The sequence below is a fragment of the Antrihabitans auranticaus genome (assembly GCF_016481275.1).
In the GTDB taxonomy this organism is placed as follows: domain Bacteria; phylum Actinomycetota; class Actinomycetes; order Mycobacteriales; family Mycobacteriaceae; genus Antrihabitans.
On the sequence record NZ_JAEMNW010000005.1, the window covers coordinates 171765 to 229435 of the forward strand.

At 65.2% G+C, this 57671-nt stretch carries 54 protein-coding genes (2 of these 54 cut by a window edge); 17 read left to right on the forward strand and 37 right to left on the reverse strand.

All coding sequences use genetic code 11. From position 1 onward, the window contains the following. A protein-coding gene (locus JGU72_RS22305; protein WP_199686280.1) for an ATP-binding protein crosses the window boundary here: on the reverse strand, window positions 1-451 show its beginning. 878 nt of this gene lie to the left of the window's left edge; the window shows 451 of its 1329 coding nt (coding positions 1-451); it begins with the start codon at window positions 449-451; the stop codon falls past the left edge of the window. A gap of 96 nt (window positions 452-547) precedes the next feature. Between JGU72_RS22305 and JGU72_RS22310 the strand changes: the two genes are divergently transcribed. Next, window positions 548-1984: a PspC domain-containing protein gene (locus JGU72_RS22310; protein ID WP_199686281.1), complete on the forward strand. Its 1437-nt coding sequence runs from the start codon at window positions 548-550 to the stop codon at window positions 1982-1984. Next, entirely contained in the window at window positions 1977-2192 is a 216-nt protein-coding gene (locus JGU72_RS22315; protein WP_199686282.1) for a hypothetical protein, read from the forward strand. Before JGU72_RS22310 ends, JGU72_RS22315 begins: the two co-directional genes overlap by 8 nt. A gap of 13 nt (window positions 2193-2205) precedes the next feature. Here JGU72_RS22315 and guaA read toward each other — a convergent pair whose 3' ends face one another. Both guaA and JGU72_RS22325 read right to left on the reverse strand, forming a co-directional pair. After that, complete coding sequence (gene guaA / locus JGU72_RS22320; RefSeq protein WP_199686283.1) at window positions 2206-3771, reverse strand: glutamine-hydrolyzing GMP synthase; 1566 nt, start codon at window positions 3769-3771, stop codon at window positions 2206-2208. Between the two features lie 24 nt (window positions 3772-3795). Beyond that, on the reverse strand, window positions 3796-5532 hold the full coding sequence (locus JGU72_RS22325) for an FAD-dependent oxidoreductase (protein WP_199686284.1): 1737 nt from the start codon (window positions 5530-5532) through the stop codon (window positions 3796-3798). A gap of 268 nt (window positions 5533-5800) precedes the next feature. Between JGU72_RS22325 and JGU72_RS22330 the strand changes: the two genes are divergently transcribed. Beyond that, entirely contained in the window at window positions 5801-7483 is a 1683-nt protein-coding gene (locus JGU72_RS22330) for a CocE/NonD family hydrolase (RefSeq protein ID WP_233532837.1), read from the forward strand. On the opposite strand, the gene JGU72_RS22335 is transcribed toward JGU72_RS22330, so the two are convergent. Together JGU72_RS22335 and guaB are read right to left on the reverse strand one after the other, a co-directional pair. Then, window positions 7473-8615, reverse strand: coding sequence for a GuaB3 family IMP dehydrogenase-related protein (locus JGU72_RS22335; protein ID WP_199686286.1), 1143 nt, complete (start codon window positions 8613-8615; stop codon window positions 7473-7475). The genes JGU72_RS22330 and JGU72_RS22335 overlap by 11 nt on opposite strands. A 127-nt stretch (window positions 8616-8742) precedes the next feature. After that, window positions 8743-10290: an IMP dehydrogenase gene (gene guaB, locus JGU72_RS22340; protein WP_199686287.1), complete on the reverse strand. Its 1548-nt coding sequence runs from the start codon at window positions 10288-10290 to the stop codon at window positions 8743-8745. 193 nt (window positions 10291-10483) lie between these two features. Here guaB and JGU72_RS22345 point away from each other — a divergent pair, with 193 nt between their 5' ends. Further along, a complete protein-coding gene (locus JGU72_RS22345) occupies window positions 10484-10888 on the forward strand; it encodes a DUF5319 domain-containing protein (protein ID WP_199686288.1) in 405 nt (134 codons plus the stop codon). A gap of 88 nt (window positions 10889-10976) precedes the next feature. Here the strand turns inward: JGU72_RS22345 and JGU72_RS22350 are convergent, their stop codons facing one another. The 3 genes from JGU72_RS22350 to JGU72_RS22360 form a co-directional block, all read right to left on the reverse strand. After that, complete coding sequence (locus JGU72_RS22350) at window positions 10977-12002, reverse strand: anti-sigma-D factor RsdA (RefSeq protein ID WP_199686289.1); 1026 nt, start codon at window positions 12000-12002, stop codon at window positions 10977-10979. Beyond that, window positions 11995-12573, reverse strand: coding sequence for a sigma-70 family RNA polymerase sigma factor (locus tag JGU72_RS22355; RefSeq protein WP_199686290.1), 579 nt, complete (start codon window positions 12571-12573; stop codon window positions 11995-11997). The genes JGU72_RS22350 and JGU72_RS22355 overlap by 8 nt, the downstream gene beginning before the upstream one ends. Window positions 12574-12698: 125 nt before the next feature. Beyond that, on the reverse strand, window positions 12699-13490 hold the full coding sequence (locus tag JGU72_RS22360) for a hypothetical protein (protein ID WP_199686291.1): 792 nt from the start codon (window positions 13488-13490) through the stop codon (window positions 12699-12701). 666 nt (window positions 13491-14156) lie between these two features. Between JGU72_RS22360 and JGU72_RS22365 the strand changes: the two genes are divergently transcribed. From JGU72_RS22365 to JGU72_RS22390, 6 genes are all read left to right on the forward strand, one after another. Then, a complete protein-coding gene (locus JGU72_RS22365; RefSeq protein ID WP_199686292.1) occupies window positions 14157-14450 on the forward strand; it encodes a WhiB family transcriptional regulator in 294 nt (97 codons plus the stop codon). Window positions 14451-14620: 170 nt separating this feature from the next. Further along, window positions 14621-15196 (forward strand): sigma-70 family RNA polymerase sigma factor, encoded by a 576-nt coding sequence (locus tag JGU72_RS22370; protein ID WP_374101148.1) that lies wholly within the window; start codon window positions 14621-14623, stop codon window positions 15194-15196. Continuing rightward, window positions 15196-15960, forward strand: coding sequence for an anti-sigma factor (locus tag JGU72_RS22375; RefSeq protein WP_199686293.1), 765 nt, complete (start codon window positions 15196-15198; stop codon window positions 15958-15960). The genes JGU72_RS22370 and JGU72_RS22375 overlap by 1 nt, the downstream gene beginning before the upstream one ends. 236 nt (window positions 15961-16196) lie before the next feature. Continuing rightward, the gene (locus JGU72_RS22380) at window positions 16197-16844 is read left to right on the forward strand and encodes a fasciclin domain-containing protein (RefSeq protein WP_199686294.1); all 648 of its coding nucleotides are present in this window, start codon (window positions 16197-16199) and stop codon (window positions 16842-16844) included. A gap of 12 nt (window positions 16845-16856) precedes the next feature. Further along, window positions 16857-17483, forward strand: coding sequence for a sigma-70 family RNA polymerase sigma factor (locus JGU72_RS22385; RefSeq protein WP_374101144.1), 627 nt, complete (start codon window positions 16857-16859; stop codon window positions 17481-17483). Between the two features lies 1 nt (window position 17484). Continuing rightward, window positions 17485-18228, forward strand: coding sequence for an anti-sigma factor (locus tag JGU72_RS22390; protein WP_199686295.1), 744 nt, complete (start codon window positions 17485-17487; stop codon window positions 18226-18228). A gap of 154 nt (window positions 18229-18382) precedes the next feature. On the opposite strand, the gene groL is transcribed toward JGU72_RS22390, so the two are convergent. Together groL and groES are read right to left on the reverse strand one after the other, a co-directional pair. Next, complete coding sequence (gene groL / locus JGU72_RS22395; RefSeq protein ID WP_199686296.1) at window positions 18383-19999, reverse strand: chaperonin GroEL; 1617 nt, start codon at window positions 19997-19999, stop codon at window positions 18383-18385. Window positions 20000-20124: 125 nt separating this feature from the next. Beyond that, the gene (gene groES, locus JGU72_RS22400) at window positions 20125-20424 is read right to left on the reverse strand and encodes a co-chaperone GroES (RefSeq protein ID WP_169587852.1); all 300 of its coding nucleotides are present in this window, start codon (window positions 20422-20424) and stop codon (window positions 20125-20127) included. Window positions 20425-20802: 378 nt separating this feature from the next. Between groES and JGU72_RS22405 the strand changes: the two genes are divergently transcribed. Beyond that, window positions 20803-22317, forward strand: coding sequence for an Hsp70 family protein (locus JGU72_RS22405; protein WP_199686297.1), 1515 nt, complete (start codon window positions 20803-20805; stop codon window positions 22315-22317). A 2-nt stretch (window positions 22318-22319) separates the two neighbouring features. On the opposite strand, the gene tsaD is transcribed toward JGU72_RS22405, so the two are convergent. From tsaD to JGU72_RS22445, 8 genes are read right to left on the reverse strand one after another with little or no spacing between them, the layout of a single operon-like run. Beyond that, window positions 22320-23357 (reverse strand): tRNA (adenosine(37)-N6)-threonylcarbamoyltransferase complex transferase subunit TsaD, encoded by a 1038-nt coding sequence (gene tsaD, locus JGU72_RS22410; protein ID WP_199686298.1) that lies wholly within the window; start codon window positions 23355-23357, stop codon window positions 22320-22322. Beyond that, the gene (gene rimI / locus JGU72_RS22415) at window positions 23354-23839 is read right to left on the reverse strand and encodes a ribosomal protein S18-alanine N-acetyltransferase (RefSeq protein WP_199686299.1); all 486 of its coding nucleotides are present in this window, start codon (window positions 23837-23839) and stop codon (window positions 23354-23356) included. Before rimI ends, tsaD begins: the two co-directional genes overlap by 4 nt. Further along, the gene (gene tsaB / locus JGU72_RS22420) at window positions 23836-24489 is read right to left on the reverse strand and encodes a tRNA (adenosine(37)-N6)-threonylcarbamoyltransferase complex dimerization subunit type 1 TsaB (protein ID WP_199686300.1); all 654 of its coding nucleotides are present in this window, start codon (window positions 24487-24489) and stop codon (window positions 23836-23838) included. Before tsaB ends, rimI begins: the two co-directional genes overlap by 4 nt. Window positions 24490-24535: 46 nt before the next feature. Beyond that, window positions 24536-24721: a hypothetical protein gene (locus tag JGU72_RS22425; protein ID WP_199686301.1), complete on the reverse strand. Its 186-nt coding sequence runs from the start codon at window positions 24719-24721 to the stop codon at window positions 24536-24538. A 9-nt stretch (window positions 24722-24730) separates the two neighbouring features. Next, window positions 24731-25198 (reverse strand): tRNA (adenosine(37)-N6)-threonylcarbamoyltransferase complex ATPase subunit type 1 TsaE, encoded by a 468-nt coding sequence (gene tsaE, locus JGU72_RS22430; protein WP_199686302.1) that lies wholly within the window; start codon window positions 25196-25198, stop codon window positions 24731-24733. After that, complete coding sequence (locus JGU72_RS22435) at window positions 25191-26234, reverse strand: alpha/beta fold hydrolase (RefSeq protein WP_199686409.1); 1044 nt, start codon at window positions 26232-26234, stop codon at window positions 25191-25193. Before JGU72_RS22435 ends, tsaE begins: the two co-directional genes overlap by 8 nt. A 17-nt stretch (window positions 26235-26251) precedes the next feature. Next, a complete protein-coding gene (gene alr / locus JGU72_RS22440; protein WP_199686303.1) occupies window positions 26252-27421 on the reverse strand; it encodes an alanine racemase in 1170 nt (389 codons plus the stop codon). Between the two features lie 29 nt (window positions 27422-27450). Then, window positions 27451-28890, reverse strand: a complete 1440-nt coding sequence (locus tag JGU72_RS22445) for an NAD(P)H-hydrate dehydratase (RefSeq protein ID WP_199686410.1) — start codon at window positions 28888-28890, stop codon at window positions 27451-27453. Between the two features lie 82 nt (window positions 28891-28972). On the opposite strand from JGU72_RS22445, the gene JGU72_RS22450 reads away from it, so the two are divergent. After that, complete coding sequence (locus JGU72_RS22450) at window positions 28973-29350, forward strand: cupredoxin domain-containing protein (RefSeq protein ID WP_307828562.1); 378 nt, start codon at window positions 28973-28975, stop codon at window positions 29348-29350. Window positions 29351-29400: 50 nt separating this feature from the next. Continuing rightward, the gene (locus tag JGU72_RS22455; protein WP_199686304.1) at window positions 29401-29955 is read left to right on the forward strand and encodes a cupredoxin domain-containing protein; all 555 of its coding nucleotides are present in this window, start codon (window positions 29401-29403) and stop codon (window positions 29953-29955) included. A gap of 4 nt (window positions 29956-29959) precedes the next feature. On the opposite strand, the gene glmS is transcribed toward JGU72_RS22455, so the two are convergent. After that, window positions 29960-31825: a glutamine--fructose-6-phosphate transaminase (isomerizing) gene (gene glmS, locus JGU72_RS22460; protein ID WP_199686305.1), complete on the reverse strand. Its 1866-nt coding sequence runs from the start codon at window positions 31823-31825 to the stop codon at window positions 29960-29962. A gap of 119 nt (window positions 31826-31944) precedes the next feature. Between glmS and JGU72_RS22465 the strand changes: the two genes are divergently transcribed. Then, window positions 31945-32799 (forward strand): poly(ethylene terephthalate) hydrolase family protein, encoded by an 855-nt coding sequence (locus tag JGU72_RS22465; protein ID WP_199686306.1) that lies wholly within the window; start codon window positions 31945-31947, stop codon window positions 32797-32799. Here the strand turns inward: JGU72_RS22465 and glmM are convergent. The 9 genes from glmM to JGU72_RS22510 form a co-directional block, all read right to left on the reverse strand. Further along, the gene (gene glmM / locus JGU72_RS22470) at window positions 32796-34130 is read right to left on the reverse strand and encodes a phosphoglucosamine mutase (RefSeq protein WP_199686307.1); all 1335 of its coding nucleotides are present in this window, start codon (window positions 34128-34130) and stop codon (window positions 32796-32798) included. The genes JGU72_RS22465 and glmM overlap by 4 nt on opposite strands. 83 nt (window positions 34131-34213) lie before the next feature. Then, window positions 34214-34738, reverse strand: a complete 525-nt coding sequence (rpsI, locus tag JGU72_RS22475; RefSeq protein ID WP_199686308.1) for a 30S ribosomal protein S9 — start codon at window positions 34736-34738, stop codon at window positions 34214-34216. Next, window positions 34735-35178 carry a 50S ribosomal protein L13 gene (gene rplM, locus JGU72_RS22480; protein ID WP_199686309.1) on the reverse strand — a complete coding sequence of 148 codons (444 nt, stop codon included), beginning with the start codon at window positions 35176-35178 and terminating at the stop codon, window positions 34735-34737. The genes rpsI and rplM overlap by 4 nt, the downstream gene beginning before the upstream one ends. 173 nt (window positions 35179-35351) lie before the next feature. Next, complete coding sequence (locus JGU72_RS22485; RefSeq protein ID WP_199686310.1) at window positions 35352-35579, reverse strand: hypothetical protein; 228 nt, start codon at window positions 35577-35579, stop codon at window positions 35352-35354. Beyond that, window positions 35576-37270, reverse strand: coding sequence for a WXG100 family type VII secretion target (locus tag JGU72_RS22490; RefSeq protein ID WP_199686311.1), 1695 nt, complete (start codon window positions 37268-37270; stop codon window positions 35576-35578). Before JGU72_RS22490 ends, JGU72_RS22485 begins: the two co-directional genes overlap by 4 nt. Further along, window positions 37267-37602, reverse strand: coding sequence for a hypothetical protein (locus JGU72_RS22495; protein ID WP_199686312.1), 336 nt, complete (start codon window positions 37600-37602; stop codon window positions 37267-37269). Before JGU72_RS22495 ends, JGU72_RS22490 begins: the two co-directional genes overlap by 4 nt. Before the next feature lie 37 nt (window positions 37603-37639). After that, window positions 37640-38035 (reverse strand): hypothetical protein, encoded by a 396-nt coding sequence (locus JGU72_RS22500; RefSeq protein WP_199686313.1) that lies wholly within the window; start codon window positions 38033-38035, stop codon window positions 37640-37642. Next, entirely contained in the window at window positions 38032-39096 is a 1065-nt protein-coding gene (locus JGU72_RS22505; protein ID WP_199686314.1) for a WXG100 family type VII secretion target, read from the reverse strand. The genes JGU72_RS22500 and JGU72_RS22505 overlap by 4 nt, the downstream gene beginning before the upstream one ends. A gap of 98 nt (window positions 39097-39194) precedes the next feature. Then, window positions 39195-40901: a hypothetical protein gene (locus JGU72_RS22510; RefSeq protein ID WP_199686315.1), complete on the reverse strand. Its 1707-nt coding sequence runs from the start codon at window positions 40899-40901 to the stop codon at window positions 39195-39197. Window positions 40902-41016: 115 nt separating this feature from the next. On the opposite strand from JGU72_RS22510, the gene JGU72_RS22515 reads away from it, so the two are divergent. Next, window positions 41017-41682: a hypothetical protein gene (locus JGU72_RS22515; protein ID WP_199686316.1), complete on the forward strand. Its 666-nt coding sequence runs from the start codon at window positions 41017-41019 to the stop codon at window positions 41680-41682. A gap of 1 nt (window position 41683) precedes the next feature. Here JGU72_RS22515 and JGU72_RS22520 read toward each other — a convergent pair whose 3' ends face one another. Both JGU72_RS22520 and JGU72_RS22525 read right to left on the reverse strand, forming a co-directional pair. Beyond that, window positions 41684-44083, reverse strand: coding sequence for an FHA domain-containing protein (locus JGU72_RS22520; protein WP_199686317.1), 2400 nt, complete (start codon window positions 44081-44083; stop codon window positions 41684-41686). Between the two features lie 182 nt (window positions 44084-44265). After that, window positions 44266-45084 carry a serine/threonine-protein kinase gene (locus tag JGU72_RS22525; RefSeq protein ID WP_199686318.1) on the reverse strand — a complete coding sequence of 273 codons (819 nt, stop codon included), beginning with the start codon at window positions 45082-45084 and terminating at the stop codon, window positions 44266-44268. An 83-nt stretch (window positions 45085-45167) separates the two neighbouring features. Between JGU72_RS22525 and JGU72_RS22530 the strand changes: the two genes are divergently transcribed. Further along, a complete protein-coding gene (locus JGU72_RS22530) occupies window positions 45168-47264 on the forward strand; it encodes a cation:proton antiporter domain-containing protein (RefSeq protein WP_307828563.1) in 2097 nt (698 codons plus the stop codon). A gap of 3 nt (window positions 47265-47267) precedes the next feature. On the opposite strand, the gene JGU72_RS31325 is transcribed toward JGU72_RS22530, so the two are convergent. From JGU72_RS31325 to eccCa, 7 genes are all read right to left on the reverse strand, one after another. Then, complete coding sequence (locus JGU72_RS31325) at window positions 47268-48557, reverse strand: FHA domain-containing protein (protein WP_199686320.1); 1290 nt, start codon at window positions 48555-48557, stop codon at window positions 47268-47270. Next, entirely contained in the window at window positions 48554-48997 is a 444-nt protein-coding gene (locus tag JGU72_RS22540; protein WP_199686321.1) for a hypothetical protein, read from the reverse strand. The genes JGU72_RS31325 and JGU72_RS22540 overlap by 4 nt, the downstream gene beginning before the upstream one ends. Window positions 48998-49004: 7 nt before the next feature. Further along, a complete protein-coding gene (locus JGU72_RS22545; protein WP_199686322.1) occupies window positions 49005-50558 on the reverse strand; it encodes an FAD/NAD(P)-binding protein in 1554 nt (517 codons plus the stop codon). Between the two features lie 140 nt (window positions 50559-50698). Continuing rightward, the gene (locus JGU72_RS22550; RefSeq protein WP_199686323.1) at window positions 50699-51004 is read right to left on the reverse strand and encodes a WXG100 family type VII secretion target; all 306 of its coding nucleotides are present in this window, start codon (window positions 51002-51004) and stop codon (window positions 50699-50701) included. A 68-nt stretch (window positions 51005-51072) separates the two neighbouring features. Further along, window positions 51073-51387: a WXG100 family type VII secretion target gene (locus JGU72_RS22555; RefSeq protein WP_199686324.1), complete on the reverse strand. Its 315-nt coding sequence runs from the start codon at window positions 51385-51387 to the stop codon at window positions 51073-51075. Window positions 51388-51526: 139 nt separating this feature from the next. Then, entirely contained in the window at window positions 51527-52879 is a 1353-nt protein-coding gene (locus JGU72_RS22560; protein WP_199686325.1) for a type VII secretion-associated protein, read from the reverse strand. Continuing rightward, window positions 52861-56877, reverse strand: a complete 4017-nt coding sequence (gene eccCa, locus JGU72_RS22565) for a type VII secretion protein EccCa (RefSeq protein ID WP_199686326.1) — start codon at window positions 56875-56877, stop codon at window positions 52861-52863. Before eccCa ends, JGU72_RS22560 begins: the two co-directional genes overlap by 19 nt. 208 nt (window positions 56878-57085) lie before the next feature. Between eccCa and eccD the strand changes: the two genes are divergently transcribed. Then, window positions 57086-57671: the 5' portion of a type VII secretion integral membrane protein EccD gene (gene eccD / locus JGU72_RS30810; protein WP_233532838.1), read on the forward strand. 884 nt of this gene lie beyond the right edge of the window; the window shows 586 of its 1470 coding nt (coding positions 1-586); the start codon lies at window positions 57086-57088; the stop codon falls past the right edge of the window.

Consider the following 57671-nt stretch of genomic DNA (forward strand, 5'->3'; position numbering starts at 1 on the left):
CGAAAACCGACCGCGGACCGTCCGCATCGAACTCGCGCCACACCAAAGCCGCGCCGACCGCAACGATGATGATCGGCACGATGATCTGCGCCGCGGTTCCGCTGAACACCCACGAAACGGCAGCCGAAAGCCCCAGACCGATGATCGCGAACCCATAGGCCTGCTTGCGCTCTGTCGAAGTGGGTCGCCCGGTATCCGCCCCGCCGGGCGTGAAGATCCACAGCAGTCCGTACGCAACCATTCCTGCACCCGCCAGCGCGGCTAGGAACGCGAATGCCACCCGGACCTTGAGTACGTCGATTCCAAGGTGGTCGGCAAGTCCGCCTGCGACCCCGCCCACGATGCGACCACCCGATCGCCGTACGAGGCGACCGGGCGCGGGTTCCGGGATCGGAATCGGGAAGGCGGGCGGCACATCTTCGATACTGCCCGATCCGAAGCCTCCTGACATCGGGGATCGCCCTGATCTGGAGGGTGTTCTCGGCAGGCTCAAAGATCAGGGTTCCCCCCGATGCGCGCAGACGCCCTGTCCGGCCACGATTGCTCCATGAGCAACGCAACCCTGTCCGACCAGCTGCACGACATGTGGCGAACGAGGCCGGTCCGCCTACCCGACAAGGGCCCAGTCGCGGGAGTCGCCGCGGGAATCGGCTACCGCTACGGCGTCGATCCGGTCCTGATCCGCGTCGCGTTCGTCGTATCCACGATCTTCGGCGGCGCCGGCATCGTCTTCTACCTCGCAGGCTGGCTGTTCCTCAACCACGCCGGCGATCAGTCCTCGGCCGCCGAGTCCCTGTTCGGCAAGGGCCGCAGCTCCGAATCGCACACAAAGGCGATCGTCCTCGTCGTAGCGCTCGCGATCGCCGTCACGACGATGGGTCCGATCGGAGTCGGCATGGGCGGTTCCGGCCTCATCAGCGCAGCGCTGATGATGGGCGGTTGGTGGCTGTTGCACCAGCGGCAACCACTCCCGCCGCCGCTACCGATCGGCTCCTACACCGCCGCGTCCCCGGTCGTCGATTTTTCGTCGACTCCGTTCTCCGCCAATCGATTCGGAACCACTCCACCCCAGCCCGGTCCCACAGATCTCTATACTCCCCACACCCGACTGCCGGACCGATACGTTCCCGAGCCGCGCGTTCCGGACCCGCGCACCGACGACGCCGCAGAGCGGCCCATCACACTCGACAAGACTTCGGCCGACCGACCGGCAACGCAGTCGAACACCGCCTCGGGACCGTCCTTGGAAAAATCTGCGGACAACCCGACCGCGACCAAAAGCTTCCCTGTCGCAGGATCCCCAGGAATCGACATGCCACCGTCGTGGGATCCGCTCGGTGTCGCACCGTTCGCCTGGGACCTGCCCGAGCCGACGCCACCGGTACAGGGCATCACGACGTTGCCGCGCAAGCGTTCCCGGCTGACCACGACGGTCCTCGGGATTGCGATTCTCGCGGCAGCGGGCACCGGAACGGCCGCTGCGACCGGTGCCGATTGGCTCACTCCCGGCCGGGTCGGTGCGGTCGCGCTCGCGATCATCGGCCTGGGTTTGATCGTCGGCGCCTTCCTGCGACGCGGTTACGGCCTGCTGGTGGTGACCGGTCCGTTGATGGGATTCGTCGTTCTCGCATCCGTGATCGGACCGCTCGACCTCGACGAGGCCACCTTCGGCGAACACAGTTGGCGGCCGACCACTTTGGGCGACCTGCAGTCGAAGTATGCGATCACGCTCGGCTCGGGAGAGCTCGACCTGCGATCGCTGCAACTGACCGCGGACCATACGATTGCACTGGACGCACAACTCGGCGAGATCAAGGTCCTCGTTCCGGAGAACATGAACATCCGGAAGAACAGCACGATCTTCGCCGGTGAGACGACCGGCATGCCCGATGGTCTCGATGGCGGAGCCGACGGCACCAACGGGCCGACCCTGACCCTCGATATCAATTCCCGGATGGCAAGCGTGGAGGTGCGCCGTGGCTGACGACAACGCCCAGGAATCAACGACGAAGAAGGGTCCGTCCGGACTCCTGATGCTCGCCGGTCTACTCGCCCTGGCAGTCAGTGTGTGGGCGCTCGCCGGGCCGAGCGCGTGGAGCGGACTGCTCGACTTCCACTTCGGCTGGGTGTTCGTTGTTGCCGCGATCGTGGTCGGCCTGGTGCTGGTCGTGTCGCCCGGCAAAAGGTCCTAGACCCGCGCAGCGCCTACTCCCACTCGATAGTGCCCGGCGGCTTGCTCGTCACGTCCAGCACGACCCGGTTCACCTCTGCTACCTCATTGGTGATCCGGGTCGAAATGCGTTCCAGGACTTCGTAAGGCAACCGCGTCCAGTCGGCGGTCATCGCGTCTTCGCTCGACACGGGCCGCAGCACGATCGGATGGCCGTAGGTCCGGCCGTCGCCCTGCACGCCGACGCTGCGCACGTCGGCGAGCAATACCACCGGGCACTGCCAGATCTGGCCGTCGAGCCCGGCGGACGTCAACTCTTCACGTGCGATGGCGTCGGCTTGGCGCAGTAATGCGAGCCGGTCTCTGGTGACCTCTCCGACGATCCGGATCGCCAGGCCGGGGCCCGGGAACGGTTGCCGTCCAACGATTTCCTCGGGTAGACCCAGCTCGCGTCCGACCGCGCGGACCTCGTCCTTGAACAGCAGGCGCAACGGTTCGACGAGTGCGAACTCGAGGTCGTCGGGTAGCCCGCCGACATTGTGGTGGCTCTTGATGTTCGCGGTCCCCGAACCGCCGCCCGACTCGACCACATCCGGATACAACGTGCCCTGCACCAGGAACTCGACCGAGCGGTCGGTGTCTTCGCCGACGACCTCCGCGACCGCCCCTTCGAAGCTTCGGATGAACTCGCGGCCGATGATCTTGCGCTTCTCTTCCGGGTCCGAGACACCGTCGAGTTCGCCCAGGAACTTGTCGACCGCGTCGACCGTGACGAGCTTGGCACCGGTCGCCGAAACGAAGTCCTGCTGCACTTGCTCCCGTTCGCCGGCACGCAGAAGTCCGTGGTCGACGAAAACACAGGTCAAGCGGTCACCGATCGCGCGCTGCACGAGCGCCGCAGCCACGGCCGAGTCGACGCCGCCGGACAGGCCGCAGATGGCGTGTCCGTCTGCGATCTGTTCGCGAACCGTGGCGATCAGCGATTCGGCGATGTTCGCCGCGGTCCACTTCGCGTCGATACCCGCGATGTCGTGCAGGAACCGGCTCAGTACCTGCTGACCGTGTGGCGAGTGCAGCACCTCGGGGTGGTACTGCACACCGGCGAGCCGGCGCTCGATATTTTCGAACGCTGCAACTGGGGCGCCCGTGCTGGTTCCGGTCACCTCGAAGCCGGCGGGCGCATCCGTCACAGCGTCGCCGTGTGACATCCAGACCGGTTGCAACGTCGGCAGACCGCCGTGCAGAACTCCGCCGTCGACGCTCAGTTCCGTTCGGCCGTACTCGCGCGTCCCGGTCTGTGCAACGGTGCCGCCGAGCGCCGCAGCCATGGCCTGGAAGCCGTAGCAGATACCGAAGACCGGCACGTCGAGGTCGAAGAGCCGCGGGTCCAGGCGCGGCGCGCCGTCGGCGTACACGCTCGACGGACCGCCCGAAAGGATCACCGCCGCAGGATTCTTCGCGGCAATATCCTCGACGGTCGCCGTATGCGGCACGACCTCCGAGTAGACCTTTGCCTCTCGCACCCGCCGAGCGATCAACTGCGCGTACTGGGCGCCGAAGTCGACGACGAGAACCGGCCTGGTCTGCTGGGTATCTGCCACCCCGAAGAGTCTAGTGGGCGCAGCTCACGAGGCCGTGGACGCCTTGACCGGGAAGATCGGCAACCGCAGCGCACCGGGTGCGCCCTCCGGCACGACGGGATGGTTCGGCACGACCGCCGCGATCCGCTCGTACGCGGACCCCTGTGCCGGTCGCAGGTCGGCTTCGCCCTTGTTCGGCCACATCGACGCCGCCCGTTCGGCCTGCGCGCAGATCGTGAGGGACGGATTGACGCCGAGGTTCGCGGACACCGCAGCACCGTCGACGACGCTCAATGTCGGATAGCCGTACACCCGCTGGTAGGGGTCGATGACGCCGTGTTCGGCATCGTTTCCGATCGCGGCACCACCGAGGAAGTGGGCCGTCAGCGGGATGTTGAAGAGCTCGCCCCATGTGCCGCCCGCGACGCCGTCGATCTTCTCCGCAACTCGGCGCGTGGCCTCGTTACCTGCGGGAATCCACGTCGGGTTCGGTTCACCGTGCCCTTGTTTGCTCGTGTACTTGCGCCCGAACACACCACGCTTCGTATAGGTGGTGATCGAGTTGTCGAGATGCTGCATGACCAGCGCGATGACGGTCCGCTCGCTCCAATTCTTGACCGACATCATCCGCACGAACTGCCGCGGATGAGACAGCATCACGAACACGAACTTCAGCCAGCGCGGAATCTTGCCGCCGCCGTCGACCATGAGTGTCTGCAACAGCCCCATCGAGTTGGAACCCTTGCCGTACCGGACCGGCTCGATGTGCGTGTCCGGTGTGGGGTGGAAGGAGGACGTGATCGCGACGCCGCGCGTGAGGTCCAACTCCGGATCGACCGTGTACTTGCCGGCGCCGACGATCGACTCCGAGTTCGTACGCGTGAGAACGCCGAGCTTGTCCGACAGCTGCGGCAGCACGCCCTTGTCTCGCATGGCGAAGAGCAGATGCTGCGTTCCCCAGGTTCCGGCGGCGAGGACCACTTGACCTGCCGTGTACGTCTGTGGCCGCTTGCGGATCAGTGCGCCGGTACGAACGGTGGAGACCTCCCAACTGCCGTCCGGGCGCGGACGGACCGCGTCGACCGTCGTCAGCGGAACGATCGTCGCGCCTGCTTTCTCGGCCAGTCCGAGGTAGTTCTTCAGCAACGTGTTCTTTGCGCCGTGCCGGCAACCTGTCATGCACTCGCCACACTCGATGCACCCGGTGCGCTCGGGCCCGGCGCCACCGAAGAACGGGTCGGGCACCGTCTTTCCTGGCTCACCGAAAAACACCCCGACCGGTGTGTGGACGAATGTGTCACCGACGCCCATGTCGTCGGCGACCGACTTCATGATCTCGTCTGCCGGTGTCATATGCGGGTTGCGGACAACGCCCAGCATCCGCTGCGCCTGCTCGTAGTGCGGCGTCAGTTCGCTGCGCCAGTCCGTGATGTCGCGCCACTGCGCATCCTTGAAGAACGGTTCCGGCGGCTGGTAGAGCGTGTTCGCATAGTTCAGCGAACCACCGCCGACGCCGGCGCCACCGAGCACGATGACGTTGCGCAGCAAGTGGATACGCTGAATTCCGTAGCAGCCGAGCTTCGGCGCCCACAGAAACTTCCGCAGATGCCAGCTGTTCTTTGCGAAGTCGGCGTCAGCGAAGCGCTGACCCGCCTCGAGGATGCCTACGCGGTATCCCTTTTCGACGAGACGCAGCGCTGTGACGCTGCCGCCGAAACCGGATCCGACGATGAGAACGTCGAAATCTGTCGCATCATTGCTGGACGTGCGCGAGTTGGCCACGGGAGAACCTCCACTACGTCGACGGGCTGTGTCGATTACTCACGAGTATCCACCAATTGGAACTCGCCGAAGTGCGGTCCCGGCAATCATGCCGTCGTACGGTACTTGTGGTTATCGAGTCTCGACCTGCGACCGCAATGACGAAAGCGACCCGCGCCCGATGTTGTGCCGAGCAAGATCCTTTGCGACGATCGCCGCCTTCGCCTGCCTGACGGCATCCGCCTATCCGCACACGGCCGTCGCGCAGGCCGAATTCTACAAACAGACAATGCATTTCGCTGTCCTGATCGGACCGGGCGACGACGTCGCCTGCGACATCGTCGCCGACCTCTACACGCCGGTCGCCGCAGACGCCGGGAACAAGGTGCCGGCGATCGTCACGACCAGCGGCTTCGCGCAGTCGAAGGAAGAACTCGTCCGGCCTGCCACGCTTCTCGCACGGGATGGCTATGCGGTGCTCGCGTATTCCGGACTCGGCTTCGGCGGATCCAGCTGCAAGGCCACGATGGACAGTCCCGACTACGACGGCAAGGCCGCCAGCCAGCTGATCAGCTTCCTCGGCGGACGCGAAGGAATCGCTTTCACGGGCGCGGACCACCTGATTCCGGTACCAGCACCGGACTACATCGTCACTGACGCGACGGACCGCGATGGTATTGCACGCGAGCATGATCCACGCGTGGGCATGATCGGCAACTCCTACGGCGGCCAGGTCCAGTTCGCCGTCGCGTCGATCGATTCGCGCGTCGACACGATCGTGCCCGCAGTCACCTGGAACGACCTGTCGTACTCCCTGGCGCCGAACGACATCGATTCCGGAGCCGGCGTCACATCGGCAGTACCGGGCGCCGGAAAGCTGCTGTGGGTCCTCGGCCTGACCGCAATCGGCGCGGCAAACCCCGGCGTCGCCGGGTACGCAGCCGATCCGGAGCGCGCAGTACCGTGCCCGAACCTGACCCCGGAACTGTGCGCGACGGTCGCGACCGGACTACCGCGCGGTTACCCCGATCCCGGTCAAATCGCTTTCATGCGTGCACATTCCGTCGCAAGCTACGTAGACCGGATCAAAATTCCGGTCCTCCTCATGCAAGGCGAGAACGACACCCTGTTCAACCTGAACGAAGCACGAGCGACCTACGACGCGCTGCAGAGCCAGGGCACCGAGGTCAAGATGATCTGGCACTCGTGGGGCCACTCCCTGACTGAACCCGCGATCGGCGAGCTCTACGGCGGAGATCCGAACGAGCGCTATCAAGCCCGGCGAATTCTCGACTGGTTCGATCATTATCTGCGCGACAGCACCGTGTCGACCGGCCCCGAATTCGCATATTTCCGCGACTGGGTGCCCTACTCGGGCAACGCCGGTGCCGCCTACGCGAGCGCGCCGACCGTCGACCCGGGACTACCCACAGACCTCTTCCTCGCAGGAACCGGACTCACCCAGCAACCGCTTGCCCTCGCACCGCCACAGACGTTCCTGACTGGACCCGCCGGACTACCGACAGCAACCCACGCGCTCGACCCACGGCCGACAATCGCAATTCCGGAAGCCTCGATCCCCGGCACCTTCGCCCGCTGGACAGGTGCGCCGCAAACTGCGCCGCTCGACGTTGTCGGTTCACCCAGGTTGTCGTTCACCCTCGCAACGGAACGACCCACCAACGGGTCCCTCGAGGACGCCGTCGTCGTGTTCGCGAAGCTCTACGACGTCGGCCCCGACGGTTACGCCGAACTGATCAACAATCTGGTCGCACCGATGCGCATCGTGAATCCCGCCGCGCCGGTGCACGTCACGCTCCCCGCAATCGTGCACCGGTTCGACACCGGCCACAGCGTCCGACTCGAAATCGCGGGCGGTGACCTCAACTACCGCGGCGGACTGGTCCCCCACGTGGTGACCGTCCCGTCGGGTTCGTCGCAGGTGCTGACGCTCCCCGTCGTCACGCCCTGACGGTGAGCCCGACCTTCTGGAATTCCTTCAGATCCGAGTAACCCGCCTTCGCCATCGAACGCCGGAGTCCACCAACAAGATTCAGCGAACCGAACGGGTCGTTGGAAGGCCCGATCAAGACCTTGGCCATGCCGGGTCGGTCGCCGGCAGGCGTCACAGGCAGCAGTGCACCGCGCGGCATCGACGGATGCGCGGCGGCAGATGGCCAATACCAGCCACCACCGGGCGCCTCTGACGCCAAAGCCAGAGGGACACCCAGCATTGCTGCATCCGCACCACAAGCAATGGCCTTCGCCAACTGCCCGGAATTCGCGATATCGCCATCGGCGATGACGTGCACGTACCGGCCACCGGTCTCGTCGAGATAGTCACGACGCGCGGCAGCAGCGTCGGCGATCGCGGTCGCCATCGGAACGCCGATACCAAGAACCTCGCCGGTCGATGTCGCGCCCTCGAACGAGCCATAGCCGACGATCACGCCCGCAGCGCCGGTCCGCATCAGATGCAACGCCGTGCGGTGATCGCTGACGCCGCCTGCGACGACCGGAACGTCGAGATCAGCGATGAAAGTCTTGAGGTTCAGCGGGTCGTCACCACTTCGGCCGACATGCTCCGCCGAAATGATCGTGCCGTGCACGACAAGCAGATCGATCCCGGCCTGCAACAAAACGGGCGTCAAAGCCTGCGCGTTCTGGGGGCTCACGCGCACAGCGGTCGTGACACCCGAATCGCGGATCGACTTTATCGCCGCACCGAGCAGGTCCGGCTGCAAGGGCGCCGAATGCAGCTCCTGCAACCGCGTGATCGTCGCATCGGGATCGTCGTCGCTCTCCGCGACCTCGACCAGCTCTTCCAGGACCTTCTCGACGTCAGCGTGACGCGCCCACAGACCTTCGCCGTTGAGAACGCCGAGCCCACCCAGCTTGCCGAGCTCGATCGCAGCAGCCGGCGACATCAACGCGTCGGTCGGGTGCGCAAGAATCGGAATGTCGAACCGATAGGCATCGATCTGCCACGCCGTGGAAACCTGACTCGAAGACCGCGTCCGACGCGACGGGACGATGTTCACATCGTCCAACTCGTAAGTCCGTCGGGCTGTCCGGCCCATGCCAATCTCGACGAGGTCGCGCACTCGCGCCCCTTCCTGTGTTTATTGCCTCGCTGCGCTCGGCTTGTTCGTGGGCCCTGCTCCCGCCTCGCGGTTGCGGGCCCGTCCCTGCCGATCAAATCCGTCCCTGCTGATCAATTGCAGTATGACGCTAGCGGGCTGCGTAGTTGGGCGCTTCCACGGTCATGGTGATGTCGTGAGGATGGCTCTCTTTCAAACCCGCCGCGGTGATCTGCACGAACTGCGCCTCCTGCAGTTCCGCGATCGAATTGGAGCCTGTGTAGCCCATCGCGGCACGCAATCCACCGGTCAGCTGATGAATGACCTGGTTCAGCGGCCCCCGGAACGGCACCCGCCCCTCGATACCTTCCGGAACGAGCTTGTCCTCCGCGAGGACGTCGTCCTGGAAATACCGGTCCTTGGAGTACGACTTCGTTTTACCGCCCTGGCCACGCCCCTGCATCGCGCCGAGCGAACCCATGCCGCGGTAGCTCTTGAACTGCTTGCCACCCACCAGAATCAGTTCTCCGGGTGACTCGGCGGTGCCCGCGAGCAACGAACCCAGCATCGCCGTCGACGCACCGGCAGCGAGGGCTTTCGCAATGTCGCCCGAGAACTGAAGTCCACCGTCCGCGATCACTGGCACGCCCGCGGGCTTGCACGCTGCGACCGCTTCGAGAATCGCCGTGATCTGGGGCGCACCGACACCGGCGACCACGCGGGTCGTGCAGATCGATCCGGGCCCCACGCCGACCTTCACTGCGTCGGCACCCGCCTCGACGAGCGCACGTGCACCCGCGCGCGTCGCGATGTTCCCGCCGACGACCTGGACTCGGCTGCCTACGTTGGCCTTGACCTTGCTGACCATCTCGAGCACCTGGACCTGGTGACCGTGCGCGGTGTCGACGACAAGCACGTCGACGCCCGCGTCGACCAGCGCCATCGCACGGGCCCAGGAATCTTCACCGACACCGACCGCGGCACCCACGAGGAGCCTGCCGTCTCGGTCCTTGGTCGCGAGCGGATGCTGTTCTGTCTTGACGAAGTCCTTGACAGTGATCAGACCGGTCAGATGACCCTTGCCGTCGACGATCGGCAATTTCTCGATCTTGTGTCGCCGCAGCAGGCCGAGTGCGGCCTCGGCCGTCACACCTTCACGCGCGGTGATGAGGGGCGCCTTCGTCATCACATCCGCGACCTGGCGGCTCTGATCCACCTCGAATCGCATATCGCGATTCGTGATTATTCCCACAAGACTGCCGTGGCCGTCCGTGACCGGAAGGCCGGAAATCCGGAAGCGCGCGCACAGGGCGTCGACTTCGGCCAGTGTGTCCGTGGGCGTACACGTGACGGGATCGGTGACCATACCGGCCTCGGAACGCTTCACGGTCTCGACCTGAGAGGCTTGATCCGCCGCGGAAAGATTGCGATGCAGCACGCCCATCCCGCCGGCGCGCGCCATGGCAATAGCCATCCGCGCCTCGGTCACGGTGTCCATCGCGGAGCTGACAAGCGGGACACGGAGCTTGATTTCCCTGGTCAGGAAGCTGGACGTGTCGACCGCACTCGGAATGAGGTCTGACGCAGCCGGCAGTAGAAGCACGTCATCGAACGTCAGCCCGAGCATCGCGATCTTGTTCGGGTCATCCCCACCTGTAGGCACCCGCACGCCGCCGATCGGTCCACCGGGACTAGTCATTCGAATCAGGCCCTCCTGAAAGCTTCGTCGACAGCTTGGAACAGACGCCATCTTCGTGTATTCGATGACTGCTGAATGTCTGCGCGCCAACGATTATTCCCTTTGGCGTGGCATCCATGCTATCGGGCCGCGCAGAGGCCGCGTGACGCGTAACGGCTGGCGCAGACCCACTGCGACTGCGTACCGTTGTGTTGTGCGAGACCAACTGCCTCCAGGCCTGCCGCCGGACCCCTTCGCCGGCGACCCCGCCGATCCCTCGGCCGCGCTCGACGAGATCGAGCCCGGCCAGCCGCTCGATCCACATGAGCGGCTCGCGGTAGAAGAAGATCTTGCCGACCTTGCTGTTTACGAAGCGCTGTTGGCCCACCGTGGGATTCGCGGACTCGTCGTCTGCTGCGAAGACTGCAAACAGGACCACTATCACGACTGGGACATGCTCCGCGCGAACCTCCTCCAGCTGCTGGTGGATGGCACGGTGCGGCCACACGAGCCCGCCTACGACCCGCAGCCCGAGGCGTACGTGACGTGGGATTACTGCCGCGGCTACGCGGACGCGTCCATGAACGGTGCGCTACAAGACGGCGGATTCGACAGCTGAGCCGTCCAGCGCGCTCCTAGAGCCACAAGAAGGGCCCAGCGATTCGATCGCTGGGCCCTTCTTCTGTCTGAATGCTGTGAACTCTGAGCTAGCTCACCGGCGCTGCGGCGGTAGTGGTCGGCAACTCGGCGCTGGGCTCCTGGGGCTGCGTTGTCGTCGGCTCCTCGATCACAGGCGGCGGCGTGGTCGTCGGTTCGACGACCGGGGGCTGCTCGGCAGTGGTCTCGACCGGCGTTGTCGGATCCGTGGTCGTATCGACCGGCGGGGGCGGCGACAGCAGCACGCTGGTGTCGATCGTCGCCGCTTGGCTCGGATTCGGGTCGGTAGCCGAGGTAGCTGCGGTCCTGCGGGGATCGGCCGGGTCGACGGTGGGCCCGACCGGCAGGTCCGTGGTCGTTGCTTCGGGCGCATTGGCCGATGTCGTCGAGACAGGCGATGTCGGTAACGGGAACACCGGCAGCTGCTTGCGCACTTCGTCCGCGAGCTTCGACAGTTGCGTCACCAAATCCTCGCGCTGACCCGCATCGTTCACGCCACTGACGCGAGTGGAGGCGCGCTCGAGCACACGCTGGGCTTCCTGCGGATTCCCGGCTGCGATGAGCTCTTCGGCTTCTTGCAGGTCGGAAGTGGTATCGATGTTCGCGACCGTGGAATCTGCCTGGTCGCTGAAGACAACTTGCTTCACCTTCCAGAGCGCGTCGCCAGGCTCGGCGTTGTACGAGAAAGCCGTCATCGCACCGACGACGACCGCGATTGCGGCTGCGGCGCCGATGATCGGACGGACGATGCGCAACTTGCCACCGGCGCGAACCCGTGCGGTACGTGCACCAATTTCCTGATTTACTGCCGCTACCACCGCGTCGAGATCCGGCGCCGCCGGCAACGGCGGACCCGTCAGCTCGGCACGCCAGCTCGCGAGCAACGTTGCGATCTCATATTCCTCGGCACTGTCGGTCGCTACAGGGCCGTCACTCGCGATGGCGTCGATCAGTTCGTCGTCTCGGCGGACTGCTGCAATGTCAAGCGGTCCACTCTCACCGACAGCGGACTCAGCGGAAGGATCGCTATGCTGCGATCCCGCGCCAAAGCGGCCGCGCTTGCCATCCCTAGCCATATATGTCACCCGCCTTCGCCACTTGTGTCTTGAGCTTCGCGATAGCCCGATGTTGGGCTACCCGTACTGCACCCGCGGTACTCCCGACGGCCGCCGCAGTTTCCTCGGCCGACAGGCCGACTACCAGGCGGAGAATCAGAATCTCGCGATGCTTCTCGGGAAGTGTCGCGAGCAGAGTTTCCATCTGCCTGCTTGCCTCCGAGTCGAGAGCCTGTTGCTCCGGTCCTTCGTCGGTGGAGATTACGTCTGGAACTTCGGCCATCGGGTCCGCTTTGTTACGGGATGCGTTTCGATGGGCGTCAGCTACCTTGTGTGACGCGATTCCGTACACGAACGCCATGAACGGCCGACCCTGGTCTTGATACCGAGGCAAGGCCGTCATCACAGCGAGGCATACCTCCTGCGCCACATCGTCTGCAGAGAGCTGCCCACGCTCTGCAGAACCGACCCTCGCTCTGCAGTAGCGCACAACCAGGGGCCGGACAATCTGAAGGACCTGGGCTAAAGCGGACCTATCGCCCTGCGCTGCGGCAGCGACGGCGGAGTCCAACTCCTCACCCGCTTGAGTCATCGTCAGCGAAATTCCTGGCGTTACAGTGGCACGGCCCCCGACCGGGTGTGCTTCCGCCCACAAGCGGAACGAATCAACAATAGCTACCGAAGTGATCGAAGATCGATTCCGCACCGCAGACGAGATCACATTGTGCGAAAGCTGCCGCCGAAACTTTCGATCTCACGGGCTGATTCGAGTGCGGACGCCATTGCGGCGGAACCTTCGTCACCACCGGCCAGTAGCATGGCGGCGGCCCAGCGCAACGGAAGAAGTCGCTGCTCAGCGCATTGCTCGACGACCTCACCCGCGAGCGCGCGGGATTCGTCGACACGGTCGACAGCACTCAACGCAGCCGCAACGAGTAAGCGGGACTTCACTTGATGCCGCAGTGACGAATGTTGCATCGAATGGCGATAGCCGGCCTCTGCGAAGGCCAGCGCCGGGATTCCCGCACCACCCGCAAGCGAAATTTCGGCAGCTACCCACTGAAATCGGATGCGCTGACGCCACAGCGCCGGAGTCTCGCGCTCTGCACTGAGTTCATCGTCACAGCGCTGCAGCAAGCGCCTGCCCAGCGGCAATCGGCCCGATCCGAGCGCGTCGGCAGCGAGGCCGGTCAGCGCGTCGAAGTGTGCCTGCCGCGCACTGGGCTCAGCACCCGCACGGGCTGCCAGTGCCAGCGCGGCACCGTCCTGGACAGCGGCAAGGCGGTGCCACCCGAGCTGCCGCAAATACGACGCAGCGGTGCTGCGGGCCAACGATTGGAGCGCCGGCTGCGTGCGGGCGAGAACTCGAAGCCGCGCCAGTTCCGAACGCGCAGCGCTGTATCGCCCCTGGCCGCCCAATGCGACGGCCCGGAGCCAGACCTCGTCCGCGTTCGTAGCGGCCGGCAGCGGCGCGGTGCCCGGCGCAGCGCCGAAAGCAGCGGCCTCCAAGGGGCCCGCCGTCGCGTGTGGCGCACAGTCAATTGCTCGCGATGGGTCCTGAGTCGGCACGGCGACAACTGTAGGTTGCGGCGGTCCGCGCCTTGCCCGAGTCCCGCGCAAAACACAAGATTTACAATCGGCACGAATTGTTTCGCGCACGTAAAACTCCGCAGCTGCAACGATTTGTAATCGTCGGTACGCATACTTCGAAAGGCGAAAACCGCGGCCGGGAAACACAGGATTCAACGGATTCCCACAACTTCGCGCGACCCCGATACGGGCAGCGGAACGACACCGTCCGAGCCCCCGCGCGCCTCCACCCGTCGTACTGAAATATAGCTCCAACTGCACTTATCCGGAGTTGGCCGACTACCGGGGAGACCCCGGGCCGGCGTCGCCCGGTTGCCGTGCAGCAACGTCCGACGACGGCCGAGCAGCACGGCAAGCAGAGAATGTAAACATATTGCAGGTTAATTCTCGGCCAGCAAGTTATGGAAATTCCCACGCGGCGAAACTATTGACGCGTTTTCGCACCGCGCCCTAACGTTGCTCTTCGCCGCCACTGGAAGAGCACGACGGTGTGCGCATAGGACAGGCGGCGTTTCGACACCGACTCGGGAGCACCGGCAGCGCTCGCGCTGCCACCCCCGACGAGCTCGCACACGAGGAGTTCACATGCCACAGCCGACGCACCTTCCCGGGCCGAACGCAGACATCTGGGACTGGCAGATGCGCGGCCTTTGCCGCGGAGTCGATTCGTCGGTGTTCTTTCACCCCGACGGCGAGCGCGGTCGCGCACGGTCCCAGCGCGAGATGCGCGCAAAAGAAATCTGCCGGCAGTGCCCCGTGCTCGCACAGTGCCGTTCGCACGCCCTGAACGTCGCCGAACCGTACGGAATCTGGGGCGGAATGTCGGAAACCGAGCGCGAACTGCACTCTCGCCGGGTTCGTAGGCGCATCGCGGTCTGACCGCGCTCGGCCCTGCGAATCGGGCCCCGCACCGGCTCCTGGTCGATCGACTGGCGATTGTTACAAAAACGCCATCGATCAGGGTTAACGTTGTGACCGATGATCTCGATCGGATACCTGTGACGGAACAACGCGCAACCGAGCCCGAAGATGCGCGATGCGCAACCGACATCGGTCGTGTGCGCGCTGCGCGACGCGATGAAGCTGCCGCCCTCGACAAACTGCTGCAAAGAACCGCCGGGGGCGACAAGGGGGCTTTCGCTGCGCTCTACGACCTCACGAGCTCCCGTGTCTTCGGAATGACCTTGCGGGTTCTTCGCGATCCCGGCTTCGCCGAGGAAACCTCGCAGGAGGTCTATCTGCAGGTCTGGCGAACGGCCGGCAGCTTCGACCCAGCAAAAGGATCCGCGCAATCCTGGCTCATGACACTCGCGCACCGGCGCGCGGTCGACAGGGTTCGCTCGGAGCAGTCCAATACCGATCGCGAGATCGTATACGAATCCAAGAACAACCCCGGCGAGTTCGATCAGGTGACAGAAGAGGTCTGGGATCGCATTGAGCGCCGCGCTGTATTAGAGTGCCTCGACACGCTTACGCCGACGCAGCGCGAATCTGTTGCGTTGGCGTATTACGGTGGACGTACATATCGCGAGGTAGCTGCCGACCTCGGGGTAGCCGTACCCACTATCAAGTCCAGGATTCGTGACGGACTTATACGACTCAGAGGATGTTTGGGGGTGGGCTGATGGACGACGAGGCAATCGACCTCGCACATGCCTACGCACTCGACACCCTCGATGAAGCTGAGCGACAGGCGGTCACCGCCTTTCTCGACGGCGCGGACGAGACGCTGCGCGGCGAGTTCGAGGCAACGGTTCGGCAAACCCGTGAGACGCTAGCCACCCTGAGTTCGACCGTTGCGGTCGACCCGCCTATCACGCTGCGCGCGCGGTTGCTCGAGCAGATCGTCGACACACCGCAGGATCGAGTCGAGCCCAAGCCTGTCACCAGCGAGTCGGCGGACGCCGTCGCGCCGCCTACCTCACTGGCCGAACGGCGTGCACGTCTGCGCCGTTGGCAGCTCGCGGTCGTCGCCGCTGCCGCAGCCGTCGTTTTACTGGTCGGCGGGGCAGTCGTCGGGTACAACATGCGCGACCAGGCCACTCAGTCCGTCACCGAAGCAGTGCTTGCCGCTCCCGACGCACGAACCATCCAGACGCCGCTCACCGTGGGCGGAGTCGCGACAGTCGTGTATTCCAAAGACGAGAACGCGGCCGTGCTCCTGATCGACGACCTGTCCGGACCACCGGCCGATTCCGTGTACCAAATGTGGCTGATCGACAAGGAGCCGGTTTCCGCGGGCATCATCGCGCCCGACCAGGTGTCTGCGATAACGACCGCGGTCATCGAGGATGTCGGCAGCGCGTCTACGTTGGCCTTCAGCGTGGAGCCGCCCGGCGGCTCCCCCGCGCCAACCACCGATCCGTTCGCGGCGATCTCGCTGGCCTGATCGGACACCGGATTCGGCGCTGACTCGCCCGTACGACCGGGTCGATTCGCGCCGGAAATCCGATCGGTGCCATCTAATCAGCCTCGCGTGACGAATCGCTTGTGTGAGGAATTCGCGCGGCTGACTGCTCCACCAGATTCGTGCCTCCGCGAAAACTCGTCACAGTTCGTTCCATCCGGGTCGGGACATGCTCCGAATTCCATGGGACATCGACACTTTCAGGGAAGGCACAACCAATGCCACTCGGCACCTCGCGACTTGTCGTCGCAGCAGCAACCATAGGCGTTGCGCTGCTTGGCTTGTCGGCGTGCTCGTCCGATGAGAGTGACTCGAACGAAGCGACCTCCAGCGCCACGGAAACAACGGCGGCGGTGACGAGCGGAGCCGAACCGGCTGCCGCTCTGGTGGGTCCGGGCTGCGCAGCGTATGCGGCGGCGAATCCCGACGGCGCGGGCTCGGTAACCGGTATGGCGCAGGATCCGGTAGCCGTCGCAGCCGGTAACAACCCGCTGCTCACGACCCTGACAGCAGCCGTATCGGGCCAGCTGAACCCGAAGGTCAATCTGGTCGACACCCTCAACGGTAGCGAGTTCACCGTCTTCGCGCCCGTCGATGACGCGTTCGCGAAGATCGACCCCGCGACCATCGAGACGCTGAAGACCGACGATCCCCTGCTTACGAAGATCCTCACGTACCACGTGGTACCGGGCAGGCTGGCACCCAGCGAGATCGCGGGCGAGCTGACAACGGTCGAAGGCGGAAAGGTCTCGGTCAGCGGGTCCGGCGACACGCTGAAGGTCAACGACAGCAACGTCGTGTGCGGTGGAGTGAGCACCGCGAACGCGACTGTCTATCTCATCGATTCAGTACTGATGCCGCAGTGACGCGGTAGCGCCATGAACAGGACTGTAGTGACCGACGAATCCGAGCTCAGCTGCCCGACCGATATGGCCTATGTGGTAGCGGCGCGGACGGCCGAGACCGCCGAGCTGGGCGCGCTCTTGGAGGCTACCGCGACCGGCGATACAGGCGCCTTCTCGGAACTGTACAAACGCACGTCATCGCGGGTTTACGGGATGGTCCTGCGGGTTCTGCGCGACCCCGGTTATGCGGAGGAGACCGCACAAGAAGTCTTTCTGCAGATCTGGAAGCAGGCCGGCACGTTCGACACTGCAAAGGGTTCCGCGATCGCGTGGATGATGACGCTCGCACATCGCCGCGCCATCGATCGGGTGCGATCGGAGCAGTCCAGCGCCGACCGCGAACACGTTTACGAAACCCGGAACTATCGGGACGAGTTCGATCAGGTGACAGAAGAGGTGTGGCGGCGTTTCGAACGCCAGGCCGTCCTCGACTGCCTCAACGCGCTCACGCCGACGCAGCGTGAGTCGCTGACCATTGCGTACTACGGCGGACTGTCCTATCGCGAAGTAGCCGACGATCTCGGCGTCGCCGTACCCACAGTGAAATCGCGGATCCGCGACGGACTGATCAAGCTCAGAGGATGTTTGGGAGTGATGTGAGATGAACGAGGCCCATCTGGACCTGGCGAATGCCTACGCTCTCGGCATTCTGGAGGACGACGAGCAACGTGCCGTACGGGCGTTGCGAAACGGATCGGACACAAGCGCACGAGCAGAGTTCGAGAACGCTGTGCGGCAAGCGCGCGAAACTCTTGCAACTGTTTCGCTGCTGACGGTCGCCACACCGCCGCCCGGACTGCTCGAGCGGGTACTTGCCCAGATCCTCGACGAGGGAGCAGCAGGAGCGACGCTGTCGCCACTACAGGCCACTCCGGTCGACGACCTCGCCGAGCGACGCAACGCGAAGTCGCGCTGGCGCTGGGCCTTGGGCGCCGCAGCAGCAGTAGCGGTGCTGGCCGGCGGTACGGTGATCGGCAATCAGTTGCGCGAAACCAACCAGACCTCGGTTGCCGAGTCGATCGTTGCCGCACCCGACCTGCAAACCGTCCGGGTCACGTTGCCCGAGGGCGGTTCGGCGACCGCGCTGTACTCGAAGGACGCCGACGCAGCGATCGTGATGATGGTCGATGTTCCCCCGGCAGGCCCCGACTCGGTGTACCAGATGTGGCTCATCGCGGGAACTGAGCAACCGAAGTCGGCAGGCCTCCTGCCCGACCTCGCGCCGACGACCACGGCCGTGCTCACCGACTTGGACAACGCGTCGACGCTGGCGTTCAGCGTCGAACCGACCGGCGGCTCCGAGCAGCCCACAACCACACCTTTCGCGGTCCTCACGCTTGCCTGAAGCGCCGCACTCCTTTTCGGGATCCGCATCGACTTTCTGGCCGTCAACCGGTGCGGATCCCGAGGAGGAGTGCGGCCCTGAGGGTTTCGCAACAAACGACGAAGGCTCCCGGACGATGTCCGGGAGCCTTCGTGTGTTCGTGTCTGCAGAAAACTCAGTGACCGTGGCTGTGGCCGTGGCCTGAATCTTCCTCTTCTGCCGGCTTGTCGACGACAGCGCTCTCGGTCGTGAGCACCATGCGCGCGACTGAGGCAGCGTTGACGACCGCCGACCGCGTCACCTTGACGGGGTCCACGACGCCGTCGGCAAGGAGGTCGCCGTAGGTCAGCGTGGCAGCGTTGAAGCCGTGGCCGTCGGCCAACTCGGCAACCTTGCTGATCACGACTGAGCCTTCGGCACCGGCATTCGTGGCGATCCAGAACAGCGGGGCCGACAGCGCGGTGCGGACAACCCGAACGCCGAGTGCTTCGTCGCCGGACAGCGAATCCGCGAGCGCGTCGAGAGCCTTGCTCGCGTGAACCAACGCGGAACCACCGCCGGGCACGATGCCCTCTTCGACAGCTGCCTTGGCTGCGCTCACCGCATCTTCGACGCGGTACTTGCGCTCCTTGAGGGCGGTCTCCGTCGCGGCACCGACCTTGATGACGGCAACGCCACCGGCGAGCTTTGCGAGCCGCTCCTCGAGCTTCTCGCGGTCCCAATCGGAATCTGTACGCTCGATTTCCCGGCGCAATTGGCCGACGCGACCGGCAACTTCTTCGGCCGAGCCAGCACCCTCGACGAGGGTGGTGTCGTCCTTCGTGACGACCACACGACGTGCGGACCCGAGCAGATCCAGGCCGGCGTCGCGCAGCGAGACACCGATGTCGGACGTGATGACCGTGCCGCCGGTGACCACGGCGAGGTCGTCGAGGAACGCCTTGCGGCGATCACCGAAGAACGGCGCTTTGACCGCTACGGCCTTGATCGTCTTACGGATGGCATTGACGACCAGGGTCGACAGCGCCTCACCCTCGATGTCCTCGGCGATGATCAGGACCGGCTTGCCGCTGGTTGCGATCTTCTCGAGCAGGGGCAGGAAGTCGGGAAGCGAGCTGATCTTCTCGCGATGAAGCAACACGAGCGGATCTTCGAGAACTGCCTGCTGCGTGTCGACGTCGGTGATGAAGTACGGCGACAGGAAGCCCTTGTCGAACTGCACGCCTTCGGTGACGACGAGCTCGGTGAGCAGGGTCGAAGACTCCTCGACCGTCACGACGCCGTCCTTGCCGACGGTCGTGAGTGCCTTGCCGACCATGGTGCCGATCTCTTCGTCACGTGAAGAAACGGTCGCGACCTGCGCGATCGACTTCTCGCTGTCGACCGGCGTCGCGGCGGCGAGCAGAGCTTCCGACACCGCGTCGGCTGCCTTGGCGATACCCGAACCGAGTGCGATCGGGTTGGCACCTGCGGCGACATTCTTGAGGCCGGCGCGGATCAGCGCCTGCGCGAGCACCGTTGCGGTGGTCGTGCCGTCGCCGGCAACGTCGTTGGTCTTGGTCGCAACGCTCTTGACGAGCTGCGCACCGAGGTTTTCGAACGGATCGGACAGGTCGATCTCACGTGCGATGGTGACGCCGTCGTTGGTGACGGTCGGTCCACCGAACGCCTTCGCGAGCACGACGTGGCGACCACGCGGCCCGAGGGTGACGCGTACGGCATCGGCGAGCTGGTCGACACCGCGCTCGAGAGCCCGGCGAGCCTTCTCGTCGAACTCGATAAGTTTGGCCATTCTTTTCGCTACTCCCTTTTCAAAACTTGCGCTGTCGGAATCGTGCGCGAACGCACACCGCCCCGGATCCGAAGAATTCTCGGTGCCGGGGCGGAATGCGAGCGGGGTTTCTGTGAAACGCCTGCTTACTTGGTAACGACTGCCAGCACGTCGCGCGCCGACAGGATCAGGTACTCCTGGCCGCCGTACTTGATTTCGGTGCCGCCGTACTTGCTGTAGATAACGGTGTCGCCTTCTTTGACGTCGACCGGGATACGGTCGCCCTTCTCGCTGACCCGCCCTTCGCCAACGGCAATGACGGTGCCCTCTTGCGGCTTTTCTTTCGCCGTGTCGGGGATGACCAGGCCGGAGGCAGTCGTCGTCTCGGCCTCGTTGGCCTGGACGAGGATCTTGTCCTCGAGCGGCTTGATGTTCACGCTCGCCACGATTGAGCCCTCCACTTTCAGGGGTTCTCCGGTCCGGGGCTCATCCCCGGACTAGTCGGTTTGGTGCTGTTCGATTCTCACGATGATGACCCTTCGCCGAATCCCGTCGTCGCGGGTGCCGGGATCAAGCTCGGTGTCACCTAGCACTCTATACACGCGAGTGCCAGCGCTCAAGGGTGGAGTGTGCTGATTCGAGTCCGCTCTCCGCGAAACGCTCCCATCGATTTCCAATGTGATCTTCGTTTCTGTAACGTTCAGATAACGGAGGAGACTGTATTGTCAGAGTTGAGACATTTCGCGTGCCGGAGCTTGGAGGAGCCCGCACATCGATCTGACTCACATCGAAACGAGGGGACCCCTGCCGGCAGGAGGTGAACTATGCGTACCGCACTGGGTGTATCAGCTGGTAGCGAAGTAGTTGGTTCAGTTCTGCTGACTACTGCGCCGAACGGCGCGCAAACCACCGAGTACCGCGTCATCTCAGCTGACGAAGAGGCCAACACCGATCTCGGCGAGCTCATTGCGTCGTCGATCGAGCTGATGACGACACAACTTCCCAGCGAAACCATCCAGCCGGATGGCATCGCTGTCGCGTATCGAACGAAAGATCAGACTCAGCACATCCGCTCGGCCGTCGGCAGCAGGCGGCACGACCTGCAATTGGTTCCGGAGACGGCCGCGGCGTTGACGTATCTGCGCAGTACCGGCGAGGTCGCGCAACACGAAACGATCGCGCTCTTCGATCTCGGGGCCACCGGGCTCACTGTCACCGTCATCGATCAGGTTGACGGAACTGTGCACGATTCGCGCCGCACAGACGCTGTCAGTGGGCGCAAGATCGACGACCTCGTCTGCGACTACCTGCTCGCGGAACATTTCGCGAACGACCGAACCGAACGACCGAGCAGTGAACGACTCGGCGCAGGAACCCTGTTGCGGCGCGCCCGCGCGGCGAAAGAACATCTGTCCTCCAGCGATGCAGTCACGATCGATCACGTCGCGGGCCGCCCGCTGAAACTGACGCGCGAGGAGTTCGACGACCTGATCAGCGCGCAGTGCGCGACAGCGACCGCGTTCGCCAAGGACGTGTTCGACGCAGCGCCCCACCGTCCTGGAATCGTGGCGGTCATCGGCGGTGGCGGAAACATCCCGGCCATCCACACGGCACTGGTCGACGCGCTGGACCTGCCTGTGCTCACCGTCGACGAGCCCGAAGCGGTCATCGCCAAGGGCGCCGCACTACTCGCAGATTCGGCCGGTCCGCTGGCGTTTCCGATCGTCAGCATGGGCACCGACGCGCCGATCGGCACCTTCACAAAGGTCGCGGGAGCGCTCATCGGCGCGTTCGTGGTCGTCGGACTGGTCATCGGCTACGGCGTGCAGGCACTTTCACCGGCCACCGACGACACCGGCAGCGTGTCACCGGCTGGGACGAGCAGCCCGCAGACAACCGAACAGCTCGTGACGACCGAACCGACGACCGCTGCCCCCATCGTGAGCGAAACCGGGGCATCGTTCCCGACCTACGAATCGCCCGGTGGTAGCGCGCCTACGACGACCATCCGGCACGAGGCACCCCGGGAGTCGTATTCGAGCGCCGAGGCTTCGTCGTCGACCTCGACCACCACGACGACCACCACGCGGACACCCGTACCGACTCTGCGTCCGGCGCCGGACCTGCCGATGATTCCGTGGCCGGAGATTCAGCGCTTCTTCCCGCGGCCGAACACACCGGCACCTTCTGCCACCGCCACGCCGACGGACGAGAGCCCGCAGAGCGAGGCGCCGCAGCCCGACGGGACCGAATCTCCGACTCAGGACGAAACCAGCACGGAGACAACCGAACCCGCGACACCGCTGAACCGACCGGACACCGGTTCCAGCGGCGGCTAGTTCTACGCGACGACCTGGCTGACGGCCACCGACAAGCCCGGATCCGTCGCCGCGGTGAGCTTCGACGGGGCCGCCCCACCGGCAACGATGTGTGCGCCCAGGGACGCGATCATCACGCCGTTGTCAGTGCAGAGCCGCGGCTTGGGCACCCGCAGCCTGATTCCCGCGTCCTCGCATCTTTCCTGCGCCATGGCACGGATTCGTGAGTTTGCAGTCGCGCCGCCGCCGAGCACGAGGGTGTCGACCCCGGAGTCGCGCGCCGCCCGGACGGCTTTCATCGTGAGAACGTCGGCAACTGCTTCCTGAAAACTCGCGGAGATGTCCGCGATCGGAAGTTGTTCGCCCGCACGTTCCTTCGCCTCGACGAAGCGCGCGACGGCTGTCTTCAGACCTGAGAAGGAGAAGTCGTGCCGGGCGTCGCGCGGACCCGTCATCGCACGCGGGAACGCGATCGCAGATCGATCCCCTTCTTGCGCAGCAGCATCGAGCGCCGGACCGCCCGGGTATCCGAGGCCCAGCAGCCGCGCGACTTTGTCGAACGCTTCGCCGGCCGCATCGTCGACCGTGCTGCCCAATTCCACGATCGGTTGCCCCAGGTCCGTCACATGCAACAGGTGGGTATGGCCACCCGACACCAGCAGTGCAACGCACGCCGGCATCGGACCGTGCTCGAGGGTGTCGACGGCAACGTGGCCGCCGAGATGATTCACGGCGTAGAACGGCACATCCCAAGCGGCTGCATATGCCTTGGCGGCAGCAACGCCGACCAGCAGCGCACCCGCCAGACCCGGACCGATCGTCACGGCCAAGGCGTCGGGTTTCGCGATTCCGGCCGCCGCCAGAGCCCGCCGCATCGTCGGAACGATCGCTTCGAGGTGCGCCCGCGACGCGATTTCGGGTACGACCCCGCCGAATCTCGCGTGCTGATCGACGCTCGACGCGACTTCGTCGGCGAGCAGTACGCAGGTTCCGTCCGACCGCCATTCGACGATCCCGACGCCGGTCTCGTCACACGAGCTCTCGATCCCCATCACGATCATTGGCTGTCCTTCTCGCGAGCCGGCATACACATCGTGTAAGCATCGGCACCGCTCGGTTGGTAGTACCGCGGCCGTGTTCCGACGATCTCGAATCCGAACTTGCGGTAGAGCGCTATAGCGGGTTCGTTGTCTGTCCGCACCTCGAGATAGACCGGGCCGCCGTGCTTTTCGGAGTGCCGCAGGAGCGCGGTCAACAGCTGGGCACCGACGCCGAGCCGGTGATAATCGGGATCGACACCGATGGTGTGGACCTCGGATTCCGGGCTGAACCTGTTGCCGAGCAACGCAACTCCCGCGTACCCGACAAGCGCGGTGCTCGCGGCGGCAGCGAATCGTGCTGCGTAGTAATGATTATGGCGCGCAGCGAGTTCGGAGCGGAACGCGGCAGCACTCCAGGGATCGTCGCCCGGAAAGAGCACCTGCTCGAGCTCGGCGCACCGGTCGACGTCCGCGACGGTGAGCGGGTCGATCGTGATCGTCATTTCTTTCGGCCTGCAGCGGCGACTGCGTCCGGGCGTCGCAGGTAGAGCGGAACCAGCGGATCGGGGGTCGCACCGGCGGTGAGTTGCGCTGCGGCCGCGCCGACCAGGCCAACCGGCGACGGGCTTTCGGTCGGTTCGACCGGCAGGTCGAAGTAGTCGACGTGCTCGGCCGCACCGGCGATGATCTGCGCGGACCCGACGTCGAGGTCGGCAGGTTTACAGACCGCGGGGCCATCGACTCGGCGTCCCGCCTTGTAGCGCGCCCAGTACACCTCGCGACGCCGAGCGTCGGTGACCACGAGCAGTTCCCGATCGGTCGCCACAGCTTGTGCGATCGCGTCGAGGCTGCAGACCCCGTAGACGGGAATCCCGAGGGCGTCACCGAACGCAGCCGCCGTCGCCATGCCGACGCGCAAACCGGTGAACGGACCGGGCCCGGTTCCGACGACGACACCGTCGAGATCGGTCGGCTTGTAGCCCGCCTCGGCGAGGCATTCCAGGATCTGGGGAGTCAGCACCTCTGCGTGCGCGCGCGAACTCACCGTCAACCGGCGAGCGAGTTCACGGATGGATGCGGGTTCGGTGCCCCCGAATTCGACGACACCCGCAGTAACTGCGCTGGTAGAGGTGTCGACCGCAAGTAGCAGCATGATGGATCAACGATACCCGGTGGCTCGGAGAGACCTGCGTCTCATGTCAGGGACGCTGCAGCCAACCCTGTGCGCGCCGTTCTTCGTACTCGGCGTCGGTCAACGGGCGCTTGTTCCTGGGCTTGCGCTCGGGCGCGTTCCCCGGTTCGGAGCCGATCGGGCCGCGATGTACCCATCCCTGTGCCCGGTGAAAGTCGAAGTATGTGTCGTCATCGTCGCGTTCTTCGGCCATCGATTCACTTCACCGCCGCTCTGCCGCGTCGCGCCATTCCCAGGAAACGGTTCGGACGTCGGATTCGGGTTCACGGCGCAGTGCAACGAACAGATGGCGTTGCGCAAGTTGCTCGACGAGACCCGCACCCCATTCGACCACCACAACCGCACGGCGCAGGTCGGTGTCCAGATCCAACGCGTCCAGCTCGTCGAGTGCGTCGGGTCCGGTGCCGAGCCGGTAGGCGTCGACATGCACCATGCCGACCGGATCCGCCCCGGACCGCTCACCAGGCTTGTGCTGGCGGGCGATGATGAACGTCGGCGAACTCACCCGGCCAACAACCCCGAGGCCGGCACCGATTCCCCTGGTGAGAGCTGTTTTTCCGGCGCCGAGGGGACCGTCGAGAATCACGAGGTCACCGGCGGTCAGGCCCGCGGCGAGTTCGCGGCCGAACGCTTCGGTATCTGCCGCGGTCGGCAAGGTGCGCTCAGCCAACGTGCGACGGGTTTCTGTGCCGGACGAATTCGGTTGCGCGGTCGACCAGGCGGTCGAGTGCGTCGTTGACCAACTCCGGGAACTCGAGGTGGACCATGTGGCCTGCGTGGTGCACCTGGACCAACTCGGCATTCGGCAATGCCGCCGCGAGTCCGGTCGCCGAGGAGAACGGGATGACCGGATCTGCGTCGCCCGCGAGCACGAGCGCCGGGAGGTCCGCGAGCACCGCGACCGACTCGGTTTCGTCGTGCAATTCGAGCGCCCGCAAGAACTGCACGACCGTGACGACCGAGGTGCCGTCGATCATCGCGTACGTGAACTTGGCGATGCTCGGGCTGACGTCGGTCCGGAACGATGCCGCGTGCAGGATCGGCCAGATCAGATTTCGCGCTGTTGCTCGCCCGAATTGCACGAGGGCTGGGGAGGTCCGGACGGCGAGCCGGAATCCGTCGACTGCCGGATGGGCAAGATTGCGCGCGATGCCGCGCCGCGCGATCCCCTCTGCCGCAGTCGACAGCAGGCCGACCCCGACCACCTTGGCAGCGAACAATTCCGGGAACTGCCTGGCCGCGGCGAGAATGCTCATCCCGCCCATCGAATGCCCCACCAGCACAACGGGACCGGTCGGCGCGACAACCCTGACGACTGTCTCGAGGTCCGCGGCGAGCTGGTCGATCGTGGCGTGATCGTCGGCCGGCATTCCCGAAAGTCCGTGGCCGCGCAAGTCGTGAAACACGAGGCGGACGTTGTCACCCCAGCGGTCGGCCAGCATTCTGCGCTGCAAGTGGAAGGACGTCATTCTGTTGCTGAAGCCGTGGGAGAAGATCACGGTCAGCGGCGCGTCTTCGGGTCCGCTTTCACGGACGGCAAGCTCGACGCCGTCGTCCGCCCGGACGACCCGCGCGCGGTCCTCGTCGATCAGCGCGAAGTTCTCGTCGGCAAAGTTGTCGGGTTTCTTCGGCCGCACCGAGCGCTGAACCGCGCGCGCCGCGCCCACGCCGACCAGTGCCACCGCGCTCGCCGTCCCGCCGATCATTCCTGCCCGCCGGATTCTCACTGCGAACCATTCCCTCCGACATATCGCCGGACCGTTCTGCCCCGCATTCCGGTGACAACCTCGTAGTGGATCGTGCCGAGCGTATCGGCCCATTCCTGCGCTGTTGCTTCGCCATTCGCGCCGGTCCCGAACAGCACCGCGCGATCACCTTCTTGTACACCGGCGCCGTCGGGTCCGAGGTCGACGACCAGTTGATCCATACACACCCGACCGATGCTAGGTCGGCGTGCGCCACCGAGCAGCACGTCGAACCTGCCGCCGAGCGCCCGCGGTATCCCATCGGCGTAACCGACCGGCAGCAACGCAACTGTTGTATCGCGTGGTGCGATCCACTCGTGGCCGTACGACACACCCTCGCCGGCGGCCACCGCTTTCACGAGCGCAACTCGCGCGCTCACGGTCATCGCCGGTACCAGCCCGAACGTGCCCAGCTCAGGAATGGGTGACAACCCGTAGATCGCAATTCCCGGCCGAACCATGTCGAAATGCAGATCCTGACGTGTGACCGTCGCAGCAGAGTTCGCAAGATGGACGACCTCGGGCACGAGACCGTTCGCTTTCGCGGCAGCGACCGCGTCGACGAACCGTTGCCGCTGCGTGTCGTTCATCGGGTGCTGCGGTGAGTCCGCCAGTGCGAGGTGGGAAAAGATGCCGCGCAGTCGCAATGAGCTCGACAAGTCCGCAAGCGCATCGAGTACCAGCGGATACTCCTGCTGCGATGCCCCGTTCCTGTTGAGTCCGGTATCGACTTTGACGGCAACCGTTGCGGGCGCACCGACCGCCTTGGCTGCGGCCGCAACTGCGGCAACGTGCTTGACGGACGAAACGCCGATCTCGACATCGGCGCGAATCGCAGCGGCAAAGTCGGCGTCGGCGGTGTTGAGCCAGCACAGAATCGGAACATCGATCCCGGCCTTTCGAAGCTCGAGGGCCTCGGCGACGGTGGTCACCCCGAGTTCCCGCGCGCCACCGGCGATCGCCGCGCGCGAGACCGCGACAGCGCCATGGTTGTATCCGTCCGCCTTCACCACGGCCATCAGTGCGCCATCACCCGCATAGCCGCGCAGCGTGCGGACATTCTGGGTAATGGCGTCGAGGTCCACGACGAATTCCGCTTGGGGCTCGGGAGCGGACGGGTCGGCGGTCACGGGAAACGATCCTGCCATCGATCGTCCGACCGGATGCAGGATGGGGATCACATCCCCACTTCGCCGTAGCTTCGCAGAAGTCGAATCGCAGGTCGCACGTGGTCGAGCAGCGGACCGGCCGAGATCGGTGCCGCCGCGGGCCCCCCGTCCGCAGCTGCCAAATTCGCGGCCAGCGAATGCGCTCGTGCGGCGCACGCCGCAGCCTCGGCAGCACCCATACCGGTTGCGAGCAGAGCGCCGATGAGGCCCGACAAGACGTCGCCCGATCCAGCCGTCGCGGCCCACGACCCGCCCGCCTCGTTGACGAACACGGTCTGGTCGGGTGCAGCCACCAGTGTCGCGCGCCCCTTGAGCAACACTGTGGCACCCCAGTCGCGTGCGAGTTCGCGGACCGCGCCGACCCGGTCGGAATGCGGATCCCTGCCGGTCAGGCGGGCGAACTCACCGGCGTGCGGGGTCAGAACCGTCGGTGCTCGACGGCCGCGCACGAGGGCGGGGTGCTTCGCGACGATCGTCAGGCCGTCCGCGTCGATGACTACGGGCAGGTTGGACGCCAGCACGGCTGCCAGCACATCGCGGGCGGCATCGTCGGTGCCCGACCCGGGTCCGGCGACCCATGCCTGTACCCGACCTGCTTCCGAAACAGATTGGGCTGCAACCACTTCTGGCCAGCGCGCAAGAACGGCGGTAGCGGCGGACCCGACGAAACGCACCATTCCGGAGGTTGCCGCAACGGCCGCGCCCGCGCAGAGCACGGCAGCTCCCGGATAGCGCTCGCTGCCTGCGGACACACCGACGACGCCCTGGCTGTACTTGTCGTCGAACGCTTCCGGTATCGGCCAGGACTGCCCGACCGCGTGTGGTTCGAGCGCACGTAGATGCGGTTCCGGCAGGCGTAACCCGATGGGTACCAGTTCGATTCGGCCACAACGTGCCGCCGCCAGTGCGTGCACGGGCTTGAGCGCACCGAAACTCACTGTCACCGCGGCAGCAACCGCGGGGCCGTCGGCGACGCCGGTATCGGGATCCACTCCGCTCGGCAGGTCGGCGGACACGATCGGCGCGGTAATGCCGGCGACGGTCTCGGCCGCGTCCGGCCGCAGCGAACCCTTGCCCGAGATGCCGACGATCCCATCGACGACCAAGTCGGGCTCGCCACTCTCGGTGACGATCCGACCGCCCGATTTGCGCAGCGCTGCAAGGCCTTCGGCGTGTGCACGATCAGGACGAAGGAGCAGCGCATCAACCGCGACTCCCCTGCGCCGCAACATCGAACCGGCCCAGAGAACATCGCCGCCGTTGTCGCCCGACCCCACGAGCAGCAATATCCGCCGACCCGTTACAGCACCCGTACGACGGCGGAGTTCGGTTGCTACCACCCGCGCGAGACCGTACGCCGCACGCTGCATCGGCACGCCGGAAGGCACCCGTGTGAAAAGCTCCGCCTCAGCGGTCCGTACCTGGTCGGATGTGTAGTAGCCGCGCATGTCTCCCGATCCCATGGTCGTTCACGTCAACCCGTCCTGTGCGCGACCTTACGCCGCTGTCCGCGCGAATAAGCTGTGCCACGTGACCCCTTTACGCCGTCGCCCGGCACTGTCTCTGCGACGATTCGCCGTTGCACTCGCGCTCGCAGCCACCCTGACGGCCTGCGGCGCCGAGAAATCGGACGATCAGCCCGCGCAGGCCGAGCCAGGTGTGGTGCTCGTCAAAGATATGCAGTTCACGCCGGCAACGATCACTGTGCAGGCAGGCGAATCGGTCACCTGGCGATTCGACGACGGCGGGGTGCCACACAATGTCCAGGGCGCGAAGCCCGCAGACACGTTGATTCACAGCCCGATCCTGCGCGACAACAGCTACACGGTGACCTTCGATACTCCGGGGACCTACCAGTACGGCTGCACGCTGCATCCGCAGATGACGGGATCGGTCGTCGTCACGTAGGCACGTTAGGCTCGACCGCGATCGTGGCACACGGATGAGGGAGAAGCGCGTTGGATGAGACCCCCGACGGTGGTCACCGCCTGCGCAAGCTGACGGGCGGCGGCAAACGACGCAAAGCGGCGCAGACCGAGGCAGTCGAGACATCCCCCCGTGCGAAAGCACCCGAGCAGGGTTCCGACGACGACAGTGTCTGGTTGCCGCTCGCGGTGATGCTCGCCATCGCCGCGCTCGTCGGCGGCATGGCGTATTGGAAACTCGCAGTCACCCCGAACCACGACGACGTCGTGCTACCGGCGGCCGTTGCAGTGGGCGACCGGCCCGCCGCTCCGGAAGCCCCACCGACGGACACCGAAGAGATCGTCGTCGTGAAGGACATGAAGTTCTCGCCAAGTTCTGTCACCGTGAAAGTCGGCGACTCGGTGACCTGGCAGTTCGAGGACGGTGGAAAGCTGCACGCGGTGTCCGGTCTCGGCGACTTCGCCATGATCATCAACAGCGGCTATCTGAAATCAGGCGTGTACACCGTGACGTTCGACAGGCCGGGCGTCTACCGGTATGTCGACGGCGTGCACGGTGAGATGACCGGCTCGATCACCGTCGAGTAGCGAACTACTCGACGGTCACCGATTTGGCCAGGTTGCGCGGCTTGTCGACGTCGTAGCCGCGCGCCTGAGCGACCTCGGCCGCGAACACCTGTAGCGGCACCGTCGACAGCAACGGTTGCAGCAGCGTCGGAGCCGCTGGAATCTCGATGAGATTGTCAGCGAACGGCCTGACTGTCTCGTCGCCTTCCTCCGCGATGACGATCGTTCGAGCACCACGCGCCTGGATCTCGCGAATGTTGCTGAGCAACTTCGAATGCAGAACAGCGCGGCCCTTCGGGGACGGCATCACGACGATGACCGGAAGACCCTCTTCGATCAGCGCGATCGGTCCGTGCTTGAGCTCACCCGCCGCGAACCCCTCCGCGTGCATGTACGCGAGCTCCTTGAGCTTGAGCGCACCTTCGAGGGCGACCGGATATCCGACGTGGCGCCCGAGGAACAGCACCGTCGGGCTGTGCGCCAACTCGCGCGCGATGGCGCGGACCGGCTCCATGGTCTCGAGCACCCGCGACACCAGCGCCGGCATGGCCTCCAGGTCCGCGAATTCGCGGGCGACCTCGTCCGGATACTTCGTCCCGCGGGCCTGCGCAAGCGCCAGTCCGACGAGGTAGTTCGCGGTCACCTGCGCAAGGAATGCCTTTGTCGACGCGACGCCGATCTCCGGTCCCGCCCGGGTATAGAGGACCGCGTCGGCCTCACGAGGAATCTGGGCTCCGTTGGTGTTGCAGACGGCGAGCACGCGCGCCTTCTGGTCCTTCGCGTGCCTGACGGCTTCGAGCGTGTCCGCTGTCTCGCCCGATTGCGAGATGGCGACAACCAGCGTCGACCGGTCCAGCACCGGGTCGCGGTAGCGGAACTCGCTCGCCAGCTCGACCTCGACGGGAAGTCGGGTCCAGTGCTCGATTGCATACTTCGCAACCAGACCCGAGTGGTAGGCGCTGCCGCACGCAACAACGAAGACCTTGTCGATCTCGCGCAGCTCCTGATCGGACAGGCGCTGCTCGTCGAGGACGATTCGGCCCTTTTCGAAGTGGCCGATCAACGTGTCGGCGACGGCGTCGGGCTGCTCCTCGATCTCCTTCAGCATGAAGTAGTCGTGGCCACCCTTTTCGGCTGCCGCAAGGTCCCAGTCGATCCGGAAGGGCCTGCTCGCGACATCGGTGTTCCCGTCGAAGTCGCTGATCGTGTAGGAGTCTGCGGTGATGACGACGACCTGATCCTGGCCCAGCTCGACCGCGTTGCGCGTGTGCTCGATGAACGCCGCGACGTCGGAGCCCACGAACATCTCACCCTCGCCGACGCCCACGACCAGCGGCGTCGAGCGGCGTGCCGCCACGATCTGGTCGGGGTGATCGGCGTGCGTGAAGACCAGCGTGAAATGTCCTTCGAGCCTGCGCAGGACCGAAAGCGCACTCGCGACGAAATCGCCCGCAGTCTCGCCTTCGGCATAGGCGCGCCCGACGAGGTGAACGGCGACTTCGGTGTCGGTATCGCTGAGGAACTCGACGCCCTCGGCCTCGAGCTCCGCCCGCAGCGGCGAGAAGTTCTCGATGATGCCGTTGTGGACGACCGCGACCTTCCCGCTCACGTCCTTGTGCGGGTGCGCATTCCGGTCGGTGGGGCCGCCGTGAGTCGCCCAGCGCGTATGCCCGATACCGGTCGAACCCGCGAACGCGGCCGTACCGACCTCGGCAAGCTCCGCCTCCAGATTCGCCAGCCGACCGGCCTTGCGCTCGGTTGCGAGCTTCCCGTTGCCATCCGCAATCGCAATGCCGGCAGAGTCGTACCCGCGGTACTCCATTCGGCGCAGGGCCTCGACCACAACGTCGAGCGCATTGCGATGGCCGACGTATCCAACGATTCCGCACATGGTTCATCAGGGTACTTGGGCCCGAGGCCTCGCCGAACACAGATCGCCACGGCCCAGGTTTGGCACCAGTGCGCCCTGTCCCTGCCCGACGTTGCTTTACATCGGATAACGTTTCGCGTGTGGCGGCGTCTGTGAAATCACTGGTATCCGAACTTGCCAACCGTGGACCGCATCGTGTGCAGCGCGGAAATATGGCTATCGCAGGCCAGCCGGGTGTTGTGTTCACCCCGGCCGAGGGTCTCGGCCTGCCGGCGGTTGCATTCGGGCACGGCTGGATCACCAACGTCGACAATTATCGGAGCCTGCTCGAACATCTCGCCTCGTGGGGAATCGTGGTGGCCGCCCCAAGTAGTGAACGCGGACCGTTTCCGTCACATCTAGGCCTGGCGACCGATCTGCGGACGACTCTCGACATCTGCGTCGGCGTTCGGCTGGGCTCGGGATCGATCAGCGTTCACCCGGACAAGCTGGCGTTCGCCGGCCACGGAATGGGCGCGGGCGCGGCGGTTCTCGCCGCCGCCAAGTACCCCGGAGTTGCTGCGGTCGCGGCGCTGTTTCCCGCGCCCACATCGCCACCTTCGGAGGCGATCGCACCCGAGATCACGGTGCCCGGCCTGATTCTGGCGGGCGGCAAGGACATGAAGGCAGTCGATTCGAATGCGACGACGCTGGCGGCGGCGTGGGGCGGCGACTCGATCCTGCGTTCCGTCGACAAGGCGACCGGAAACGGATTGCTCGAAGGGCGCCGCGTGCTCGGCAATCTCGGGTACGGCAAGGCCGAGAAGAAGACCCAGAAAACCGCTCGGGCACTGCTGACGGGCTTCCTCTTGTACACACTCGCAGGCGAAAAGAAGTACGAGAAGTTCGCCGAGCCGGACATCGACATCCCGAAGACTCAACTCGTCGACCCGCTCGCGGAAGACGAACCGGAGCAGAAGAAGTCCCCGCTCGCCCTGCTGACCGGAAGGTTCTAGATCGCGCCGACGTGCTCGGCGAGCCGGTCTGCCAAGCGCTGCGCGTGGCCTAGGTCGGCCGCCTCGACCATGACGCGAACGAGCTCCTCGGTACCGCTCGGCCGCAGCAACACTCGGCCGTTCTCGCCGAGCTCGCGTTCGGCCTCGGCGACCGCGTCCGCAACGGTCGGTGCGGCGGCAACGGCCGCCTTGTCACTGACCCGGACATTGACCAGAACCTGCGGCAGGACGGTCAGCACACCGGCGAGTTCCGCCAGTGTCTTTCCGGTGCTCGCGACCTGACCGAGGAGCCGCAGCGCGGTGAGCAAGCCGTCACCGGTCGTCGAAAATCGTGGCAGCACAACGTGTCCCGATTGCTCGCCGCCGAGCGCGAACGCGCCGCTGCGCAACTCCTCCAGAACATAGCGATCACCGACCGCCGTCGTGCGTAACTCGATGCCGGCCGCTCGCATCGCGATGTGCAGGCCGAGGTTGCTCATGACGGTCGCGACGAGCGTGTCGTCGGTCAGTTCGCCCGATTCTTTCATCGCCAGCGCAAGGACCGCCATGATCGCGTCGCCGTCGACCAGCGTGCCCGTCGCGTCGACCGCGAGACAGCGATCGGCGTCGCCGTCGTGCGCGATCCCCGCGTGCGCGCCGTGTGCGACGACTGCTTTCTGCAGGTCCGACATGTGCGTCGAACCGCAGTCTTCGTTGATGTTGAGGCCGTTGGGGTCCGCGTTGATCGCAATGACCTCGGCGCCCGCGGCACGGTAGGCGGCCGGTCCGAGCGTGGATGCCGCGCCATTGGCACAGTCGACGACGACCTTGATCCCAGCAAGACTCTGCGGACTCGCAACCGCGAGATGTTCGAGGTACTTCGCACCGGCGTCGGCGACGAACCGTGCCCGGCCGATGTGCTCGCCCGTCGGGCGCCGCACGGCGGCGCTCTCGATGACAGCCTCGATCCGGTCTTCGGCGTCGTCGTCCAGCTTGTGTCCACCGGCCGCGAATATCTTGATCCCGTTGTCCGGCATCGGGTTATGAGACGCAGAGATCATCACACCGAGGTTCGCGGCATACGCATCGGTCAGGTACGCGACAGCGGGCGTAGGCACAACCCCGATATCGAGGACATCCACCCCTGCTGCCGTGAGTCCGGCGGTGACGGCTGCCGACAGCATCTCGCCGCTGGCGCGCGGGTCGCGGCCGAGGACAGCCGTCGGCCGAACCTGACCGTCGGACTCCGCGAGAACCTGCGCGGCGGCGCCGGCTATGCGCAACGCCAACTCGGCGGTCAACGTCTCGTTCGCAAGCCCGCGAACACCATCAGTACCGAACAACCGACCCATTCGGACAACCCCTCAGAGATATAGATACGACCGTGCGCGGTCAGGGAGTCCAGGGACTCCCCAACCGCGCACGGGGGTTGACATCAGCGCTTCGAGTACTGAGGCGCCTTACGGGCCTTCTTCAGGCCGTACTTCTTACGCTCGGTTGCACGCGGGTCACGCGTGAGGAAGCCGGCCTTCTTGAGTGCCGGACGGTCCTCGATCGTGACCTCGATCAGCGCGCGGGCGATAGCCAGACGCAACGCGCCTGCCTGACCGGACGGACCGCCGCCGTGCAGCAGGGCAACGATGTCGAACGACTCGGTGCGATCGACAGTGACCAGCGGCGCCTTGATGAGCTGCTGGTGCACCTTGTTCGGGAAGTAATCCTCGAGGGTGCGGCCGTTGAGCTTGAAGCCACCGGTGCCGGGGGTGAGGCGGACGCGAACGACCGCTTCCTTACGGCGACCGACGGTCTGCACCGGACGATCGATCACGATCGGCGCATGCGCTGCGCGCGCGGGCTCCTCGGTGTGCTCGACGTCTGCGTAGTCGTCGGACGCAACCTCGTAAGCGGCCTCGTCGACCACGTCGTTCTCGGTCACGTTCTGCTCCTCTGGCGCCGTCACTGGGCCACCTGCTTGATCTCGAAGGGAACTGGCTTCTGTGCGGCGTGCGGGTGGTTCGGGCCTGCGTAGACCTTCAGCTTGCTGCCGATGACGGCACCCAGCTTGTTCTTCGGAAGCATCCCGAGGACTGCCTTCTCGACGAGGCGATCAGGCGTCTTCGACAAAACCTCGCCGACAGAGCGTGAACGCAACCCGCCCGGAAAGCCGGAGTGATTGTGGATGAACTTGCCGGTCAGCTTGTTTCCGCTGATGGAAACCTTTTCGGCATTGATGATGACGACGAAATCGCCGCCGTCGACGTTCGCGGCGTAGGTCGGCTTGTGCTTACCGCGCAGCAAGTTCGCTGCTTGAACGGCAAGGCGGCCGAGCACTACGTCAGTGGCATCGATGACGTGCCACTCGTGGGTCACATCACCGGCCTTGGGGCTGTACGTAGACACAGAACTTCCCTGTCTAATCGAAGGTTTGCCAGCCAGGTGAACGGTCGAGGTGATCCCGGCGGCCAGAGGAGACCCGGGACTCGCTTTACTTACAGCACCGGAAGGCACCGCACGTACCGCACGCCAACCGGCAACGATACCGGTCCGACGAGGTACGGGTCAAAACGGTCGAGTCAGACGAGCCAGGTCTTCGGCCGGTAGTAGGACTCGTCGTCGTCCTGGGCGGTCTTTTCGACGGTCTGCGTCGGTGTCTTCTGCTCGGCACGCTGCCGGAATCGCTCCGCTATCTGCGCCACGGCTTCCGCGTTCCGGTTCCTGAGATCTTCCAGCTCGGTACGAATCCGGGCGGCCCGGGTGCGATGTTCCTCCCCCAGCCGGACTATCTCGTCTGCGTAGCTCACATCGAACCAGCTTCCGCGACCTGCGCACCGGACTCTGCGGGAGGCCCGGAGTCGTCAGTCTGCGTCGATTGCCGGACCGCGCCTTCCTGCTCCGGCCGCACGGTGACCGGCGGCAGCACAGGTTGCGCCATCGGCTCCTGCAGCAGGTCGGCTGGAGCTTCGGGTTGCCACGACTCGACGGACTGATCCGGCTCGATCGCGATCGCCTCGTCCGCCGGTTCGGGCGGCACGCCTTCCTCGACGACGGGAGCGATCGGTTCCTCCTCCTGCCCGACCGGCGCGACGACTGGGACGCCGTTTTCGTCGATCGTCAACGTGAACTGCTTTGGTTCGCCGTCAGGTCCGGTCGTCGTCAGCACGAGAGCACCGCCCGCCCCGGTCGTGCACCCGAGTTGCTGACCTGCCACGTCGAATACGGCCTCGGTCATATCGCCTTCGGGCACCGGCAGCGACACTTCGGCCCCATCGGTGCCGCCCTGGATCATCTGGACCGCGCCGTCGACGACACCGATTGCGACGCCCGCCACGAGTTCGGCCGCTTTCGCTGCGACGTCGGCAAGTCCGCCAAGTCCGCCAAGTCCGCCAAGTCCGTTGGACGTTTGCGCCGGCACGCTCACGTCGGCGGGTGTCCGGGTAGACAGTGCCTGCGGCGCGACATCCACGCCGTGCGGGGAGGCGGGTACCGCGGAAGACAGTCCCGCACCGCTGCCCACAGAGCCGACCATGCCGCCGACCCCGGACCCGCCCGCGCTGCCGGACAGGAGACTGCCGGTATCGACAAGTGCGCCACCGCCTGGCTCGACAGCGGCGCCGAGGATGGGTCGACCCGACTCGCTCGGCACACCTGCACCCGACGGCAGCGGAAACTGCTTGTCGCTCACGTCGCCGAGCGCTTCGATCAGCGTCGCGTACTGCGCCTTGATCGTGGTGTCGGTGCTGTCACACACGGCAAGAAACGCATTGAGTTTGGTTTCGAAGTCGGTCCGAAAGATGAGTGCCCAGTACTCGCAGTCGCGTTCGACGATCGCCATGAACCGCTGGTCTCCAGCCAGCCGATCTCCGACCGACGAGGTCTGCGGATAGTCGTCGTTGCGATACATGATCGCCGCAGCATCATTGAGCTCACCGTAAGACGGGGTGCCTTGCCAGACGTCGATCAATTTGCCCAGTTCAGCACTCGATCTTCCTTGGATGAGCAGCCGCGAGTGAACTCCGGTGGAGTCCTGCTCGCGGAATCCGACGCACACCTCGGCCTTGACCTCGACGGCGTCACGAAAAGCTTCCCGAGCAGCGCGCAACGCGTCGCGTGCAACCGACGCCTGCTCGTGCACCTCTTTGGCCTGCTGGATCTGCCCGTCGATCATCGCCCGGGCGTTGACGGAAGCAGCACCCGTCCACGCGCCGGGAATCGATCGAGCCTGCGTGGTCTGTTCGTCGATCTGCGATGTGGCTTCGGTGAGTACGGCGTCGACCGCATCGATGCAATCCTGCATACGCGCGAGGTCCATGCCCGATTGTTCGGACAACCGTGTCTCCAGCCCAGCGGACACGTCCCCGACCGGTTCGAGCTTTTGATATAGCGCAGTGAACTCACGAAAGTAGGCGAGCCCGTACTTGCCGCGCTCGAGATATTGCGCGACCGAATACTTGTCCGTTACTTCGGGCGGACCGCCGAGGGAAGCGCCGCTCATCCCGGAATGCCCTGTCCGACACTCCGCAACGCCTGCGTCGTAGCTGCGTCGGTCGTCGCGTAAGACATCGCGTCACCGCCGAGTTGCTGCGCACTCGCGTTGGTGGCGGTTTGCCAATTCGTCAGCCACGCAAGGATATTGGCGAGCCCTTCGGCAACCTCGTCGCCCTGGTGAGAGTAGTTCGCACCGGCGTGCTGCGGCCCGAAGTCATTCTTCTGCAGTTCGGCGCCGGCAATAGCGACAGCCTGCGCAGACTTTTGCAACTCGGTTGCTATCCGAGCCAGCGCGTCGCGGTCGACGCTGATCTCTTCCGAACCGTTTTCACCAGCCACCGTGCCCCCCTTCGCCGGTCGAATCTTCCTACATGCCCTACGCGAGGATCGACCCGCGGCTACCGAAGTATTCGTCATCGTCATCGTCGTCGCCCGAGTCGGCATCGACTTCCGAACCGTCCACCGACAGCGTGCGTACGTACTCGTCGAGCAACGCGTCTGCCGAAGCGGCAAGGCGTGCGAATTCCTCGGGTGAGGTCTCGTTCAGGAGGTCGATGCCTGTTTGCTTCGACGTTTCGACGAGCGCGTCGAACGCGACTGTCGATACCGCTTCTCTCGGGTCCAGCGCACCATTCAGGATGGCATCCGCGAATTCCTTGGTCGCACAATCCGGAGCGAGTCGCGACAGTGCCTGTAGCGACATTTCGAGTTGGCGCTGCACACAGGTGTCCCCGCCTGCGAAGTCACCCCAGCCGGTTATCGACATTGTCATACCCCGGGATGGTCGTAGGACGAGGTGGGCAGGCCAGGCAGCGAAACGAACTCCGCGCCGCCCAGGAGTGCATACCCGCGGGCGAGTGCCTCGCGAACCAGCAGGAGCACCCTCCCGTACCAATCGACCACAGGAGCTGCGGTTGCCACCATCCGCGCAAACGTTGCAGCGAACGCCGCACCGAACACCGGCCCTGTCGGCACAGGCGCCATCGACATGCTGAGCTGAACGGCCGCGATTATCGCCATGTCGAAGACGGATTGGAAGATGTCACCGATAAGGGTGCCGAACTCGGAGATCGCCGTCGCAAGCTGTTCGAGATTCCGGCCCATCTCGACGAGCGGGTCTTGCTGAGCAGCAACGGCATTCGCAAAACCCGCGAAGTACTCGCTCGCGCCGGTCGCGGCGTTTCCCTGCCATGTCTGGGTGCCGTCAGCTGCGGTACGGAGGATCACCGCAGCGAGTTCGGAGTTGTAGTCACCGAGCGTCGCGAGCGCCTTTCCGGCTTGTTGAATGTCTTCCCAGTTTCCGGCGATCCGCTCCGTCCAGCTCATAGGGTCTTCCCCCGTCGCGGCCTCCCACGCCTTGCAGACGAGCCACGTGGGCGACAGGAACTGCAAGCTGCCGATCGTGTTCCACATATCCGCCAACAGCGGTCGTAGTGCATCCGGCGCGGCCAATACAGCACTCGGAGCGCCGGTCACGGTGCGCACCGACGAGCGCACGGACCCGTCGGCATCCGGCTGACTCGCGCCAACGTATGTTCGATCCAACTCGCGCGCGACCTCCAGGTCCGTGTCCCGGTACATTCCGGCTGCCTTCTCCAGCTCGATCGACGACGCGTCCGCGATACGGCCGAGTTGCTCGTAGTTCACCTTCAGCCGATCGCGAATGTCGTGCACACTGCGCGCCGTGTCCGTGAACAGGCCGCCGGCGGTCCCAGGCAGACTCAACCATTCGTCCAGGTATCGCAGCGCCGGACCGGTCTCCTCTTCGATACCCCGAACCGCTCCCGAGAACGCGAGTACATCCGCCGGAACGACGCGCAGCGATTCCCCCATCACTTCCCCCTTTGCAGACGCACTGGCACCCCTCGAGCCAGTGCTACAAGGTTTGACGCCACTTCGCCGGGATCGGTTCCGTCGTTCTGCGAGAAAATTCAGTCGACCTGATCCTGGCGGGAATGCAGCTTCCGCATACCGAGCGCGGCAAGCTTGTCGGCACCGCTCGATTCGACACTCATCCCGCAGGCTCGCAGGAACACCTCCCCCGAACTGTCGAGCAGACACGTCACATGCTCGACCTCCTTGGTCGGCGATGCGTTGCGCGCCGACAATCCGCGCCACACGAGCCGCCCCCTGGCGTGCACGTCGAATGCCGTCGTACCGACCGGACTCGTCGACCCGACCTGACGTGGCGGACCTGGATCCGCACCGCTGGTCGGGACGGGCACGACGTAGCGAACGTCGTTCGCTTCACCGTTGGGACAGATCTGGAGCTGCTTGACGATGTCGTACTGGATGTCGTCGTGCGCGTCGGCGGCGGCGGAGACCACTCGGGTCTCGATCGCATCTCCGGGCCGATACTTCTCGGCGAGTCCTCGCCCGGTCGTCGGCGCGACGAACCTTCGCGCGGCCGACACGCGTGCCGCGCCTGCCTCGGCAGCGGTGAGCGGAATCGATCCGCAGGCCAGCGAGGTCATTTCACCGCCCGTCGTCACCGATGCCGCGGTCGCCGGAATCATCCCGTCGATCGCGTCCTCGGGAAGCAGCAACGCGGTAACCACGCCCCTGGCCTCATCGTCCGTGAGTGCGACCGCTGTGCTCGACGTTCCCGAAAGCACCACCAGCGCGATGATGACGAGGAGCAGGACGACGGCCACCGCCGCCGCGACCTTCCAACCGATACCCCGAGGCGGCGCGGCAACGTGCGGGCGCCGGATGACTTCGGTCGGCAGCTCGTCGTGCGGACGACGTTGGGCAACAGTGGGTCTCACGTCTGCCGGTGACGGTGCGCCGAACGTCCGCGGCGGCACGGGGGCAGCGATGACATCGGGATCCTCGATGACCAGCCGCACTGCGCCGAGAGCGATCGCGTGGACGGGCTGTTCGGCGAGCTCGAGCCGACGGCCGAACTGGTTCTTGAAAGCGAGTCGCAGAACCTCGTTGTAGACCACGTTTCCTGCAAGGACCACCGCACCGGTATCTGCACCGATCGATCGCGCTGCGCCGAGAACGTCGAAGACCAGGCGGTCGGCGACGCGGGGGTCGCTTGCGGCGTCTGGCAGCATCGCCACTCCGACCGATTCGGTCGGCGTGTTCTCATCGACGCCAACCGCGACGACGAGGACCGAACGCCCGTCGCAGTAGACGACGGTCGCACCATGCCCTGCGACGGCGCCCGCGCCGCGAACGTACCCGGCGAGGGCCACCGATTCCGGTATCGGCTCCACCGCGACGCCGAGACCGCCGACGAGAGCAGCGAAGCGCTCCACGGTCGCGTCGGGCCAGGCGTCGGGATAGGGCAACGCGAGAACATCGATCGGTCCACCGAGGTGGGCGGCGATCGCATCCAGGGCGTTGTGCAGCCGCGCGCGAAAGACCGCTTGGGTCGGCCACGTCGCGCCCGCGACCACTATTTCGTTGTGGCCGACGATGTCTCGTACGTCGGCGATCGCCGTCCCGAGGTCGGTGCGACGCGGATCGGCACGCCGCGTATGGAGTTGCCCCCTACGATCGGCGAGCAGCGCTGCCGGCGGCGTCGGGTCGCCTTCGATCGGCAAGAACACCGGGGCACGCGCACCGTGCCCAGCCGCCACCGTCAGCACGTCCCACCCGAGGTGGACCGCCCCTACCCGCTCCGACATGTACCCCTCCCCCCGTTCGCACAGAATATCCCGCTCCCGAGCGGGACCCTATAGTTGGCTCGACCGTCCCCCCTGATCGGAATCGAGGCGCCCAGTGCACCGGATCACTCCGGCAGTGAGCACGCTCGTCGTCGCGGCGACGCTCGCCGGTTGCGCGGCGGATCCGGTTGCCGAACAACCTGTTTCGCAGGACTCCGACCGGTATCGCACGCAGCTGATCGACCAGCTCGACCTCCGATTACCCATGTTCGCGAACTGGGAGGTCACAGACGCCGAGCGACGACCTGATGCTGCGGCGAGGTACGAAGGCCTGTCTGCCGCACAGCCCGCGGCGTGTGGACTCGACGGCGCGGCGACGAAGGCCGCACATACCGCGACATACGGTGGCTCCGACTGGACCGGTGCACATGGCGTGGGACCGGAGGGCCAGCTGTTCGATGTGTCGATCCTGTTCGGCAACAAAGGAACTCGATCCGATGTCTCGTCGTTCGTCGAGAAGTGTGCGTCGACCGAATTCATGGTCGAGGGCGGCACCGCAACCGTCGAGGTCGCCGTTGCCCCAGAATTCGCTGACGACGCATTCGAAGACGTGTACGGCTACACGTCGAAGACGACCGAGCGGCGCGGCCAAGAGGTCGCTGCCCGGTCGTCGATACTCGTTGTGGGCAAGTCGAACTCACTCACGCTGGTGCTGACGTTCAGCAACTCCGGCGACCTACAGACTCACTACGCCGAAGCCGTCTGGGAAGCCGCTGCCCAGCGGCTCGAGCGCGCTCGCTGAGCTAGTTCGACGACCGCGTCCGCAACCTGTTCAGCGTGAAGAACGCGAACACCGCACCGAGAACGACCAGCATCCACACATCGAGCAGCCATATCCCGGCGCTGTGCTCCCACAACGTGTCCGGCTGCGCTCGCAAGAACAGTTCCCGCAGATCGACAGTCGATGCGCCCGCCGCGTAGCCCCACCGCGACGGGAAGAGCCACGACAGTTGGGACAACACCGGCCGGCCGGTCACCTCGATGAGGCCGCCGCACATCACGAGCTGCGCCATGATTGTCACGACGAGAAGCGGCATCACCTGCTCGCTCGACTTCGCCAGCGCGGACAGCAGCAACCCGACCATGACGCACGAACACGTCGTGACGGCGATGCCGATCAGCAATTCGAGGCTTCCCGAAGGGAGCAGGGCACCAGCGCCAGGAGCTTTCTTGCCGACGAGCACGATCGCGACGAGCACGATCGATTGCAGAATTGCGGCGGCACAGAAGACCACGATCTTCGCGAACAGGTACGCCGACGGCAGCAGACCGACTGCCTTCTCCCGCTGATAAATCGGCCGTTCACCGATCAGATCACGCACCGACAGCGACGACCCCATGAAGCACGCCCCGAGCACGACGAGCACGAGCAGTTGCTGCGCCTCCGACGCCGCGTCGCACCGCTCGGGCGTTGCCACACTCGGATCGGGCTGCAACGGGCACGGCGGGAAGTCTGTGATCGGCGCGAAGCCCGCCTTTCCCGGCACTACCAGCGACAGCACGCCGAGCAAGAAGGGCATTACGACGAGGAAGATCAAGTAGCCGCGGTCGGCGAGAATCAGCCTGACCTGTCTGCGCGCAACAGTGGAGATCTGCTTGCTCGTACTCGTGTGTGCCGGTTGGCCGGGCGGACCGTACCTCGGCGCGGGCGGCGGACCCGCGAGCGGGTGCCGCGCGCGGTACGCGGCGAAGACGCCGTCTGGATCGAGGGTGACCTTCGTGAAGATCTCCGCCCAGTCGGCGCTGCCGAGAGCGGAGCCGACGCCCTTCGGATGGCCGCAGTACGCGGTCTTGCCACCGGGCGCGAGCAACAGCACCTGGTCGCACATGTCGAGGTGGGTCAGCGAGTGCGTCACGACCAGGACCACGCGGCCCGCGTCGGCCAGCTGCCGCAACATCACCATGACCTGCCGGTCCAGCGCCGGATCGAGTCCCGAGGTCGGCTCGTCGAGAATCAGCAACGACGGACTTGTGAGCAGTTCCAGCGCCACCGAAGCGCGCTTTCGCTGGCCACCTGACAGGCGGTCGACCCGCGTGTCGGCGTGTTCGGTGAGCGACAGCTCAGCGAGCACGCCGTCGATCACGCGCGCGCGGTCGTCGGCCGTGGTGTCAGGGGGCAGCCGCAGCTCAGCGGCGTACCGCAGGGCCTGCCGCACGGTGAGCTGGCGGTGCAGCACGTCGTCCTGCGGAACCATGCCGATTCGGCTTCGAACCACTTCGTACTCGGCGTGGAGGTTGCGGCCCTCGAAGTTCACGACGCCCATCGACGGGCGATTCACGCCGGCAATGATCTTCGCGAGCGTTGACTTCCCGGCGCCCGACGGTCCGATCATCGCCGTCAGCGAGCCCGGCGCAGCTGCCATCGACACGTCCACCAGCAACTGTTTATTGCCCTCGACCGTGAAGCCGAGGCCGTGCAGATTCAACCCGATCTCGGCGGTGCCCCGTTGCCGCTGCCGCAGAGTCCCCTCGGCAACGACGAAATCGACGTTGCCGACCGTGACGATGTCACCTTCGCGCAGCACCGATCGCTGGGTTCGGGCACCGTTGACGAACGTGCCGTTCACGCTGCCGACGTCTTCGATGACGAGGCCCTCACGGCTCGGCACCAACCTGGCATGGCGCCGCGACGCGAGGACATCGTTGACGACTATCGAATTCTCGGACGTGCGACCGATCGTGAGACCACCCGGTGGGACACCGGTCGGCATGCTCACCCGCGCCTCGGACGAGCGCTGCCGGACCGGCGGCAGGGAGGCAGTGCTCGCGTGCACCGTCATATTGATGCTTTGCTCGCGCGACGGCCCGGGATCCGGGCGCCGCGGTGCGTTCGCCGGATGCGGGATCAGCATCAGGAGGGCGCCGGTCGCCGGATCGCCGAGCCGGACCTGCAGTGGGCGATCGACCCGGATCGGCTGGCCGATTCGTTGCATGTCTACGAACACCCCGTTGGTGCTGCCCCGGTCGGTGAGCATCCAGCCGCCCTGCCACGACAGCACCGCATGTACGCGCGAGACGAGCGGATTGTCGACGAAGAGACCGACGTCAGGCGCGCGTCCGATCGTCACGGGCTTGCGCGAGTCGAATACCCGGTCCACACCGTCGACGCGGACCGTGATGGTCTGGACACCGGGAGCATTCATATCTGCGGATACTATTCGATGCGGTCGCGGAGTCTGCATTACTGGCAAACCTTCGAAAAAGACTGCCGCGAGTGGTGGCGTTCGTACCGCCTACGCTCCTCACCCAGCGCATGAATTGTCAAGTAGTTCACTGCTTTCCCCTCCCCCAAGGGTTGTATCGACCGAACGGGCGGTCGCGGCGCTCAGCTCGACCGAAGATCGGAGATCCGGTCGGCAACGGCTGCCGCTGTCGCCGGTCGATTCTCGACCGGCGCAATGCACGCATCGACGAGCGATCGCTCGGCCTTGCTGAGCGCTCCCGACGCCCGTGCCCTGCCGGAAACGACGGCACGGATGGCGAGCATAGGCTGCCCGACCGGCAGCTCGCCGTACAGCCCCTCACCGGTGAGCGCCCGATTGATAGTGGCGCCGAGTGCCCAGATATCGCTTGCGCGAGAGGGCATTTCGCCCTGTAGCAGGTCGGGGTCGAGATACTCGACCGAGGTTGCGGGCGCAAAACTCGTCACGCTGCTCTGCGAGCTGAGCACTCGAACGAGGCCGAGATCGGACAACTTGCCGCCCGTGTCGGAGACCATGATGTTTGCGGGTTTCACGTCGCCGTGCACCATGCCGTGCTCGTGCAGTTCGTGCACGGCGCGCGCTGCATCCTCGAGCGCGCGCAGGACATCAGCGCGCGAGAGCTTGCGCGTCGGAGCCGCGAGCGACCCCAGCGGAAAGTACTCCATGGCGTAGAGAAAGTTGTCTTCGAGCACCGCGTCGTAGATTTGGACCAGCCGCGGCGACCGGACCGCCGCGAACGCACGCAGTTCGCGGACACCGCGCCGGTAGTCGTCTTTGCTGATGTGATCGCTGAAGACCTTCAACGCGACGCGGTCGGTCGAGAGCCCCAGCCGCGCAGGGGGTTCGGCGAGGTAGAACCGGCCATTGTTACCTTCGCCCAGGACACCCAGAATCCGGTAGTCCGCGATGGCCGCTGGGATGGGTTTCGCTTCGACGGGCATGTGGACCTCTGCTTCTCGGGGCGATCGGCTGTTTGTCGTGCGCTATGTGGAGTTGGCGTACCAATCATGGTGAACTCTTGGGCGTGGGACACATCTTCGCGTTCGTTCTTCTCGACATCGCCGTGATCATCGTCGTTGCCCGGCTGTTCGGCCGGATAGCGCGATACTTCCGCCAACCCGCGGTGGTCGGCGAAATCGTTGCCGGAATCGCACTCGGACCAAGTCTCCTCGGACTGATCTCCGTGCAAATCGGCGACCACATGCGACCGCTGAATGAACACCTGTTTCCCGTCGACGTCGTTCCCTATCTCAAGATACTTGCCCAGCTGGGCTTGGTCCTCTTCATGTTCATCGTGGGTCTCGAATTGGATGTCGCTCTGATTCGCGGACGGGAACGCCGAGCCGGGACGATCTCGCTCGCGTCGATCGTCCTGCCGTTCGCCCTGGGCGCAGCGGCCACGCTGATCCTGCATCCGTTGCACGACGAGGTCGACGGAAAGCCGGTCACCTTGCTCGCGCTGATGCTGTTCATGGGCGTCGCTATGTCGATTACGGCGTTTCCCGTACTTGCCCGAATATTGGCCGAACGAAAGATGAATCGGACAACCGTCGGCGTTCTCGCCCTCGCCGCGGCAGCAGTGGACGACATCCTGGCGTGGACCCTGCTCGCGTTCGTGATCGCAGTCGTGGCAGGCGACAGCCCGTGGGCAGTCCTGCGGATCGTCGCACTCTCGGCCCTGTTCGCCGCCGTCATGTTCGGCGTCGTCAAACCACAACTCGCACGGCTGCTCGACTGGTACAAGCGCGCGGGACGCGTCACACCCGACATGCTGGCAATCATTCTCGTAGGAATCCTGTTGTCCGCGTTGATTACCGAACGGATCGGCATCCACGAGATCTTCGGCGCCTTCCTCTTCGGTGCGATCATGCCGCGCAAGGGTGCCCAGGAGTTCACCCGGGAAATTCTCGACCGGCTGGAGCAGATGAGCGTCCTGCTCCTGCTGCCGATCTTCTTCGTCGTCGCGGGATTCGGCGTCAATCTCCGCGCGTTCAAGGACCCCGGCCTGCTGTGGCAACTTGCGCTGATCCTGGCTGCCGCGATCGTCGGCAAGTTCGTCGGTGCGTTCGTGGGCGCACGGATGCAGCGCATGCCGGTGCAGCAGAGTGCAGCGATTGCCGTCTTGATGAACACCCGCGGCCTTACCGAGCTCGTCATCCTTCTGGTCGGCAAGCAACTCGGGGTGCTCGATACCGCGATGTTCACGATGATGGTCGTGATGGCCCTCGTCACCACCGCGATCACGGAGCCGCTGCTGCGAATCGTGTACCCCGACAAAGCCGTCCAGCGCGACATCGACGCGACGACCAAGGCAGCGCTCGGATCCGAGCAAACCTATCGCGCGCTCGTCGTCGTCGACGGCCCGCCCGGCGTCACGACCGATCGCATGCTCCGACTTGCCGCCGCGGCCGCAGCGGGGCGGGAACCCCGCGAGATTCTGCTTTCGCGGTTCCTCGTCACCGAAGACAGCGACCTCCCGGAAATCGGCGCCGGCGCGTTGCCCGACCTCGCCGGCATGGCCGAGGCCGTCGAGGCGCTCGAAGCGTTCGCCGACCGAACCGAGATCACCACCGTTCCGATCAGAGTCCTCTGCCGCTTCAGTTCGGACCCGGGCGGTGACCTCGTCCGCCAGATTGCCGCCTCGGGCGCGGAAGTCGTACTGGTCAGTGAGGATTGGGTGCGCCGCAACCCGGAGGGCTTCGAACGACTCGACGCCGTCGTCGTGCTCATCGTGCCGGCAGAGCTTCCCGACGTGTGGCTGGCCGCGGGAACCGAGGCCGCCCTCGCGCTGTCGGCCGGCAAGGTCCTCGTGCGCGACGATGGCAGCAGCGACGGCACCCGCGGAGTCCTCGTCGCGGCCCGCGCAGCGGCGTACGGTCGAATTCCGCTGAGCGCGATCATTTCCGGTTCCGACGGAAAGACTCGGCGCAAACTCAACTACTCGCTGGAACCGCTGCACACGTCCGGTACGGCATTCGAGATCGATTCGGTTGTGCCGACGGGAGATTCGATCGGTGTGGTGGCACGAATCGTGGATCGTACCGGTGGCTCAGGCCTCAACTTGCGCGATGAGATAGCCGCCATCGTCGACGGCCTGGACGCGGCCAGCGGATCGCGCTGACGCCTACAGGTGCGCGTGCGGTGAATCGAAGGTGATGGTCCTGCCGCCGATGGAAATTTCGGCGCCGGGGGCCAGCATGAAAGGCTGACGCGGCTGCAAGGTCCGCCAGTCGCGGTAGCCGGGCATCCTGACATGCGTGCCGTTGGTGGACCCGAGGTCGACGACTGCCACATCCCACTCGATGAGGCGAATCTCTGCATGCGCGCGTGACATGCCACCCGCACGGTCCGCCAGCCGGATCGGAGTCAATCCCGCGCGCACCGAGTCGGACGTTTCCGGCTCGCGGCCGATGACGCAATCGCCGTGCAGGATGAACGTCTGGCCGTCGTCGACGACAAGGAAGCCCAACGGGGGGCGCTGACCTTCGGAGATGATCTGGGTTTCGTTCATCCGCAGACCGCAGAGCCTGCAGAAGGCGACGCGCGGGTCGTTCAGATGCCCGCGGGCGCACTTGATGCCACGAACGCGAATGTCGCCTGCGAGTTTGCTCGGAACCTCCGTGTCCACGGTCGGTTTGAGGTCCGCAATCGAATTCGCGATCGGCAACGGTTTACGTGCCGGTGGCGGCTTTTCGTCGAGTGTGAACTGATGAAAGTTCTCGGGCTCGACGAGCACGACATCCTTCGCCGGGGGCGGGACGAATTCTTCGCTGAAGACATCCGCCTTTCGCGTTTGCTCCTCGACCGGTGCCCTCTTGCGATCCGGTTTCTTCAGCTCCGGAGTTTTCTCGACCGGCGCCTTCTTTTCCTGCGCTGTAGCAGCGGCCGGCGCCGCAGGGGCAGTTCCGAGCCAGACCATGGCACCGGCACCCTTGGCGACACCTTCGACGAGCGATCCGATGCCGCGCTGAGACAACAACTTCGGCGCGCCTCGACCTTCGACGACGAAGAGACCCGCTGCACCCGTTGTGTCGACGATCCGGTCGACGGAAAATGCGGCATCTCGGCCGCGGATCGGTTCCGGGCGCCCCGACTCGTTCCCGATGAGCGCAGTCACGTCACCGTGCAGAAAAACCGCAAGCCCGGACTCGACGGGCGACAGCACACCGAATTCGACATTGTCGTCCTGTTCGCCGACCCACCGGGCGGCCAACCGGGCGAACGCACGACCGAACAGATCGCCGTCGATATCGAAGGCTTGCGTGATGAGCTCGTTCAGTTCCAGCCAGGTCTTGGCGGCCCGCGAATCGGTCGTCAGGTCCGATGAATCGCGATGCGGGACAACAACGACGGCACCTGCCCTGGTCGCGACAAGGTGACCTCCTGCAACCACCTCGACCTGGCGTGGTGTCACATGAACCGCCCTCCCGCAAAGCGCCAGCGGTGGAACACCAACCGCATTGGTCCGTTGACGATTAGCCAGAATACCAACCACGTGATGATGAACTGGATCAAGAATGCGGTGAGTGTCGGCCGAATGTCCTCGTGTACGACGATCGTCGTGTGCCGCACCAGCAGCCAGACGACTATCCCTTCGTTGACGATCGTCAGCAACCCGAACAGGGTCGGCCAGTCCTTCTCCCAGCGAAATTGCTGCAAGCCGTGATAGACGAACTCCCACAGCACCCCGACCAGCACGGTGGTCAGAAGGACCGTCAGCGTGACGCGGTAGCTCTGCGCAATCGAGAGATCACCGGTGGGCAAGAACGGCGTGATGACCAGCGCGACAAAGAAACCGATCAGGCCCAGCCCGAGGATTCGGGTCTGTAATCGCCCGTTCAGCGTTGGCAGCATCAGCCCCTCAGATCCTCTTGTTTCTTACCCACGACCACCATTGACTCGTCGATCGCAATGGTCCCATACGGCGCACGAAGCCGTTCGCGGCAAGATCGTCGGCAATCTCCTGGGCGGCGATCTGCAGGCCGAGGAACGTATCGACGCCAGGAAAATACCCGCCGAGCGTCGCCGTTCCCGACGCATAGATTCGCCCGGTGCCACTGCGCGTGCCGATGAGTTCGAAGGTGCGATCGACGTCGAGGCGGCCGACCGGGTTGCGCCCCGCCCCGGTGTGATCGAGGAGGTCGGCGAGTAGGCGATGCTCGCGGATGTCTGCTTCCAGGCCGGTGCAGTCGACGACGTAGTCGCTCGGAATATCGAACGGCTGAGTGGGCGGCGGATACGGGAGCGGTGCAGTGGGGTCGGGCACGATCGTCGAGATCACACCCTGACCGTTCGGTGCGGGCCGCAGATTCTTCGCGGTGCCGGCCATCACCTGATACCAGCCCTCGGCGCGACCGCGGCGCAACTGCTCCTGCCAGTTTTTGCGGACCGGGGTGTTCGTGCCGCCCATTTCTTTGTAGGCAGCTGCCCGCTCCTGCCCCTCGAGCTTTCGCACCTTTGCCTTGAGCTGACCGCCCCACACCGACTTCGGATAGTTGAAGCCCTGATACGCCCAACCATCGCCGCCTTTGCGGCGCTTGAAAACACTTTCGCCGTGCGAGCCGGCCACGTAGGTGCGGAACAGATGCAGGATCCGGGTTTGCAGACCTAACCGGTCACGGTCATCGATCAGCCGCTGGAGCACGCGGGACGCGACGATTCCACTGCCCCGGATCATCACCGTTCCCGGACGCCGTTGCAGCGATTGGTACATGTGCTCGTGCGGTTCGTAGGCGTTGACCACCTTCGAAGGGTCCTGATACTTCTCGCGGTACTCCTGGAGGTCGTCGAGCATTTTCAGACCCGGGTACCCGACGGCAACGTGGACATAGGTACTGCGGAAGGCGACCCGTTTGGTCGGTGCCGTTCCTGGTGCCGGGGTGAGAATCGTGAAGTACCCGCCACCAGCGCGACGGCGGATCATCCGCACAGCGCCGTTACGCAACGACTCCGCGTATCCGACGCGGTGGTACTCCTTCTCCATCGACTCGAAGGCATGGCCTGCCCGCGGCGTGTAGAAATCGGCGAAGACCGGTTCGACGAGAACCTGCCACAGGGGCGCGACGAATCCGCCGAGCGATTTGGCGGAGAACGCTTCTCGCACCGCGTAGGACGGGAACCCCCAGATGTTGTCCGGCGTCGACGCGGAATCAGAGCGCAACCGCTCCTGGCGCGGGATCTGCGAAACACGCGTCAGATACTCGTAACTCGACCACGGCACCGTCTGCGGCCCGAGAACGGCCATCGCCGAAGCCGGCACGCCGTAGATGCGGAGCGTATCGAAGGTGACGAACGAACCGATGCCACTACCGACCGTCACGAACGGCACGTCGACGATCGGGATTCCGGCCTGGCCGACCATGTCGTCGGTCCAGACATCGGTGTCGATCAACGCCTGGTTGAGATCGCCTCGCATTTTCGCGATGCTACCCGGCACGAACAGCGCCTGGGTGCGCGCGGGAGAAACATCACGGGTACGTTATTTTCTCCGGCCGACTCGTTGCAAACGAAATGCCCCCGGCATTGCTACCGAAGGCATTTCGCGTGTGCGACAGGTCAGCCGAGGTTCAGCCACGACGTGGCGTTGCGGTCCTCGGTCGTCTGCATGTCCGCGGTGCCGTCACGAACGACACGGGCGATCGTGGCCAGAACGGTGTTCAACTCCATGCGCGCCTTGTCCCAGTCGGCCTGCACCTGGTCATAGGCGATCGCCGCGTTCTCACTGGTCCAACTCGCACGAAGCGTATTCACGTGCCCCCGAAGCTCAGTCTGGGTGTCGTCCAAGACCTTTGAGGTGCGATCGATGGACTCCGCTAGCGCGTGCAGCTCGGGAAACTTGTATGTTGTCTGTCCTGATGCCATGGGGCTACTCCTATTGGGCTTTGCAAGAATGGAACGTGCTGGTTCGAACGCGGACTACGGGTGTGCAGTCAGGCGTTCATGTCGAGCGCGCCGCCGACACTGGCGATCTGCTGCGAATGATCTTCTTCCGCGGCCTTGTATCCCGTGTCGCACGCACGCAGCTGCTCGGCGATGATGCCCAGCTTTTCGTGAATCTTGCTCGTCGCGTCGTCGTAGCGCGCCATGAGAGCGGTGAATGCGCCGTGCGCATTTCCCTCCCACATCGACTGGCTGCCGGCGACCTCGCCGCGAAGAGCCTTGGCAATTCCGTCCAGAGTGTGGTTGACGTTGTCGACCTGCGTTGCCGAAGCGCGCATGATCTCGTCGGTAACCTGCAAAGACATCGTGACTCCTGTTCCAGTGCCTCGGTGTGGCCGCCCCCCAGAGGAATGCGTCACATCACCCCTACATTCGATTGGACGCCGAAGGAGCCCAACCGGTTCCACCAATCCGGAAGTTTCTCGAGAACTCTTTTGCGGCTGATCAACGCACGACAATCATCGCCGCGACCAATTCTTCGCACTCCCCCGCCAGAGCTTCCCAGTCCCCCACCAACGACTGACAGCCGACACTTATCTGTGTGTCGCGGTCGACAATAACATGCCACCTCACCTGCGAGTAGACGTCTGGAGACTCCCTATATGCGATGCCCCGACGGCCTCCGAAAACGACGTCGGGCTCGAGCGCACCGAGCTTCGAGGAGTGGCCACCGTCGGCGATTTGCTTCGCCAGATCCGTTACCACCCGGTCGTATCCCGACCCAGCATTCAGCACGGTCTGGATGACGATAATCCGCCGATCCGGCTCGTCCGTCGCAACGATTTCCAGACGCGAGGACCCCGAGGCATCCGCCGGATCAGACCGCCGCATCCGCCAACCCTCCGGCAGCTCGACTCGCACCCTACCCAGCGCGATCTGCTGACCGACAGCCTTGGCCTGCGGTGCACCCTCGGGCGAATCATGTTGCAGTGCAACGACCGCGACAACCGTCGCCACCACGAGTCCGATCGCGCCCGCAGCGAGAAACGCCACGCGTGGCCTGTTTCGAGGCGGCTCCTCGATGGCCCACGAACTCGCGCGCACAGCCGGTACCGCTTCTGGAACGGCCGCAGGCTGACGCTCCGACCTGGCGAGACGGCGAGCGATCGACTGTGCGGGCACAAGATGGACCTTGTCGCGCCACGCAGTCTGCAGCTTCGCTACCAACTCGTCGTTGTCGCCGTCGTCGGCGACCAACACGGCGTCGATCGGGTCGGTTCCGGCAAGCCCCGCGATTTCGGCCGCGACATCGCCCGCCCGATCCGAGAGCTCCGAGCTACCGAGATCCAAAGACCTTTCGCACGAGAGTGATTCGAGCTCACCGGCGACTTGCCGAAGGCGAGTGACGGTTGTCCCGAGCAAACCACATTCGACGACGACCCAGTGGTCTCGGCCCGGGCCACGACCCCGCTGTTCTGCGAACGCCATCCCAGTGGCCAACGCCGTCGAAACGAGTTCGACTTCGTCGGCGTGCGGACGTGCAGCCGCGGCGATCACGCGCTGTCGCACCGAACCCCAGTAACTCGGGAACGTCAAAACGGCAATGTCCGGAGTGCCGGCGGCGTGCACTTCCCGAACGGCCTGCCGGACGAGCCTGGACAACGCATCGACCACTGCGATCATCTGCCCGTCGACGGCACAGTTACCGCTGTCGACAAACCAGGTCGGCGGCGCGTCGACGAGAACGGCCTCGTCGACCCCGACCTTGCCGTCCCACTCGTGGTCTGCACTGCACGCCCAGACTCGCGCTTCGGTTAGGTGCACCGCGACCACCGCTGTCACAGCGGCGGCATCCACGCCGTCTGGATCAGGCCAGTTCCGGAGCGGGACACGAGAATTCCCCGACCCGCCGGCATCGGACTCGGCCGAGCTGTACCGATCAGGTTGCCTTCGTCGCGACTTCCGCTCATCACGAGCCCGCCCGGCGAGGTGTCACGCATCCGCGCGATCACGGGTTCGTACATCGCCCGCGCTGCACCACCGGACCGACGCGCAACGATCACATGGAATCCGAGATCTTTACCGAGCGGCAGGTACTCGATGAGCGGTGCCAACGGATTGACACCCGCGGACGACACCAGGTCGTAGTCGTCGATCACGACGTAGATGTCCGGACCCGTCCACCACGACCGCTCGCGCAACTGCTGCTGCGTGACATCGGCCGGCGGTACACGGCTCGCGAGGATCCCCGCGAGCTCGCCCATCATCGTCGAGAGCGAAGATGCAACCGGCGCATAGCCTCCCATGTGCCGCGTGTCGAACGCGCCGAGCATCGTCCGGCGGAGGTCGCCCATGATGATCTTCACCTGATGCGAGCCGTTGGAGGCGATCAGGCCGGCACAGATCGTGCGCAGCAATGAGGTCTTGCCGCACTCGACGTCGCCGATGATCAAGAAATGGGTCTGTTCGGCGAAGTCGATGTACGCGGGAGCCAGTCCTGCTTCGTCGAGTCCGATCGGAATTCGGAAGTTTTTCTGAGCGCGGTCGAGCTGAGCAGGCCAGCCACCGGCGTTGTGTAGCAGTTCTTCTCGCGTCAAACGCTGTGGCAGCATCCGGACCGGCGGTGCAGGCCTGCCCCTGGTGGCGGCGGAAATCGCGGCAACGGCGTGCGCAACGCCGTCGCGAAGATCTTCGACGGTCGACCGCCCGTCCACACGCGGAACCGCCGTCAGCAGGTGGAGCGACTCGCGCGTGATGCCGCGCCCCGGCCTGCCCTCCGGTACAAGCATCCCCACTCTGCGGCCCAAGTCCGAGTCCGAGGGATCGCCGAGGCGAAGCTCGATCCGGGTGCCCAACTGGTCCTTGAGTGCGGGGCGTACCTCACCCCAACGTGCACAGGCGATGACGACGTGCACGCCGTAGGACAAACCTTGGACGCCGAGGTTCGTGATGTCCTGCTCGAGCAGGTCGAAGTCCTGGCGGATGCTGCCGAAACCGTCGATGACCAGGAACGCGTCGCCGAACAGGTCCTCGGCAACGCCCGCGGCAGCTGTGCCCGGCGCGGGGTCTTGCGCTCGTAGGCGACGGAAGTCGGCCATCGACTCGACCCCGAGTTGGCGGAAGCGCTCCTCTCGGCGCCGGATGATCGTCGTCATCTCGGCAACGGTCCGCCGCACACGATCTGCGTCGAGCCGGTTCGCAACCGACCCCACATGCGGAAGCGCTTCCAGCCCAGCCAAAGTGCCACCACCGAAGTCGAGGCAATAGAACTGCACCTGCTCGGGCGAATGGGTCATCGCCATCGACAGCACGAGTGTGCGCAACGCGGTCGACTTACCCGACTGCGGACCGCCGACGATCGCAACGTTTCCCTTGGACCCGGACAGGTCGACGACCAACGGATCTCGCCGCTGATCGAAGGGCCGGTCGATGATCCCGATCGGAGTGCGCAGCGTGGACATTCGCGGAGTCGGCTCGACCAGGACCGACCGCGGTAGCAGCTGATCGAGTGTTTCCGGCTCGTCCAGCGGCGGCAGCCAGATCTCGTGAGCGGGGTTGCCGCGGCCGCGGATCCGGTCGACGACGACCTGCATCGTGGTCGGGCCGTCGGCACTGTCGTCGGCAGGAGCGGAGTCGACCTCGGCCGGTGCCGGATCGTCTGTCCGGTCGATTGCCACGAGCGCGGCCGTGAACATCCGCGACGTGATGTCGACCTGCGTTCCCCCGACACCGGTGCTCTCGCGTGCAACGCGTCCGACATACGCGCCGGACACGTAGGCACCCCGGAACCGCTGGATCTCGGACGCGTCGGAGCGCAGATATCCGGCACCGGGGTTCGCGGGCAGGTGATACGCGTCAGGCACACCCAGAACTGTTCGAGATTCGTTGGCGGAGAACGTCTTCAGGCCGATTCGGTAGGACAGGTGACTGTCGAGCCCGCGCAGCCGACCCTCGTCGAGTCGCTGACTGGCGAGGAGCAGGTGCATGTGCAGCGACCGGCCCAAGCGCCCGATCGCGACGAAGAGATCAGCGAATTCCGGCTGTTGACTGAGCAATTCGGAGAACTCGTCGATAACGACGAACAGCGCGGGCAGCGGGTCCAGATCCGCGCCGGCCGCGCGGGCCTTCTCGTAGTCCGACACATTCGCGAAGTTCCCGGCCGCGCGCAGCAGTTCCTGCCTGCGGTTCATTTCGCCGGCCAGCGCGTCTTTCATGCGGTCGACGAGCGCAGATTCTTCTTCGAGGTTGGTGATCACGGCCGCCACGTGCGGGGCGGCGTCGAGCCCCAAAAACGTTGCGCCACCCTTGAAGTCGACGAGCACAAGGTTGAGTTGGTCCGGCGAATGCGTCGCGAGGAGCCCGAGTACGAGGGTTCGCAGAAACTCCGACTTGCCCGATCCGGTCGCGCCGATGCAGAGCCCATGCGGACCCATACCGTTCTCGGCAGCCTCTTTAAGGTCGATCTCGACGGGCGTGCCGTCTGCTGCGAGGCCGATCGGTACGCGCAGCCGCTCTCTACCTACTCGGGTCCGCCAGGCGTGGTCCGGGTTGAGCAGACCGACGTCTCCGAGCCCGAGCAACTGCCCCCACGACGAGATCGAATCACCCTCGTCGACCACCTCTGCACCCCGGCGCGGCGCCGCCCGGTACGGCGCGAGCCGCCGCGCCGCGGTCTGCGCTTGGTGAATCGTCAGCGAATCGACCGCCGCGAAGGACTCGACGCCCATCCCGCTACGAGCACCCAGCTCGCCGCCCTCGACGACCAGTTGCAGGCCGCGTGTCGTCGCCAGGCGCCGCGCGTAACCACACAGGTCGATCACCGTCACCGAATCGACACCGCCGTCGTTGACCACGTCGGTATCCGGAGTCTCCAGAATTCCGCCGTCGACGACGATGACGATCTGCGCGACACCGGCCTGCGGTGGGGCGCTGCGCGAGTATTTGCTTCGCATGAGCAGAGCGGAGCCCAGCGCAGCGTTCAGTTCGGTGATTGAGCCGTACAGCATGCGCTGCGTGCCCACTCCGTCGACGGCCTCCGGATGCTGGGAGTGCGGCAACCATTTCGCCCAGTCCCATTCCCGCGCCGTATCGGGCCCGCACACGATCGCGACCTGCAATTGATCGGGACCGTGAAACGTCGCGAGCGCAATCAGCATGGCGCGCACCATCCCCCGGGCACTCTCGCGGTCCCCGTCGAGGGCGATCGCGGCAAACCCGCGCAGCGACACTGCGGTCGGCAGATCGGGAAGCACCGAATGGGCCCTGACGAAGCGCCGCAAAGACACCGCCGCAACGGGCTCCAGCTCCTCGACCGGGCCTGTTTCCGGCGCGACCAAACGGGTTGCGAGCCGCTGACTGCCGCGCCCGACGCGCACATGGCAGTAGTCCACGTCGGTGACCCGGCGTTCCCACATCCGGGCCGTGCCGGCGAGCGTCCAGAGCAGCTGCGGATCGGGATGGCTCCACGCCAACGCTTTTCGCTGCTGCTCGCCCACGCTGTAGACATCGCGCCGCAATTGATCGAGGTAGCGCAGATAGTCTTTGCGGTCCTCGTTCGCCTCGGCGGTCTTGGCACCACCCCCACCACGGCCCTGGCCGGCGAACATACCGACCATCGAGAAAAGCATCATCACCGGAAACATCAGGGAATACGGATTCGAACCGATACCGCCGGAGGTGAACATGAACGCGACCATGCCGATCATCGCCACCACCATGACAAGCGGCAGCAGCTTCGCCAGCAGGTTGCCCGGCGTCGCGCGCGGTATTTCCGGCGGTGCCTGCAGCGTGACCTCGCCGCCCGGCGACCTCGGTACCTCCCGACGCGCTCTGCGCGGAAATCTGACTGTGCTCATGTCGAACTCTCCCCCGAAATCGTGCCCATCTCCCGGCCCTGACCAGGACCCCCGCCGTGCGTGACCGCCCCCGACCTCTGCAAATCCCCTCGCGTCACGCTACCGGCCTCATAGTAGGGGGAAGGTCGGACATGTCGTACAGTTCGTCGAGCAGTATCGACTCGGTGCGGGTGGGGCCCCGGACCGACCCGAGTTGGGGGGAACCTTCATGACGCATGCCCGCTTGCAAGACCTGCTGACCGATTCGAGTCCGGGCCGAGTGCGTGCGCCGGATCTTTGCCGGCTGACGATCCTGGCCGACAAAACCCAGGTCGACCTCGCAGTGCCGGCCGCGGTCCCGGTCGCGCTCTTGATCCCGGGGATCGTCGACATGATCCGCGGACACGGCAACACCAACGAGTTCGACGACGAACCCGAACAGCAGGAACCCAGCGAATGGGTGCTCGCCAGGGTGGGCCAGCCACCGTTGTCGTCCACGCTCAGCCTCGGCGAACACGGTGTTCGCGACGGCGAACTGCTACTGCTGGAGACGGCCGACGCGACGGCACCGCCGCCGCTCTACGACGACATCATGTACAACGTCGCGACCTCGGATATCGCGACGTACCGCCGGTGGACACCAGGCAGCGCGCGGGTGCTCGGCTCGATCCTCGCGGTGCTCTCGACAGTCGTCGGCTGTTTTGCACTGCTGGGGTCGGGGGCCGGCGACGGCGACATCATCGGCGGCGTGTGCGCGTTGTTCGTCGCACTGCTGTTCCTGATCGCGGGGACGGTGATCAGCCGCGTCTACGGCG

Coding starts and splice junctions, on each gene's coding strand:
- JGU72_RS22310 (WP_199686281.1), top strand. CDS start 548: ATGAGCAACGCAACCCTGTCCGACCAGCTGCACGACATGTGGCGAACG.
- JGU72_RS22330 (WP_233532837.1), top strand. CDS start 5,801: ATGCATTTCGCTGTCCTGATCGGACCGGGCGACGACGTCGCCTGCGAC.
- guaB (WP_199686287.1), bottom strand. CDS start 10,290: ATGACTAGTCCCGGTGGACCGATCGGCGGCGTGCGGGTGCCTACAGGT.
- JGU72_RS22350 (WP_199686289.1), bottom strand. CDS start 12,002: ATGGCTAGGGATGGCAAGCGCGGCCGCTTTGGCGCGGGATCGCAGCAT.
- JGU72_RS22355 (WP_199686290.1), bottom strand. CDS start 12,573: ATGACTCAAGCGGGTGAGGAGTTGGACTCCGCCGTCGCTGCCGCAGCG.
- JGU72_RS22365 (WP_199686292.1), top strand. CDS start 14,157: ATGCCACAGCCGACGCACCTTCCCGGGCCGAACGCAGACATCTGGGAC.
- JGU72_RS22375 (WP_199686293.1), top strand. CDS start 15,196: ATGGACGACGAGGCAATCGACCTCGCACATGCCTACGCACTCGACACC.
- JGU72_RS22380 (WP_199686294.1), top strand. CDS start 16,197: ATGCCACTCGGCACCTCGCGACTTGTCGTCGCAGCAGCAACCATAGGC.
- JGU72_RS22385 (WP_374101144.1), top strand. CDS start 16,857: ATGAACAGGACTGTAGTGACCGACGAATCCGAGCTCAGCTGCCCGACC.
- JGU72_RS22390 (WP_199686295.1), top strand. CDS start 17,485: ATGAACGAGGCCCATCTGGACCTGGCGAATGCCTACGCTCTCGGCATT.
- groL (WP_199686296.1), bottom strand. CDS start 19,999: ATGGCCAAACTTATCGAGTTCGACGAGAAGGCTCGCCGGGCTCTCGAG.
- JGU72_RS22405 (WP_199686297.1), top strand. CDS start 20,803: ATGCGTACCGCACTGGGTGTATCAGCTGGTAGCGAAGTAGTTGGTTCA.
- tsaD (WP_199686298.1), bottom strand. CDS start 23,357: ATGATCGTGATGGGGATCGAGAGCTCGTGTGACGAGACCGGCGTCGGG.
- rimI (WP_199686299.1), bottom strand. CDS start 23,839: ATGACGATCACGATCGACCCGCTCACCGTCGCGGACGTCGACCGGTGC.
- tsaB (WP_199686300.1), bottom strand. CDS start 24,489: ATGCTGCTACTTGCGGTCGACACCTCTACCAGCGCAGTTACTGCGGGT.
- JGU72_RS22425 (WP_199686301.1), bottom strand. CDS start 24,721: ATGGCCGAAGAACGCGACGATGACGACACATACTTCGACTTTCACCGG.
- JGU72_RS22435 (WP_199686409.1), bottom strand. CDS start 26,234: ATGATCGGCGGGACGGCGAGCGCGGTGGCACTGGTCGGCGTGGGCGCG.
- alr (WP_199686303.1), bottom strand. CDS start 27,421: ATGGCAGGATCGTTTCCCGTGACCGCCGACCCGTCCGCTCCCGAGCCC.
- JGU72_RS22445 (WP_199686410.1), bottom strand. CDS start 28,890: ATGCGCGGCTACTACACATCCGACCAGGTACGGACCGCTGAGGCGGAG.
- glmS (WP_199686305.1), bottom strand. CDS start 31,825: ATGTGCGGAATCGTTGGATACGTCGGCCATCGCAATGCGCTCGACGTT.
- glmM (WP_199686307.1), bottom strand. CDS start 34,130: ATGGGTCGGTTGTTCGGTACTGATGGTGTTCGCGGGCTTGCGAACGAG.
- JGU72_RS22490 (WP_199686311.1), bottom strand. CDS start 37,270: ATGAGCGGCGCTTCCCTCGGCGGTCCGCCCGAAGTAACGGACAAGTAT.
- JGU72_RS22500 (WP_199686313.1), bottom strand. CDS start 38,035: ATGACAATGTCGATAACCGGCTGGGGTGACTTCGCAGGCGGGGACACC.
- JGU72_RS22505 (WP_199686314.1), bottom strand. CDS start 39,096: ATGGGGGAATCGCTGCGCGTCGTTCCGGCGGATGTACTCGCGTTCTCG.
- JGU72_RS22510 (WP_199686315.1), bottom strand. CDS start 40,901: ATGTCGGAGCGGGTAGGGGCGGTCCACCTCGGGTGGGACGTGCTGACG.
- JGU72_RS22520 (WP_199686317.1), bottom strand. CDS start 44,083: ATGAATGCTCCCGGTGTCCAGACCATCACGGTCCGCGTCGACGGTGTG.
- JGU72_RS22525 (WP_199686318.1), bottom strand. CDS start 45,084: ATGCCCGTCGAAGCGAAACCCATCCCAGCGGCCATCGCGGACTACCGG.
- JGU72_RS22540 (WP_199686321.1), bottom strand. CDS start 48,997: ATGCTGCCAACGCTGAACGGGCGATTACAGACCCGAATCCTCGGGCTG.
- JGU72_RS22545 (WP_199686322.1), bottom strand. CDS start 50,558: ATGCGAGGCGATCTCAACCAGGCGTTGATCGACACCGATGTCTGGACC.
- JGU72_RS22550 (WP_199686323.1), bottom strand. CDS start 51,004: ATGGCATCAGGACAGACAACATACAAGTTTCCCGAGCTGCACGCGCTA.
- JGU72_RS22555 (WP_199686324.1), bottom strand. CDS start 51,387: ATGTCTTTGCAGGTTACCGACGAGATCATGCGCGCTTCGGCAACGCAG.
- eccCa (WP_199686326.1), bottom strand. CDS start 56,877: ATGAGCACAGTCAGATTTCCGCGCAGAGCGCGTCGGGAGGTACCGAGG.